This window comes from Hymenobacter sp. BT559 (genome assembly GCF_017571525.1).
Lineage (GTDB): Bacteria > Bacteroidota > Bacteroidia > Cytophagales > Hymenobacteraceae > Hymenobacter > Hymenobacter ginsengisoli.
Map to the genome: position 1 here is coordinate 512,793 of NZ_JAGETY010000001.1, position 57,671 is coordinate 570,463.

Below are 57,671 nucleotides of genomic sequence, written 5' to 3' on the forward strand. Positions count from 1 at the left end.
CGTCAGGGTTTCCTTGATAAAGGAAAGCTCCTTCCGAGCGGCCGTAAGTTTCTCCTGAATAATCTGGTCAAACTCAGCTAAGTCTTCCCGCGAATAGCGGAGGTTTTCCTCAGTCATCGAAAAACAAGTAAAAAAATAATAAATACGTCCCCTAGCTGCACAGCCTAGCCAATCCAACGCCCTAGCTAACTAAAAAGTTTGGCTTAGCGGCCGGCTTCGCCTACGCAGCTTTCGCCAGCGCATGGGTTTCGCGGGGCAAAGGTAATCGGTTTCAGTGGCTTTGCCTCGTCAACTTCCTTCTTCCTTCAGAATCCAAGCATCTGGATGGCAGCCACAGCCGCTTCGGTTCCTTTGTTGCCATGGCGCCCCCCGGCCCGGTCCCAGGCCTGCTCAAGGGTATTGGTAGTTACCAGCCCAAATATTACCGGCTTGTTATACTTAAGGCCAACTGTAGTAAGCCCTTGTGCTACCGCATGGCAGATGTAGTCATCGTGCTTAGTGTCGCCCTTAATTACTACTCCCAGGCAGATGACGGCATCTATCTCCTCGTGCTGCGCCAGCAGCTGGGCCCCTAGCGTGAGCTCGAAGCTGCCCGGCACGGTATTACGAAAAATGTTCTCAGCTTTGGCACCGTGCTTTAGCAGGGCTTCATAAGCACCGTTGCTGAGGGTATCGGTTAGCTCACGGTTCCACTCGGCCACTACCAGGCCAAAGCGCTTTTCGCTAATGTCGATAAAGTTGGTGCTGTCGTAGGAGCTGAGGTTTTGAAGGGCAGTTGCCATAGGAATTACGTTGTTGCGAGCGTCAGACAAAGGCGGTACTTAGCCATTTGGAAAGCCTGATTTCCGCTAAGTCTTTTTATAGTAAATAACAGCGGCGCTCTCCGCTGAAGGAAAGCGCCGCCGCTGGGTATTGTTTAAAGTAATATTACTGGGCTAGGGCCGCCTTACGCTGCCGGGCTTCGCCAGCCTCCTGCGAGGCTGCGTAGTCGTTCAGGATACGGTCGTAGGCCTTAAGAGCACCCGCATTATCCTTAGCAGTTTCCAAGGCGATGCCTTCCTTAAGCACGTAGCCCGGCGAAAACTGGTCGTTGGCATTGTGGTCGGCCGCTTTGGCATACAGCTCGGCGGCTTCCTTCGGTTGGTTCAATTCAAGCTTTGCATCACCCATCAGCGAATAGGCCCGCGATTGCACGAGGTAGTCGTCGGCGCTAAACTTGTCGAGGTAGTTATACGCTTCCTGATACTTTCCCTCTTTCAGGGCAGCTACCCCGGCGTAGAAGTTGGCGAGGTTACCAGCCTTGGTGCCGCTATACTCGTTAGCCACTTTAGTCAGGCCAGGGTGCTTGCCATCGCCTTTCATCGCCTTGTTCAACGAGTCGGTTTCCCAGTAGTCTACCGCCTTAAACATGGCGTTCTGCGCCTGCGTATTTTGCTCGGTACGCCAATAGTTGTAGCCGAAGGCCCCAGCCACCGCGGCCACTACCACTACCAGAATGCCAAGCAACAGGTTGCGATTGCGGCGCACGAAGTCCTCCGAATCAGCCAGGCGAGCAGCCAGAGCATCGGGGTCTTCGAGCAGCGGATTTTGGGTCACGTAGCTTTCTTCGGCCGGGGCGAGCGGGTCGGTCGACACGGGGCGAATGGGCTGGCGGGCACCCGGCGTTTTGCCGGTGTAAGGAATCTTAGACATTATAATAGGTAGCTCGGCGGCGCACTAAGCAGGCTAGCGGCACCGCTGGGGGCCACCCGGCCGCTAAGGCAAGTGGCCGGGTTAAAAGATGAAACTAGTCGTGAATATACGGGTAGTCGCTCTGCACATATACATCATGATAGAGCTCGGCAGCATCGGGATAAGGTGAATTCTCAGCAAACTCAACCGACTCCTGCACCTGCGCCTTTATGCGCTCGTCGATGGCGGCTAGCTCGTCCTCCGTCGCCATGTTGTGCGTGAGGATGGTGTGGCGCACGGCTTCAATAGTATCGCGGTGACGGTACTCTTCCACTTCCTCCTTGGTGCGGTACTTGGCTGGGTCGCTCATCGAGTGGCCCTTATAGCGGTAGGTCTTAAACTCCAGGAAGGTCGGGCCTTCTCCGGCACGAGCGCGCTCGGCGGCGCGGGCCACTGCGTGGTGCACCTCCTCCACGTTCATGGCATTCACCGGCTCGTTGGGCATTTGGTAGCCTTCGGCGATGATGTGCAGGTCGGTCACGTTGGAGGTGCGCTGCACCGACGTGCCCATGGCGTAGCCGTTGTTCTCTACCACAAAAATCACCGGCAACTTCCACAACATAGCCATATTAAAGGCTTCGTGCAGGGCACCCTGGCGCACGGCGCCATCGCCCATATAGCAGATGCAGAGCTTGCCGGTCTTATTATACTTCTCAGCGAAAGCAATGCCGGCACCCATCGGAATCTGACCACCCACGATACCGTGGCCGCCCATGAATCCAACCTCCTTGTCGAACATGTGCATCGAGCCACCCTTGCCCTTCGAGCAGCCAGTAGCTTTGGCAAAAAGCTCGGCCATGATGGCATTGGGTGAGGTACCGAGGGCTAGCGGGTGAGCGTGGTCGCGGTAGGCCGTAATATACTTGTCACCTTTTTCGAGGGCCGATACGGCGCCCGCTACGCAAGCCTCCTGGCCAATGTAGAGGTGGCAGAATCCTTTGATTTTTTGCTGACCATAAAGCTGGCCGGCTTTCTCCTCAAACTTGCGCATGAGCTGCATCTGCTCATACCACGCCAGGTACGTTTCTTTCGGGAACTCAGGCTGAGCGGGCGAAGTAGCCACGGGCTCGTTGGGAGGGTTGCCACCTTTATGCGCATCAGGCAATTCCTCTACCGCAGGCTGTGAAGCTGTCTCAACGCCTGTAGCGGCATCCACTACTTTTGCCGCTCCTTGGCCGTTGGCCTTGCTGCCGTTTGCGCCGGCCTTCGACGCATCCTTTACTTTCGACTCCGCCATAATTCGGGGTATATAATTTCGCGTTGGGAGGGCGAAATTACGTAATACCTGCCGTACTCTCACCCCCACGCCCCGAATGACGCTCGACCAGCTCCACTTGCTGTTTTTTAAGAATTACGACGAAGCTAGCTTGGCTTTCAGCCCGGGCATCAACTGCTTTATCGGCGACAACGGCAGTGGCAAAACCAACCTGCTCGATGCCATTCATTACCTGGCGATTACCAAGAGTGCCTTTGCCGGGTCTGATGCGCAAAGCATCAAGCAAGGCGCCGATTTTTTTGTAGTAAAGGGGAAGTTCTCGACTGCGCAGCTTGAGCGCCCCGAGACTATCCAGGTGAGTATGCGGGTGGGTCAGAAGAAAATCATCACGCACGATAAGCAGCCTTATGACCGGCTGGCCGACCACATTGGCCGCTACCCGGCCGTGCTCATTTCCCCCTACGATACCGACCTCATCCGGCAGGGCAGTGAAGACCGACGGCGCTACTTCGACAGCCTACAGTCGCAGCTCGACCACGACTTCCTGGAGTTGTTAATTCAGTATAACGGCCTGCTGCGGCAGCGCAACGCCACGCTCAAGCAGGGCACCGGCAGCCACGGTTTTGATGCGCTTTATCTACAAGCCTTAGACGACCAGCTAGCCCCCCTAGGAGAAAGTTTATCGGCCTTTCGGGTCGATTTCTTAGCGCAGTTTATACCCGTATTTCAGCGCCATTATGCGCAGCTGGCCGATGGCCGCGAGCAGGTAGTGGTCGAGTACAAGAGCCAGCTGACTGGTCAGAACTTTCGTCACCTATTGCTAGCTAATGAACGCCGCGACCTGCTACTACAGCGCAGCACTACCGGCCCCCACCGCGATGACTTCATCTTTTTAATGGATGGCTTGCCCGTTAAAAGCTATGCTTCGCAGGGGCAGCAAAAGTCTTTTGCCATCGCGCTCAAGCTCGCTCAGTTTGACCTATTGGCTAACCGCCCGCTGCCTGCCGGTACTGCTGCCGCCAAGCCTCTGCTTTTGCTTGATGACATTTTTGACCGGCTCGATGACAAGCGCATTGCCCGGCTGCTGCAGCTAGTCGCCGACCAAACCTTCGGCCAAGTCTTTCTAACCGATACTAACCTGACCCGCACCGACCAGGCCCTAGCGGGAGTAAGTAGCGCCATCCAGCGCTTCGAAGTGCAGGCTGGCAAGGTGGCGCCACTCTAATTCCGGAACCCGTTTCCACCCATTCGGGCCTTACTTTTGAGGCTGCGAAGGCAGCCGTTTTTTCCGGGAAGCTCGCGCAATAGTTTAGCTTATTCCCGTGAAAAAACCTAGCCTCTCCCCCACTGCCCGCCGGGCCGATATCATCCCTCTGAAAGAAGGTTTAGAAGCGTTGGTGCGCGCCTATCGGCTAGGCGGCAAGCTCAATGAAGTGACCGTAGTGGCTAGCTGGGAGCGCGTGATGGGCAAGGCCGTTGCGCTCAAAACTAAGGAAGTCTACGTGAGCAAAGGCAAGCTCTTTGTGCGTCTAACTTCGGCTCCCCTCAAGCACGAGCTAGTGATGGCCAAGACCCGCGTTCTGGAGATGCTCAATGCTGAGGTCGGCACCCAGGTGGTAAATGAGGTCGTGTTCCTTTAGTCTCCCGAGGAAGCTATAGCCTGCTTGCAACCGGCTTACTACTACCGGGGCGTCTAGCCGTCGGCTAACCGCTTTTGTGGATGCGACAATGCAACAGGCACAGCGCGAACAAGGCGCTTACGCCCTTTTGGCCGCATTACAGCTGTTCACGCGCCGCTACCCAGGCTTGGTACAGTCCAGCGCTCAAAAGGCCTGTTTTTTCCTTCCTTTTAGGCTTTCGGACAGCATTACGAACAAAAATGTTCCACGTGAAACATTAAATCACTTGGGCCCATACACTTTTAGCAGCAGTTCATTATACGCTTCTAAGAGGGCGATGTACTTAGTCTGAAGCGTTAAAAGTTGGCTATTTAAGTCAGAATCGGGCTTTTGGGGAGTTGTTACACGAGGTGTAACACTATTTGTAACAGAATGGCGAGCAATCGATGTTACAAAGGGTAAGGTTGATTGTTGAACAACTGTAAAGTCATTAGAGAAATCGTGTCCGATAACCTGTCCGACATTTTGTACAAAATTAGCGTCAAGTGTATCTTCTTTGAACTTACGGTAAATAGTCGGACGTGTAATACCCAGTTCTTCCACTATCCTAGTAATGGAAATTCCGCTGTTTTTAATAGCTTCCTGCAGTATTTCGCCCTGATGAGGCATGTGCGTTGTGCGTTACGAAGTGAGAACACAAAGATGCGCAATACAGTAGTGTAAACCAACACGAAGAACACGAAATTACAAGTTGAGTAAATGATACACCAGAAAAATGTAACGATACAAACCGTAACGGTGTGTTCGGTGTAACAATCAAGTGTTACACCGAACACACCGTTACGTCACTTTACACTACCGGATACGTCCGGATAATGCTAGCAGGCGGTTCGGGAAATCGGTGGTAATGCCAGTGATTTCCCACGTCATCACCTCTTCTAAATCGTGTGGCTCGTTGACCGTCCAGGGCACCAACTCAAGGCTGGGATAGGTGGCGCGTAGCGACTGCACCAAGGCGGACGATAGCAAGTGAAAGTCGGGCCCGTAGACCTGCGGTACAAAACCTAGCTGCTCAATTAACACAGGCGCACTCAGCTCGCTTTCGTTGAGTAGACACAACCGCTGTAGGGGAGCTAGCTGCCGGGCTGCTTGCAGGATGCGCACATCAAAACTGAGCAGCGTAGTGCGAGCCTGAACGGCGGCATTCTGTATTTCGGCCAGTACCAGCTCGACAAACTGCGCCGGGCGTGGGTGAAAAAGCGTATCGCCAGCGGAAGTGCTTTTCAGCTCGATAGAGTAGCCTACCAGCGGCCGGCGGAGCTGTATGCAGGCAGCTTCAGCCGCACGTAGCACCTCACGCAATAACGGGCGGTAAGTTGGGCTAGGGTGCTGCGTAGGGAAGCCGGGGTGAGGCCACTCCCCTACCACGCTCTGCCGAATGGCGGCATACGGCAACTGATAGAGGTTATGTGCCTGCTCGTGAAGTGGGTCGATAAGGGCGCCGCTAGGGTCACGCCCTAGCTGGGCCGATAGCCAGGGCTCGTGCGAAACCACCACCTGCTGGTCGGCCGAAATCACGACGTCCATCTCCAGCACATCGACGCCTAGGGCCAGGGCATGCAGGAAGGCAGGGAGGGTATTTTCGGGCAAAAGGCCTCGGCAGCCCCGGTGGCCGTGCACCTCGGGTTGGCCGGCTAGCTGAGGCGAGAAAGAAGGAACATTCATGCCGGATTGTACGCGGCAAAACAGGAACCGGCCAAGCGGGCAAAGCGAGCCAGTAGCTTTCTTTGTGCTACACTATTGGTGGGCAATGTGCCCATTTTTTAACAACCTCTAATGAAGCGATTGCTGTTATTCGTGCTGCTAGCCCTGGCGGCGGGCGGCTATTATTACTACACCTCCCTGAAGAAAGGGCCCGAGTATGCCTTGCTACAGGCGGCCGCCGCCACGCAAACGCACGACCTAGCAGCCTTCGAGCGCTACGTGGATGTGGATGCCCTCACGAGCCACCTAGTAGACGATGTGGCCGACCACAGCGGCGTACTGGCCGCGCTCGTGCCAGGCGGGGGGCTAGCCCTGCGCGGCGGCCTGCGCTTGCTGAAGCCCCAGCTGACAAAAGCGGCGCACAATGAGGTGCAGCGCTACGTGGAAACGGGCTCGCTGGAGGCCGCCCAAGCCGCTGCTCCCAAGCGGCTGGTTAACCTGTCGCTACTCGGACTAGCTGGGCGCGTGGTGAGCCCCGATAGCAAGTTTAAAGGCATTAAGTACAGCACCGACAAGGGCAACGAAGCGCTGGTAGGGCTGGAGTTTTCGCAGCCGCGCTACGACACGACCATGGTCGTCGAAGTGAAGCTACTGAAGCAGGCCGACGGGCACTGGCAAGCCAAGCAGATTACCAACGCCGATGAACTCGTAGCCGGCGTAGCCCGGCTCGAAAAAAACCATTTGCTCAATAGTCACTAACCGAGCTAGGCTGGGGCACTACACACAAAAAGGGGACCTTGCTCATAGCAAGGTCCCCTTTTTGTGGTTTTGGCTGTGTAGGCTAGCCTAGCGGCTGCGGCCGAAGAAGTAATAAATCAGCAGGCCACCAAACGGGAAAAAGAAGATGATGGCCGCCCAGAGGATTTTCTTACCAATGTCCCAGGGCTGGCCAAATACATTGATAATAGCTAATACGTCTAATATAAGAAGTGCTATACCCCAGGGAGCCAGGCTACCGTCGGTATTGAAGCGGGAGCAGCTGGCGGTGAGCAGCAATAGGGGTAGGAGCAAGGTGGCCAGCAGCGGCAGCCGTTGCGAAAACGAACGAAGCGATTTCATGTGAAGGAAAAGGTGAAATGGTGAAGGAATGTGCCCCCTTTACGGAGCTTGCCTTCACTAGGATACCTTTCGCGTGCTAAAATCGATAAGCACTCACTTGCTGGAAGAAACTGGCCAGCACGCCGGGTACCAGCGCAATGATAACAAGCACCCCAAAAAGTGCCCCGTAGAAGTGCGCATCGTGGTTGATGTTGTCGCCCCGCCGGCGGCCCATGAAGTAGGAATATGCCAAGTAGAGAAAGCCAAATAAAAAAGGCTGAATGGGAACCGGTATCGGAAAAATCATGATGCCTTGCCCTTTAGGCGCTACCGGCAGAAGCATGATACTGGCAAATAGCACCGACGCCACGCCGCCCGAAGCACCCAGGCTGCGGTAGCCGCGGTCGTCGCGGTGCTGAAAGTAGGTAGGCAAATCGGACACGATGATGCCGCCCAAATACAGCCCCAGAAAGAGGGCTAGCCCCGCCCCCGTGCCATAGCCCTGAACCAGCGTGGAAAGCACTAGCGGGCTGAAGGAGTAAAAGGCAAACATGTTGAAGAGCAGGTGGGCCCAGTCAGCGTGCAAAAAGCCGGAGGTAAGCAGGCGGTACCACTGCCCGTTGCGGGCCATCACGTAGGGCTCCATAATCCAGGCCTCCAGCAGTTCGCGGTTGGACCAGGCATAGGCGGAAATGGCGACCGTGAGGCCGATGAGGATAAGAATGGGGTTGAGCACGCGGAATAAGGCTAGCTCTCGCGGTCCATGAGCTGGAGCGCGAGGTGATGAAGGGGCTGCTTGCGGGCTGCGGGCGCCGCTACGCGCTCCAAATGCTGCAAGGCGGCCTGGAAGTACTCGTTGATGAGCGCCTCGGTCTGAGGGCGAATATCGAGCTCGTCGTAGATGGCGCGCACGGCCCGCACTTTGGCCTCGGCATCGCGCACGGGCTGGCCGAGGTGGCTGGCTAGGGTGGCTTGCTGGGCCGAATCGGCCTGGGCCTGGGCCGTGAGCAGCAAAAAGGTTTTCTTGTCGGAAATGATGTCACCGCCCACGCGCTTGCCAAACGTGGCAGCGTCGCCGTACACATCGAGCAAGTCGTCGCGCAGCTGGAAGGCCAGCCCGATGTCGGTGCCGAACTGGCGCAGGTGCTCGGCATCGTCGGCGTTGGCGCCGGCCAGCACGGCCCCCAGCTCCAGGGCGAAGCCTAGCAGCACGGCGGTTTTGAGCCGAATCATGTCAATGTATTGGGCAATGCTGACGGTGGTTTCGGTCTCAAAATTCATGTCCCACTGCTGGCCCTCGCACACCTCGGCGGCGGTCTGGGAGAAGCGGCGCAGCACCTGCGGCAGCACGGCTAGGGGCACGTTTTCGAAGAGCAACTCGTAGGCCCGCACCAGCATCACATCGCCCGAAAGGATAGCCGTGCTGGCGTTCCATTTCTCGTGCACGGTGGGCTGGCCGCGCCGCAGGGGCGCCTGGTCCATGAGGTCGTCGTGCACCAGTGTGAAGTTGTGGAAGACCTCGGTGGCCAGCGCCGGCTTCACCAACGGGGCTAGCTCGTCGGTGAAGAGCTGCCCGCCGAGTAGCGTCAGCAGGGGCCGCAGGCGCTTGCCGCCAAGGCCCATGATGTAGCGAATGGGGTCGTAGAGGGTGGCCGGCTGCTGGCCGTAATCAAGCGCTTTTAAGGCTTGCTGAAGGAGGGCGGAGAGGTCAGTTTGCACGGGAGCAAAGGTCGGGGGATAATTGTCATTGCGAGCGCAACGAAGTGGAGCGCGGCAATCCTTCCTTCACGCTAGGGTTGCTACCTCAACGATTAGGAAAGATTGCCGCGCTCCACTTCGTTGCGCTCGCAATGACAAATGAAAAAGCTGCTAGGTTAAGAAGGCTATCGGCGGCGCTTGCCACCCTTGTCGCTTCGGCCGCTGCTACCGGAGCCGCTGCGCGGGCTGCTGCCTCGTCCTCCTTTGTCGCCGCGGTAGCCACCGCCACGGCTGGCGCGGCCGGCTTCGCGCTCGGCGCGCTCGCGCTGCTTCACGTGCTCGGGGCGGTCGTCGACCAGCTCCATGTCGATGGTGCGGTCGAGGAGGTTGGCCGCGGTGATGATGACCTGCAGCTCGTCGCCGAACTGAATGATGCGCTTCGAGCCGCGGCCCACCAGGCGATAGTTATCCTTATCGAGCTCGAAGGTGTCGCCCGGAATGTCGGAGATACGCACCATGCCTTCGCACTTGTTTGCCTCAATCTCGACGTAAATGCCGCGCTCCGTAAGGCCCGACACCACGCCCTTGAACTGCTCGCCGATGTGGGCGCCGATGTACTCGACCTGCTTGTATTTGATGCTGGCGCGCTCGGCATTGGCGGCTAGCTTCTCGCGGGCCGATGAGTGCTTGCACTCTTCCTCCACGGGCTCGGCGGGCACGTTCTTGCCGCCCTCCAGGTAGTGCTCCAGCAGGCGGTGGGCCATCATGTCGGGGTAGCGGCGGATGGGCGAAGTGAAGTGCGAGTAGTGCGCAAACGCCAGCCCGAAGTGCCCTAGCGGCTCGGTGGTATAGGTGGCCTTGGCCATGCTCCGGATGGCTAGCCCCTGAATCACGTTTTGCTCGGGCCGGCCCACAACGTCTTCGCTGAGCTTGTTGAGCTCGGTGCTGATTTTTTTGGGGTTGGCCAGGTTCAGCTTGTGGCCAAATTTCTGGGCGAAGAGCGCGAAGTTTTCGAGGCGGTCGGGGTCGGGCGCGTCGTGGGTGCGGTACACCATCGTAAGGCGCGGCTTCGTTTTCTTCTTGTTGAAAACGTACTCGGCCACGCCCTTATTGGCGAGCAGCATGAATTCCTCGATGAGCTTGTGCGCGTCCTTGCGCTCCTTCACGTACACCCCTAGCGGCTTGCCATCCTCGCCCAGCTTGAATTTCACTTCCTGGGTTTCGAAGCTGATGGCTCCCTTGCGGAAGCGCGCCGCCGAGAGCTGCTTGGCGAGCCGGTTCAGCAGGTTTACTTCTTCGGCCAAGTCGCCCTCGCCAGTTTCGATGCGCGCCTGGGCATCCTCGTAGCTGAAGCGGCGGTCGGAGTGAATGACGGTTTTGCCAAACCACGACTCGTGCACTTTGCCCTTTTCGTCAATCTCAAACACTGCCGAGAAGGTCAGCTTGTCCTCGTTGGGCCGCAGCGAGCAGAGGCCGTTCGAAAGGTTTTCGGGCAGCATCGGAATCACGCGGTCCACCAGGTAAACCGAAGTAGCCCGGCTCTTGCCTTCGCGTTCCAGCTCGGTGCCGGGGCGCACATAGTGGGTCACGTCGGCGATGTGTACGCCCACTTCGTAGTGGCCGTTCTCCAGGGTGCGCAGGCTAAGGGCATCGTCAAAGTCCTTGGCGTCGGCCGGGTCAATGGTGAAAGTTAAGATGTCGCGGAAGTCGCGGCGCTTGGCAATTTCTTCTTTCGAGATGGTCGTCGGAATGGCATCGGCTTCTTCCTCCACCGCGCTCGGAAACTCAAACGGCAGCCCGAACTCGGCCATGATGGCGTTTATCTCGGCCTCGTTCTGGCCGGCCGCGCCGAAGTTGCGGATGATGGTACCGACCGGGTTGCGGCCCTGCCCCTCGTGGTCCGGAAACTCGATGATGCGCACCAGCACCTTATCGCCGTTGCGCGAGTCGCCCAGCTCCTGCGGCGGCACCATCACGTCGAAATACGCCTTGCGGTTGTCGGGCTTCACGAAGCCGATGGAGCCCTGCACTTGCAGGCGGCCCACCACTTCGGGGCGCTGGCGCTTGAGCACCTCTATCACGTCGCCAGTCACGCGGCCATCGCGCACGCCCCGCAGGCGTACCCGCACCAAGTCGCCATCTAGCGCATAGCGCAACTGGTCGGTGAAGACACGAATGTCGTCGCCCTGCCCATCCTCGCGCACCACAAAAGCGAAGCGCGGCGTGGCTAGGGCCACCGTACCGATGATAGTATTAGGGTCGCGGCTAGGCCGGCGGTCGGGGCCATCGCCCACGTGGTCGAAGCCCGCCGAGCGGCGCCGGTGCACGATGGGGTCCTGGCCAAATTCTCCTTCGAGCAATTCGACAGCCGGGGCGGCTTTTGAGACCGTTTTCCGGCCCTTGGCGGCACTGGCGGCTACTTGCAGGTCGGTGGGGCTAGCCAGGCGGTATTCGTCGTTCTGAAGCAGTTCAATCTGGCCCACGCGGCGCAACACTTTGAGGTGGTCAAACAATTCGTTGCGCTGGTCCTTGGTCGTGATGCCGAGGCGGCGCGAGAGTTGCCGGTAGCCCAGTACCTTGCCGGGGTTGTCGGCAAATTGGCGGTACACGAGGTTCTGGCTGAGGCCGGCGGGAGCAGCCTTCGCGCGAGCGGCGCGGGGGGCAGCAGAGTCTTTGGGGTTTTTCATGGGTAGTGTAAGACGGTCGCCGGACAGCTTGGAGTAAGATTGACGGAGGCGACGCGGGGGTAAAAACGTAGAACGGATAAAATCCGTCGAGGGGTTAACAGAAACTTAGCGGATAACGTTGGCCTCCGCCAGGGCATTCAATACGCGGGTACCAAACTCGGCTACCGTCCATTCTTTCAGGTCCGATACTTGGCCATCACCAACTTCAACCAGCACAAGCTTGCCCGCTAGGGTCTGCGCCACGTCGAAAGAGTAAAACAGACGCGGCTGAAGCAATGCTATGGCTTCCTGAAGGGAGGCAGGCAGCGTTGCTCCATGCGCGCCAACCGCCTGCCCACGCACCACAAAAAAGCGGCGCTCTGAGGCCGGTTTTAAGTCTATGAAGTCGCGCACAAACAGCGGCGTTCCGGTAGCCAACTCCTGGCGCTGCCAGAAGGTAGCTAATTGGTTTTGGTCCGATAGCACCGAGTTACTGCCAAACGATTTTACCAAGCCTTTCACGAAATAGCGCCGACCAGCGGCGAAATCCAATGGCACTGGCGAAGTCAAGAATCGACTTGGGAAGGTGTGAGCAGCTACTGCCTCATACCAGCCGTTTGCTTGGTGGGAGGAAAAGTACTCGGCCGGCGAGACCGCTAGCGGCAGCAATAGGGCTAGCCGGTTGTATTCGGCGGCATCCAGCATCCAACCTCGGTAAAGCGCCTGCGTTGGTCGGGCCGGGGTGGGAAACCAGACGTTATCGTTGTCCAAATCGACCAGCCCCGTAGCTAGCCCCTGTGCCCGCGCCCAGTCATACTCCGGCTCCCACATCGGGTCTACGGTACGCGGCTGATAGGGCAGGCAGGGGTAAATGAAATGCATAGATTAAGCTTGGATTCGAGCCGCGATGCGCGCCGGGTCGTCGCTCGGAATGGCGGCTAGCAGCTGCTGCGTATACGGGTTTTGCGGGTGCGCGTAGACCTCGGCGGCGGGGCCGCCTTCCACCACTTTGCCCTGGCTCATCACCAGCAGGCGGTCGCTCATAAAGCGGGCCACCGACAGGTCGTGGGTGATGAACAGGTAGGTGATGCCGAGCTCGCGCTTGAGGTCGTTGAGCAAGTTGAGCACCTGCGCCTGCACGCTTACATCTAGCGCCGACACCGACTCGTCGCACACAATGAGCTTGGGCCGCAAGGCCAGCGCCCGCGCAATGCAAATGCGCTGCCGCTGCCCACCGCTGAACTCGTGCGGATAGCGCTGCTCCGCGTCGTCGCTCAGGCCTACCGTGCGCAGCAACTCGCGCACCCGGGCCTTTTGCTCGGTGCGGCTGCCGCCCACCCCATGCACCCGCAACGGCTCCAGAATGGCCTCGCCCACCGTGAGCATCGGGTTCAGGGCCGCGTAAGGGTCCTGAAAAACGAGCTGAAACTCGCGCCGACGGTGGCGCAGCTCGCCGCTGGGCAGCGCGGCCAGGTCGGTTCCTTCAAACAGGATGCGGCCGCTGGTTGGTTCCGTGAGGCGCAGCAGGGCGCGGCCCAGCGTGGTTTTGCCGCAGCCCGACTCTCCCACTAGGCCCACCGTTTCGCCTGGATAGATGGTAAAACTCACATCGTCGACGGCCCGCACGAAGTCAGTAGTGCGCGAGAAAAAGCCCTTGCGAATCGGAAAATACACCCGCAGATTCTCGACTTGCAGCAGCGGCGCCTCGGTCGTGGAACGTTCTTTTTGTTCCACGGGAAACGTCTTGGCAGTATCAGAATTGGTTTGTAACTGCACCGAAGGAGACCTTAAGGGCGCTTCAGCAGTCAGAATGGGCCTAGCCACCAGGTTGCCAGCCGCATCAACTTCCATAAAATCAGCTACCACCGGCAGCCGCGCTTTGCCGATAGAGAGCCGCGGCCGGCAGGCCAGCAAGCCGCGCGTGTAAGGGTGCTGCGGGTTGGTAAAGATGTCCAGCACCGAGCCTTGCTCCACCACTTTGCCCCGATACATGACGATGATGCGGTCGGCAATCTCGGCTACCACGCCCAGGTCGTGGGTGATGAACAGCACTGCCGTACCGTACTCGCGCCGCAGGTCGCGGATGAGCTGCAGGATGCGTGCCTGCACCGTCACATCGAGCGCCGTGGTGGGCTCGTCGGCGATAAGTAGCGCCGGGCGGCAGGCCATGGCCATGGCTATCATCACGCGCTGCTTCTGGCCACCACTTATCTCGTGCGGATAGGCTTTAAAAATCTGCGCCGGGCGCGGCAGCTGCGCTTCGGTAAACAGCTCGATGGTGCGCGCCTCGGCTTCCTTTTCGCTCAGGGTGGTATGCAGGCGCAAGGCTTCGACCACCTGGTAGCCGCAGGTCAGCACGGGGTTCAGGGAGGTCATGGGCTCCTGAAAAATCATGCTGATGTCGTTGCCCCGCAACTGCTGCAGCTGCTTTTCAGTGAGCTTGAGCAGGTCTACTTCTCCCAGCTTCTCCGAGGAGAACGTGGCCGTGCCGCTGGCTATGTGCGCGGCGGGCTTCTGCAAGAGGCCTAGCAGGGCGAGCGACGTCACCGACTTACCCGAGCCCGACTCGCCCACTATCGCCACCACCTCCCCCCTATTCACCGTCAGCGATACCTCGGACACAGCCCGGGTGTGCCCGCGCTGCGAGTGAAAATCGACGGTCAGGTTTTGAACGGTGAGTAAGGACATGGGTACCAACAAAAGCGGCGCGGTGAGTACCGCGCCGCAAGTTTACTAGGCAGGCTCCGAAGCCGGCGGCACCGCAGCCGCGGCGGCCGTATTCTGCTCGGTTTGCTTGAAAAAGCGGCCTTGCAGCAGCAGAATCAGGGCCACGCCGATGAAGATAGAGGAGTCGGCCAGGTTGAATATCGGCCACAGCGACACGTACTTCCCACCCATTATGGGCCACGAAGCCGGCAAAAAGCCTTCGTAGATATCGACGTAAATCATGTCGATAACCTGCCCGAAAAACCACGGCGTAGGCGAGCCGAAGGGGGCATTATGATAGGTAACACCGTAGAAAACCGAGTCGATGACGTTGCCGACGGCCCCACCCAGAATGAGCGCCATGCAGGCAATGAAGCCCGCCGCCGCCCGCTGGCGCCACAGCCGCACGATGTAGTAGCTGATGCCGCCCGCAGCCAGCAGCCGGAAAGCCGTGAGCAGCAGCTTGCCATAAGGCGGCGGCAGCAGCTCGACCCCGAAAGCCATGCCGGGGTTCAGCGTATAGTGCAGCTTAAACCAATTGCCAATGAGCGGAACCTCACCCGCCAAACCTGGCTGCATATGCTTGTGCACCAAGTATTTAGATAATTGGTCAATAGCAATAACAAAGAGGGCTAGCAGGAAAAAAGGCAGCACACTGCCGCGCCGCGCCGGGTAGCGCTGGGGCTGGGAATAGGTATCTACGGGCAAGTCGGTCTGCACAGGTGAAACTCGGGTTACTTTGTACTGTTTTATACCGAATTACGAGGTTTCAGAACCTTTAAAAACGGCTTGGGCAAGGGGTTGTGCGCGGGAAAACTCGGCCGCATTTTCAAGCGCGGCCGGGTGTCTCATAATCAGGTAGTTACTACATCTACTTTAGCAGGCACCGAGAAGTCGTCAAACTCCAGCACCGCGCCGCCCGCTACGTTGGGCACAAAATCGAGGCGCAGAGCCTGTACTTCTTCGCGGATGTAGTCGCCAAAAGCGGCTACGGCGGCGCGCAGCTCGGCCGGCGCGCTGTCGGCTAGGGTCACCTGGATGCGGTCCTGCACTTCGAGGCCCGAATCTTTGCGCAGGTTCTGGAGGCGGTTGACCAGCTCGCGGGCTAGCCCCTCCTGGCGCAGCTCTTCGGTGAGGGTCACATCAAGGGCCACGGTAAGCGGGCCATCGGTGGCTACGAGCCAGCCGGGCAGGTCCTGGGTGCGGATTTCGACTTCGTCGAGGTGCAGCGTGAGGGGTTCGCCCTCTACTTCCACGGCTAGCTCGCCCTGCTTTTCAAGCTGGCTCAGCTCGTCGTTGGTCAGCGTTTGGATGCGGGCACCCACGGCCTTCAGGCGCGGGCCGTACACTTGGCCCAACCGCTTGAAATTGGGTTTCACCGACTTCACCAGCACGCCGCTCGTGTCATCCAGAAACTCCACGTGCTTCACATTGACCTCGGCACAAATCAAGTCTTCGACCTTGCCAACCTGCTCCTTGGTCGTGTCGTTCAGCACCGGCACCAGGATGCGCTGCAAGGGCTGGCGTACCTTCAGCACCGACTTCTTGCGCAGCGAGTGCGTGAGCGAGCTGATGCGCTGGGCCAGTTCCATCCGCTCCTCCAACGCCTTGTCGATGAGCGCCGTATCAGCCTCGGCAAACAAGGTGAGGTGCACCGATTCGGGGGCAAGGGGGGTATTTTTGGCCACGGCCTCGGCACGCATGCCATCGGTCATGTTTTTGTAGAGCCAGTCGCCGAAGAACGGCGCAATGGGCGACATCAGCTGCGAAACCACCACCAGGCACTGCTGCAGGGTTTCGTAGGCGGCGCGCTTGTCGGTGGTCAATTCGCCTTTCCAGAAGCGGCGGCGCGACAGGCGCACGTACCAGTTGGAGAGCTGGTCGGTTACGAACTCCTGGATGGCGCGGGCGGCCTTCGTGGGGTCGTAGTTGTCGAGGTGGCCGCGCACCTCCCCTATCAGCGTGTGCAGCTTGCTAAGAATCCAGCGGTCAAGCTCGCTCAGCTCGGCCAGCGGCACGCGGTCAAACTCGCTGGTTTGGAAGCCATCGAGGTTGGCGTAGAGCGCAAAAAACGAGTACGTGTTGAACAGCGTGCCGAAGAACTTACGCTGCACTTCCGTGACGCCCGCCTGGTCAAACTTGAGGTTGTCCCACGGCGGCGAATTGGCAATCATGTACCAGCGCGTGGCGTCGGGGCCGAACTGCGCGATGGTTGCAAACGGGTCCACGGCATTGCCGAGGCGCTTGCTCATCTTGTTGCCGTTTTTATCCAGCACCAGACCGTTGGCAATCACGTTTTTGAAGGCTACCGAGTCTTCCAGCATCACCGCCAGGGCGTGCAGCGTGAAGAACCAGCCGCGCGTCTGGTCCACGCCCTCGGCGATGAAATCGGCGGGGAAGTTCTTTTTGAAAAGCTCCTGGTTTTCAAACGGATAGTGCCACTGCGCATAGGGCACTGCACCCGAATCAAACCACACGTCGATAAGGTCGGGCTCGCGGTACATGGGCTGCCCGCTAGGGCTTACCAGGAAGATATCATCGACATAAGGCCGGTGCAGGTCGATTTTTTCGCCGTTAGCGTAGGGATTATGGGTCATGATTTCGGCCGCTACGGCCTTGTCAATCTCCGCCTTTAGCTCAGCGATGCTGCCAATGCAGATTTCCTCGGTGCGGTCCTGGGTGCGCCAGATTGGTAGCGGCGTGCCCCAGTAGCGCGAGCGGCTGAGGTTCCAGTCTACCAGGTTTTCGAGCCAGTTGCCGAAGCGGCCGGTGCCAGTGCTTTCGGGCTTCCAATTGATGGTTTTGTTCAGCTCGATGAGCCGGTCTTTCACCGCCGTGGTCTTGATAAACCACGAGTCGAGCGGGTAATAAAGTACCGGCTTGTCGGTGCGCCAGCAGTGCGGGTAGGTGTGCTCGTATTTCTCGGTTTTGAAGGCCGTGCCATTGGTGCGCATCCGAATGGCGATGCTCTCATCCAGCGTTTTGTAGTCGGCGCCGCTCTGGTCGTGGCCGTCGTAGTTCTTCACCCAGCGGCCGCCAAACTCACCCATTTGGGCCACGTAGCGGCCCGTGCGGTCCACGATGGGGCCTAGCTTGCCCTGGTCGTCGGCCACCATCAGCGCGGGGATGCCGTTGAGCTGCGCTACCCGGAAGTCATCGGCGCCAAACGTGGGCGAGATGTGCACGATACCCGTACCGTCCTCCGTCGTCACAAAGTCACCCACGATAACTCGGAAAGCGTTTTCCTCCCCTTCGAAATGCGGGAAACCGGCCTCGGTACCGAACAGGCGCTCGTAGTGGATACCTACTAGGTCAGCACCCGTAAACTCGGCTTCAATTTCCCAAGGAACAAGCTTCGTTTCACTGTCCCAGAAAAAACCTGTTGACTCAATCGGCTTACCAATCTGAGTTGATTCAGAGAAGTATCTGCTTACCAGTTGTTTCGCAAGAATTACTCGAATAAACTCCTTTGTGTAGGGGTTACGAGTGCGAACGAGAACGTAAGGGATATTCTTGCCGACCGCTAGGCCAGTGTTAGCCGGTAAAGTCCAAGGAGTTGTTGTCCAAGCTAAGATGAAAACGTCAGTGTTTTCAATCTCCCACGCTGGCCCATTGAACAACTTCTCCGACACCGCATCGCGCAACACCTTAAACTGCGCCACGATGGTCGTGTCCTTCACGTCCTTGTAGGTGCCAGGCTGGTTCAGCTCGTGCGAACTAAGGCCGGTGCCGGCAGCCGGCGAATACGGTTGAATGGTATAGCCTTTGTACAGGAACCCTTTGTCGTAGAGCTTCTTGAGCAGTGCCCAGCAGCTCTCGATGTACTCGGGCTCGAAGGTGATGTAGGGGTCGTCGAGGTCCACCCAGTAACCCATTTGCTGAGTCAGCTCGTCCCACTGCGCCTTGAAGCGCATCACGGTTTCGCGGCAGCGCTGGTTGTACTCCTCTACGCTGATTTTGTGGCCGATATCTTCCTTCGTGATGCCCAGTTCCTTCTCTACCTGCAGCTCGATGGGCAGGCCGTGGGTGTCCCAGCCGCCCTTGCGGGGCACCTGCTTGCCGAGCAGGGTCTGGTAGCGGCAAAAGATATCCTTTACAGCCCGCGCCATCACGTGGTGAATGCCGGGCTGACCATTGGCCGAGGGCGGGCCCTCGTAAAACACGAACGTGGGCTGGCCCTCGCGGCTGCTCACGCTCTTCTCGAAGATGCCGTTGGCGTCCCAGTAGGCCCGCACGTCGGTGGCGAGCTTGGCGTAGTCGAGCGGCTGCTTGTATTCGGGGTAAGTCATTTTATTGTTAGCTGTTAGCGATTGGCTGCTAGCTGGTAGCTTTTTGTGCTGGGGTGAGGTAACCCATAAGCCAGGCAAATAATCTAGGTCGTTTTCAACGCCTTGCCCTGCTCCACGCTCAGGCGCTGCAAGTTCAGGTCGATGTCGTCATCTTCTTCGTGATAGTTTTCGTCGTAGTGATAAACCAGCGCCGTTTTGGGCGTTTTCCAGCTGCCGCCGCGCTCAAACGTGACCAGCAGCGCGGGGAGGAAAACTAGGTTCGAGAAGTTGGTAATCAGCAGCGACGCACCCATGAGCACCCCTAGCGCCTTAGTGCCGCCAAACTCGCTGAAGCCATAGATGCTGAACCCGATAAAGAGCACAATGCTGGTGTAAAACATGCTCGACCCAGCCTCGCTCAGCGTGTTGGTGATAGCCTCGCTCACGCTCTTGCCGGGCATGGCCATCTCCTGCCGGAACTTGGCCAGCAGGTGAATCGAGTTGTCGCCGTCGATGCCTAGCGCTATCACATAAATCAGCGCCGTAGCCGGCTTTAAGGCGATGCCAAAGTAGCCCATCACGCCGGCCGTCAGCGTCAGCGTTAAGATATTGGGTACTAACGCATAGAAGATGGTGCGTACCGAATGAAACAGCAGCAGCACCACTAGCGCTACCAGCCCGAATGCCCACATCAGGCTCTCACCCAGCGTACCGATAACGTACTCGTTGCCCTTGGTAAAAATCACGGTGGTACCCGTGCGGCGCACCTCCATAGTGGTGCCCCCAAAGATGCGCTTGATAGCCGGGTCGATGCGCCGATTCACCAGCGTATCCAGCTTGTGCGAGCCGATATCCGCGATTTTCACGCTGATGCGGGCCCGCTGCTGAGTGCTGTCCATGAATGTTTTGAGCAGCTTGCTGGTCGAGTTGGCGCCTTTGCTCTGCGAATTAGCCAGGTAGCTCAGGATGAAATTCTTGTCGTCGTTGTCGGGCAGCTTATAAAACTGCGGGTCGCCGTTGTAGAAGGCTTGCTTGGCCGCCTTCAAAAACGTAACCATGCTGATGGGCGTGGATAACTCCGGCTGGGCTTGCAGAAACTTGTCGAACTGGTCGATTTTCTGCAGGTTGGGCAGCTTCAGCAGGCCCTTGGGCTGCTTGGTATCTACCACGAACTCCAGCGGCATCACGCCGCCAAAGCGCGCTTCGAAGAAACTCAAATCCTCGTTCACCGAACTTTGCTTGGGCAGGTCATCGACCATAAATGATACGGCTTCGATGCGCGAAATCCCGATGGAGGCTAGCCCCACCAGTATCGCGGCCGTGATATAAATGGTGCGCCGGCGCCGCAGCACAATGAAGTCGAGGAAGTGAATAATACCCACCAGCGGCTTCGAATCGAGGTGCTCCAGCTGCTTCTCGGTGGGCCCGGGCAGGTAGGTAAATACCGCCGGAATCATGATGAAGCTGATGATGAAGGCGATGAAAATATTAATCGTCGCCACCAGCCCAAACTGATACAGAATGGCGATATCGGTGAAGGTGAACACGAAAAAGCCGATGGCCGTGGTCGTGTTGTTCACCAGCGTGATGAGGCCGATTTTGCGGATTACCCGCGTCATGGCCAATATCTGGTTGCCCGATTTGCGGTAGTCGTAGTGGTAGCGCGAGAGCAGATACGTGCAGTTGGGCACGCTGATAACCACCAGGATAGACGGTATCAAACCCGTGAGCAGGTTGATTTTGAACCCTAGCAGCACGATGGTGGCCACGCACCATATCATCACGATAATGACGACCAGCAGCGGCACCACCACCGCCGACCACGTACGGAAAAACACGAATAGAATGATGGCCATCACCACCACCATGAGCCCGGCGAAGAACTTCATCTCGGCCGATACCTTGCTCGTCATGGTCGAGCGCACGTAGGGCAGGCCCGCGTAATGCAGCTTGATTTTGGACTCTTTCTCAAACTTAGTGCTTAGGTTCAAGATGTTGTTCATCACCTCCTTGCGCCGGTCCGAGTTCAGCCACTTGGGGTCGAGCGTCACGGCTAGCAGCGTGGCCCCAGTGCGCGGCGCTACTACCTGGCCCTTATAAAACTCGATGCTGTTTACGACGCGCATCAGCGAGTCGAGCTGGGCCTGGTTGGTGGGCGGCCTCGCAAACACGGGCGCGGTTACGAAGCTGTTGTGAATGGTATCTTTTTGAATCTGAATCAACTTAGGCAGGCCTAGCACGCCCGATACGCCCGGCACCTTCACCAGCTCGTTAGCGAGCTGGTCGTAGAGCCGGAACTGCGGCAGCTTATACACGGCGCTGTCCTGCATGCCCAGCACCAGGATGTTGCCGTCCTCGCCAAAGGTTTTCTTGAACTGCTGGAAGTACACCATATCGGGGTCCTTCGGGCTCACTACCTGGGCAAAGTCATAGGTCATTTGCACGTCCTTCGCTATCCAGGCCATGCCCAGGGTCGAAACGGCAATGAGTATCAGCAGAATTCGGCGGAACTTGATGATAAAGAGGGCAATATGTCCCCACATAAGCTTCTGAAATTAATAATTCACACCGCCTTCTGCTAGGTAGTACCAGGCGGCTATAATTTTTCAAACACCCGGCGAAAGCTCACGGCTTCGCTGATGTACGCGCGCAACGCGCTGATGGGCATGCGAGTTTGCTCGCGGGTGTCGCGGTGGCGCACCGTCACGGTGTCGTCTTCCAGGGTTTGGCCATCGACTACTATACAAAAAGGCGTGCCGATAAGGTCCTGGCGGGTGTAGCGCTTGCCGATGGCGTCTTTGTCCTCGATTACCAAGCGGAAATCGAAGCGCAAATCGTCGAAAATTTGCTGGGCTTTTTCGGGCATGCCATCCTTGCGCACCAGCGGGAAGATGGCCGCCTTGATGGGTGCCACCGCCGGGTGCAGCTTCAGGAAGGTGCGCTGCTTGGTGGTTTGGGCTTCGCCCTCGCCTTCGGTAATGGTTTCTTCTTGGAAGGCCTGGCAGATGGTGGCCAGGAACAGGCGGTCGGCGCCCACTGAGGTTTCGACCACGTAGGGCACGTAGTTGCCGTAGGGCTTGCCGGTGCTTTCGTCGATGTCGTTGTCGAAGTACTGCTGCTTCTTGCGGCTCAGGTTCTGGTGCTGGGTCAGGTCGAAGTCAGAGCGCGAGTGGATGCCCTCGATTTCCTTGAAGCCGAAGGGAAACTCAAACTCGATGTCCACGGCTGCCTTGGCGTAGTGGGCCAGCTTGTCGTGGTCGTGGAAGCGCAGCTTCTCAGCCGGCAGGCCTAGCGCCTCGTGGAAGCGGCGGCGGGCCGCCTTCCAGGTTTCGTACCACTCCCCTTCCGTGCCAGGCCGCACAAAAAATTGCATCTCCATCTGCTCAAACTCGCGCATCCGGAAAATGAACTGCCGGGCTACAATCTCGTTGCGGAAGGCCTTGCCGATTTGGGCAATGCCGAACGGAATTTTCATCCGCGCCGACTTCTGCACGTTCAGGAAATTCACGAAAATGCCCTGGGCCGTTTCGGGGCGCAGGTACACCGGCGGCGCGTCCGAGTCCACGGCCGAGCCTTGGGTCGAGAACATCAGGTTGAACTGGCGCACGTCGGTCCACTTGCTGGAGCCGGAAAGCGGGTCCGTGATTTTCTCGTCGATAATGAGCTGCTTCACGCCGGCCAGGTCGTTGGCCGTGAGCAGGCGGCCTAGCTCAGCGGTAAGGGCCGCACCGCGCGCGGGGTCGCCGGCTTTCTCGTACTCGGCGGCTTTTTCTTCGATGAGCACGTCGGCGCGGTAGCGCTTCTTGCTGTCGAGGTTGTCGATGAGCGGGTCGTTGAAGCCTGCCACATGGCCGCTAGCCTCCCAGGTGCGGGGCTCCATGAAGATGGCCGCGTCGATGCCCACTACGTTGCCGTGCAGCTGGGTCATGGCTTCCCACCACAGGCGCTTGAGGTTGTTTTTCAGCTCTACGCCATTGGGGCCGTAATCGTACACGGCGGCTAGGCCGTCGTAGATTTCGGAAGACTGGAATACGAAGCCGTATTCCTTGGCGTGGGCCACAATGTCTTTGAGTTGTGGGTTTTCAGCGGGCGTAGTGGGCTTGCTCATAAGCAGCAAAGTTAGACCGCAGATTTAAACGGCTTGAACGGATTACGCAGATACGCCCACTGACGCGGGCCAGCTGCGCAGTTATTAAATCAGCTAAAGCCTCTTTTAATAAAGCCTCATGCCCGATTAGTCAGCCCTCTTCAGCAGCTACATCCGCGCAATCAGTTAAATCCGCGGTAATGATTCGGTAACATGCCGCGAGCTTCACAATAGGTTAATTTTGCGGGCCGGCGCTCTACTCCGGCTTCTATTTTATGTTCGGACTCGAACCCCATGTTTTGCTGCTGCTAGTTGTCTGTTTGCTAGCCGCCTGCGCTTTTGAATTCGTTAACGGCTTTCACGACACGGCCAATGCCGTGGCTACCGTTATCTACACCAACACGCTGCGGCCCTGGGTGGCAGTGGTCTGGTCGGCCTTCTGGAACTTCATCGGCGTGTTTGCCGGGGGCATTGGCGTGGCGATGGGCATTGTGTACCTACTGCCCGTCGAAAGCCTCGTGGACCAGAATGTATACCACGGCATTGCCATGGTGGGCGCGCTCATTGTGGCCGCCATTATCTGGAACATCGGCACCTGGTACTACGGTATTCCCTCGTCGTCGTCGCATGCGCTCATCGGCTCCATTCTGGGCGTGGGCATTGCCTACTCGCTGCTGCCCGGCGGCAAGGGGGCAGCCGTGAACTGGGGTAAGGCCGGCGAGAGCGGGCTAGCCCTGCTGCTGAGCCCCATCCTGGGTTTCACCTTCACCATCCTGATGATGTTTGCGCTCAAGCGCTTTGGCAGCAAGGCCCTCTTTAAAGAGCCGCGCAAGCGCCGCCCGCCGCCCCTCTTCATTCGCCTCACGCTCATTTGCACCTGCACGCTGGTAAGCTTCTTCCACGGCTCTAATGATGGCCAGAAGGGCGTGGGCCTCATCATGCTGATTCTTATCGGCATCGTGCCCGTGCACTTTGCCCTTGATAATTCGAAGAACCCGCTTGATTTGCGCGACTCACTTTCTAAAGTTGAGTACGTTATCAACCGCGTGAACGCCGCCGAGCTGAGTGCCGCCGACCAGCTGCTGCTCACGCAGATGCGCGCCCAGACTACCGACCTCGACCGCGTGTTTGCCGGCAAAACCAAGGTGGAAGACCTACCCAAGAATGCCCGCTTCGAGATTCGGCGCGACATCCTGCTGCTGGCCAACCGTGGCAAGCAGCTCATGGGCTCCGAAAACGTGAGCCTGAGCACCGCCGACCACGCCACCTACGACGATGCCGTGAAGCACATGAAGGAATTTACCGACTATGCCCCCTGGCAAGTGCTGCTTATGGTTAGCCTCTCGCTGGCTTGCGGCACCACCATCGGCTGGCAGCGCATCGTGAAGACCATCGGCGAGCGCATTGGCAAGGAGCACCTCACCTACGCGCAGGGTGCCAGCTCTGAGCTCATAGCCGCCGCCATGATTGGCTTCAGCACGCAGTCGGGCCTGCCTACTTCGACCACGCACGTGCTCACCTCATCTATCGCGGGTAGCATGGTGGCCAGCCGCGGCGTTAAGAATATCAACCCCGACATGGTACGCAGCATTGTGCTGGCTTGGGTGCTCACCCTGCCCGTGACAATGGTGCTGGCCGGCGGGCTGTTTCTGCTGTTCCGCTCCTTCAGCGGCTAGCCCCTTCTAAACCGTGCAAGACGTAAAAAGCCAACCCGATTAGGGTTGGCTTTTTTGCTAGGGGGCTTGGCCAAGATGAATTTTGCTAATCTGGGAATAATCCCTGCTTCACCGAGTTATCCACTTATCAACACTAAAAAACGGCTTTTTTGTGGATAACTTTTGCAAAGGCCAGGTTATTCGGCGCAAATGCGAGGAACTTTCAGGCTTTCAGCGGCTGAGCTTTACTTGGGCCACTGCACCTCAAGGTCGTCGTTGATGAAGACGCCGAAGTTGACAAATTGCAATAGTCCCTCTTCGAAATAGAGGTCAATCATCGACTTTTCGTAGGAAAGGCGCACTTCGCCGCCTTCCATTGTTTCGGTTTCGGGCGTGCCCTGGTTGTGGCGCTGCATGAGGGCCTTAATCTGGTCGAGCGGCCGGCCGTGGATAGCCTCGCCAAAGAGGCGCAGGTTGGGATTATCGGTTTCGATGCAGCTCAGGCGGAAGTCGTCCTCACGGTCGAAGTAGAGCGAGAGCAAATGGTCTTCCTCGTAGTAATTCCAGGCCTGGTGCTCAAACTCGTCCTCGTCTTCCGACTCGTCGATTTCCTCGGGCTCGCCCACTAGGGTGCGCACCTCGTCCATGGTAGTGCCGAAGCGCAGCGGGCCCATGCCGGTGCCCAGGATAATTTCGTTCTCCTCGATGCTGCTAGGGGTGGTGGTTGGGGTGCTCATGAGAAATGGTGTTAGAAAAGAATACAAAGGTAGCCGGATGAGCAACCAATGAGGCGCTTAGGCCCGGGCTACCCACCGGCTAGGTAGGTTTTCCACACCGGTAGGTTGTGGTGGTGCATAACGACGGCGCTACTTGCCGTAGCGTGCTTCGAAGGCCGCTTTCTGGCGCTGGTACTCGGGTAAGGCGCGGGCCTCGTCCCACTTCTGCTTAAAAATGGCGGCGGCTTCTACTTTATCCACATCGGGCTGGGTATTGCGGGGCAATTCGGCCCGGCCGTGGGCACCGCTCTGGCCTTTTTTATCGTCGGGCACGGGGCCGTCGTATTTTTTGCCGCCCTGGTGGTTGGCGTAGCGGCGGGCGCGGGTGTAGCCCATCTGCAAAAACTTGCGGGCCATATCGGCTCCCACAAAGTCTTCCTGCTTCAAATAGTCCTCCAAGAGCGCCCAGATGGCGGCTGATGACTCGTGGGCTGCGGCAGCATCCTTGAAGCGCCAGTGGGGCAGGATTTCGCCCTTGTAGGGCTGCACCAGCAGCACCCCCTGCTCGCCCTTGCCTACGCGGTAGAACTCGGGGTGCTTTCTGAAATCGACGGTGTGAAAATCCAGGGAGTAGTCGAACGGCATGGCTGGCGCGGGGCGGCACTTATCCACACCGCCCGGTGCACAACGGCCGGCGCCCGGCCAGGGTTGGCTAGCCCCGGCAGCCGGGCGACTTTTCACCCGGCCGAAGTTTTCCACAAGCTAATAAGTTTAATTAATTTCTTTTTTAAAAAATCTCTTTTGTTTTCATCCATCAGGGCAGTGGATAAGTGTATAACGGCCGGGAGTTGTCCACAGCGTGGAAAAGGGGTGTACAACTAGTGGCTTATGCACGGCCTATCCACAGGCATTGTGCATATCATTCGGTTGTTTTAGAATAAGTTAACCGGGTTATCCACTATTCACAGAGGTTATCCACTATTCACAATCCACAGGCTAGGGGCTGTGTGGATTGTGTTTGCCAGCATGGGGAGTTATCCACGGTTATCCACAAGGCTGCGCAACTGCCACCCGGGCCGAACGACCAAAAAAACTTGTGCCCATCTTATCCACGGGTGCGGGGTGGGTTTCCCCAGGCTTTTCCACAAAAAGACCCGGGCTAGCCCCCACTCGTGGATAACCTAGTGGATAACTCGTGCATAAATGCCAAAAGCCACGCTCAGTAACTGGAAATGCAGCTTAGTTATCCACCACCGGCCAACAAAAAGGCCCGCAAACCGGAGTTTGCGGGCCTTTTTGCCCAAAAGCTGTGGAAAGGTGGTGCTGAAGGCTGACTTGGCTAAAAAGCCAGGTTTTCGGTTATCTCAAAGCCCGCCCGGATATCGAACACCTTTGGGTTGAAGTAAATCGGCTCGGGCGCCAGCTGCAGATTGGGGTCGCCGCCGCGCCAGTGGCCGTCGCCATCTTGGTCGATGAGCACTCGCAGGCGGTATTTACCCGGCGCCAGGTAGTCGAAGCGGTAGCTGCCACGTGGGTTGTGCAACTGGGCTAGCACCTGATACTTCTCATCGAGCAGCTGCAAGTCGAACGACTTATACTTGGTAGTGATAGTGCCGATGAGCTGGCCGCTAGGGTCTTGGTCTACCACGGCCAGGCGCAGCGGCCGCCGCAGGTACAGCGACTGCCCCGTAACCGCGAGCAGGGCCGTGCTGTCGAGGCGAATCTCGATGTTTTTCAGCGCCTTCGTGTCGAGGTTTACCGTAAGCTCGGTGCGGCCAGAATTAAGGCTGGCCTCGGCGGGCACGCGCAGGGCGTGCGTTTTGAGCGAGTCTTCGGTGAGCGTACCGGGACTTTTGCCGGCTACCAGCTGCACCGGCACCGGAAAGCGAAACTGCACCCGGCCCTGCCGGTACACCGAGCGGGGATTGCCCACCACAGAAGTGCCGGCCGCCACCGGGGCCCGCTTGCCCGCCGCCGTCGGCACCGGGAAGCGTACGTTAATGGTATCGCGGCGCTGATTGCCCACGCTGTCGGTGGCGGCGAGCAGGTAGCGGCCATCTACTACCGTGGGCGTTTTGAAAATCAAGACGCTACGGCCCTGGTCGGCGATTTCGACAGCCTGTTGCACGGCCGTTTGGGCCGCGGCATCGGCCGGGGCCAGGGAGGCTAGTGTGGCCGTTTGCAAGCCCTCGTTGAAGCTGACACGCACCTGGCTAGGGGTGCTTTCGAGGCTGGTGCGGCGGGGCGGCAGGCGGTCGGGGCGCACTAGCTGCAGCGCCCGCGGCCTGGTAGTATCGCTGATGGCGATGGGCCCGGGCAGGTAAGCAATGCGCTCGCCGTCGTCATAGCGGTTATTATTGTTTTTATCCGTCCAGGCGTAGAGGTGGTAAGGTGCCACCCGGATAAAATTGAGCTGAAACTGGCCCTTGGCATCGGTGCGAGCCAGGTAGTAGGGCTGGCCCCGGCGCACGCCCACCGTGTCGGTGGTGCGGTAGAGGCCCACCACCACATCGGCGGCCGGGCGGGCCGTAAAAAAGTCGGTCACCGAGCCACGTACCCGGCCCGAGTCGAGCGTAGCGCCGGTGCTGAAGCTCAGGGCCTGGTACTTGGCCGGCAGGCTCTCGTTGGCATCCACCACCGCGTTGCGGAAGTTGAATGAGTAGGTGGTATTCGCCTCCAGGGGCTTCTTAAACGTGAGCGTAATGAAGTCACGGTCAGCCAGTACCGAGTACGAGTTGTCGGGCGGCAGCTGCGGGGTAATGAGCAGGTTCTTGGTCAGGTCCTTAAGCTGAATAGGCTCCGAAAACTTAAGACGAATGAACTGCTGCTTCACATTGCGGGCCGCGCTGTCGGGCGAGGTGGCAATGAGGCGCGGCGGCGTCTTATCGCGCGGCCCACCCTGCGGCGAGCTGATGGCCGCGCAGCTGCCCAGCGCCAGCAAGCTGGCTAGGGCTAAGCCGGCCTGGGCACCCTGGCTAGCCCCAGCTTGGGTGTCAAACCCTCTTATAAATCGAAAAGCAGCGCGAACACCCATTAGAAAAAGCGGCGGAAAAACGTGTACAAAAGTACCCCGTCGGCCGGGCGTGGGGCTAGCGGCCCGCGTCGGCCCGCTCGGCTACGTAGAGCAGGCTCGAATATTGCCCGCCATGCTGCGCCGCGTATTGGTTGGATTTATAGCCCGCCTTCAGCATGGCGAGTGGGCCGCCCGCGCGCTCGGGTGCCAAGTGGCGTTCACTGAGCATGCTAATGTAGTAGGCATCGAGCACCAGCGGCAGGGTTTGTATGAGGCGCAGGCCGTGGCTGGCCAGCAGGCGCTGCATGGGTGCTGGGGCAAAATGATAAAGATGGCGAGGCACATCGTAGGCCGCCCAATTTTGACGGTAGTGCTGGGCGTCGAGGCTCTCCGCATTAGGCACGGCAATGAGTAGCTTGCCACTGGGCTTGAGCTTGCTAATAAGCTGATTCAGCGTATCGTGCAAGGCGTGTACGTGCTCAAGTACGTGCCAAAGCGTGATAACGTCAAAGCTGCCCGTGGCCAGCTTGGCCAGCGCTGATGTTTCCAAAATGGGTTGGCTCACCCGGGCGGCGGCATCGTGGCGGGCGCGGTCGTTAGGCTCCAGGCCAGTCACCTGCCAGCCGGCCTTTTTAGCACCCGCCAAAAAGTGACCGGTGCCGCAGCCATAGTCAAGCAGGTGGCCCTGTCTGCCACCATTGAGCCGCTTGATGAGGGCCACCTTACGCCGTACTGTGAAGTAGCGTGCCGCTTTATACACGCGGTTTACCATCCCCTGCGCTGCCGAGTTGTGTGATACGTAAGCGTCTGATTCGTAATACTTCCCGATGCTAGCCGCATCGGGCCGGGGGTTGGTAAACTGAAAGCCGCAGGCCAAGCACTGCTGAATGATGAAGGTTTCCTGGCTTACCGATTTGTCCTGCACGTGCAGCTTGTCGTGTAAGTTGGGGCTGCCACATACTGGGCAGGCTAGCAATACTTCGTTAGGCACAAGCAAATACAAGGAATTAACAATAGCAGGCAAAGGTCGCAAGTTTTGTTGGCTTCCACCTGAAGTCGATTTAGGTCGCTAGCAAATAGTTAATTAACTAGCCAGGTAACCCCCGCACACCAAGTAAGAAGGCTTTTTAGCACCAAAATACCTGCTGTGCGGGGGCTGCCAGTCTGCTCAGCGGCCCAGGTACACCATCAGCACCGACACGTCGGCCGGGCTCACGCCGCTGATGCGGCTGGCCTGCCCCAGCGTTTCGGGCTGAATCTTGAGCAGCTTTTCGCGGGCCTCGTGGCTGAGCGCGGGCATGGCGCCGTAGTTCAGGCGGCCCCGAATCTGGAAGTCCTCCAGCTCGCGCATGCGCTGGGCCTGCTGCTGCTCTTTCTGCAAATACGTCTCGTACTTGGTCTGGATAATGGCTTGCTCTTGCGCCTCTTCGCTAAAGGGGGCTAGCGCAGCGGCCAGTTCGGGCAGGAAAGCCGCCAGCTCCGGCAGCTCAATATTAGGCCGGCGCAGCAGGTTGAGCGCACGGGTTTTCTCGTGAATCTCGGCCGAGTTTTTCTCGGCCAAGAAGCCGTTTATCGTGGCCGGCTCGATGGCAAATTTCTCCAGCACGGTCAGCACAGCCGCCGTGTCGGCTTCCTTCTGACGCACGCGGGCCAGGCGCTCGTCGCTAGCCAGGCCCAGAGCGTGGCCTAGCGGCGTCAGGCGCAGGTCGGCATTGTCCTGGCGCAAAAGAATGCGGTGCTCGGCGCGGCTCGTAAACATGCGGTAGGGTTCCTCGGTGCCTTTGTTGATAAGGTCATCGATGAGCACGCCGATGTAGGCCTCGTCGCGCCGCAGCGTGAAAGGCTCTTTGCCAGCCGCACGCTGGTGGGCGTTGATGCCGGCCATCAGGCCCTGGCAGGCCGCTTCCTCGTAGCCGGTGGTGCCGTTTATCTGGCCGGCTAGCCAGAGGTTGCGCACTGGCTTGGTTTCGAGCGTGTTGGTAAGCTGCGTGGGCGGGAAGAAATCATACTCGATGGCGTAGCCCGGCCGGAACATCTTGGCCTTTTCGAAGCCCGCGATTTCGCGCAGGGCGCGGTACTGCACGTCTTCGGGCAGTGAGCTGCTGAAGCCATTCACGTAGCACTCCACAGTGCTCCAACCCTCGGGCTCCACAAAAATCTGGTGGCGGTCCTTGTCGGCAAAGCGGTTGATTTTGTCTTCCACGCTCGGGCAGTAGCGCGGCCCCAGACCCTTGATGCGGCCCTGAAACATGGGCGACTTCTCGAAGCCTTCCTTCAAAATCTCGTGCACCCGCTCGTTGGTGTACGTGATGTAGCAGGGCCGCTGGCGCGTGAGCGCCGGCGTGTCGAGGTAGGAGAAGCGGCTGGGGTTGGCGTCGCCGTCCTGCACTTCCATCTTCGAGTAGTCGAGCGAGCGGCCATCTACGCGGGGCGGCGTGCCGGTTTTCATGCGCCCGGCCTCAAAGCCCAGCTCAATGAGCTGCTCGGTGATGCCGCGGCTGTTTTTCTCCGCCGCCCGGCCGCCGCCAAAGTTCTTTTCGCCAATGTGAATCAGGCCATTGAGGAAGGTGCCATTGGTAAGCACCACCGTTTTGCTGCGAAACTCGATACCGAGCGCGGTGCGGATGCCTACGCAGGCGTCGTTCTCAATCAGCAAGCCAGTCACGGCTTCCTGCCAGAAATCGACGTTCGGAATCTGCTCCAGCGTGAGGCGCCACTCCTCGGCAAAGCGCATGCGGTCGCTCTGCGCGCGCGGGCTCCACATGGCGGGGCCCTTCGAGCGGTTCAGCATCCGAAACTGAATCATCGTGCGGTCGGTGATGAGGCCCGACTGCCCCCCTAGCGCATCTATCTCGCGCACTATCTGGCCCTTAGCCACGCCGCCCATGGCGGGGTTGCACGACATCTGGGCGATGGTGTTCATGTTCATCGTCACCAGCAGCACCTTCGAGCCGAGGTTGGCGGCGGCGGCGGCGGCTTCGCAGCCAGCGTGGCCCGCGCCCACTACAATAAGGTCGTATTCTTCTTGCTGAAACATAGTAGCGTAAGCTGTAGCTAGCCCTAAATAGTTCGGCGGACCAGCCGCCAGCACTTCTAATAGGACGCAAAAATACTTCAAGCTCAGCCAACTACTGCGCATAATGGCACACCGAGGCTCAGGCCACCGGCAGCGCCTTGCGAAAACACACGCTGTTTTCCACGCCCACGTACTGCCCATAATTGGGTGTGCGGGCGTAGCCGCTGCGCTCGTAGAGGCCGATGGCTTCGGGCTGGCGCTTGCCGGTTTCGAGCACGCAGCTCGGGTAGCCCAGCTCACTAGCCCACCGCTCCAACTCGGCCAGTACTGCCTGGGCCACGCCCTGCTGGCGGTGCGTTGGCTGCACAAACATCCGCTTTATTTCGACCGTATCACCCGCAAATTCCTTGAACGCACCGCAGCCTACCGGCTCGTCGGCCAGGTAGGCTACCACTGCGTTTTTGATGAGGTCAATCTTGTTGTATTGGGCATAGAAGCCGGCCTCGGCCCCGTCGCGCTCGGCTAGCTCGCGGTCGAGCGACTGCACTAGGGTGCGAAAATCGGGATTGTCAGAAGTGGTGCGAACGAGGCGGAACATGGCGGCAATGAGGCTAGCGAGCCGCGAAAATATGGCTGCTCCGCAACACTTGCTTACTCGGTCGCTTCCCCGTTCTGCGCCAATTCCTCCCCTAGCAGTGCGGCCGATTGTTTATCCACTTCCTCCCACGAAAACGGTAGCCACTGACTGCTGAGGCAGTCAAATACTTCGGTAGCCGCCAGGCTGGCAAACAGCTTGTAATCAAACTTTGGGTAGCCGTGCACCAGGTAGCCGGGGTAATAGTAGGCTAGCCCCCGGCGGCGAGCCACTTCGGTTTTAAGCAGCAGCAGGTACTTGCCCAGGCTGAATTTGCGATAGCTAGGGTCGTAAAAATTAACAATACCCGCAATGCTATCGGTACCGCTATCGAAAATGCCGGCGGCAATAAGCTGCTCGCCCTCACGTACTTCTAGTATTTCAGTGGCAAAAACGGAGTGCAGCGTGTCATCCAGCAACAGCTCGGCCAGCGTCGGCGAGGCATCGAAAGCCAGCGCCTGGTGATAGCGCGCGTACAGCGCCTCGTATTCGGCGGTGAGCTGAAAAGGCCGCACCGACACGTTAAACCGGGCATTCTGGCGCAGCAGTTGGCGCTGCTTGGGGCCGTAATCCACGTTGGCCAGCACCAGGCGCAGCCAGTGCACGGTATACAGGTGGCCCTCATGCGGCAAAAAGCGGCAGGTAAATAAATCCTGCCGCATGCGGTAGTAGCCCAGGCTCAGGTAATAATCCAGCACGGGGCCGGGGATATAAAGCGGCATACGGGCGGGCTAGCTGCGGCTAGAACGTGCGCAGCGAGAGGCAGTAGTCTTCCTTGCGGCGCATGGCCGTCTGGCTCAGCAGGTCCTTGTCGTGGTAGCCTAACAGGTGTAGCACGCCGTGAATCATGACGCGGTGCAGCTCGTCGCGGAAGCTCACGCTCAGGTCCTTGGCATTGTCGGCCACGCGCTCTACCGAGATGAAGATGTCGCCCTCCAGCACCTCGGCATCGTCGGCATTATCAAAGGTAATGATGTCGGTGAGTGTGTCGTGGTCGAGGTACTCTACGTTCAACTTATGCAGGTACTCATCCGAACAGAAGATGAACGTAAGCTGCGCAATGCGGTACTCGTGCACCGCCGCAATGCGCTCTATCCAGGCCACCAGGTCTTCGGCATCGCGCAGCCCAAATTCGGGCACGTCTTCTACCACAAACTCAATGCCGGGCGCTTCAAAGTAGCGCACGCCGGCGGCAGGTGTCACGCTCATGCGGCGGCTTGCTCGGCGGTGTCAGGAGTGCTAGGGTGCAGGGCGAAGGTCAACTCCAAGCGACGGCCATCCTTGCTGAATTCGACTTCATCGGCCAGGTGGCGGATGAGAAAAATGCCGCGTCCACCGGGGTTCTCGAGGTTTTCGGGCGAAGTAGGGTCGTCCAAATTGTTGTAATCAAAGCCCGTACCCTCATCCTCAATCTCAAATTTCAACTGGTTGGGGTTGACGTAGAGCGAGAGGTAGACGTTCTTGTCTTTATCAAACTTGTTGCCGTGACGGATGGCGTTGTTTACAGCTTCCGTGACGGCCACCATGATGTTGCCATAGATGTCGTCCTCAATCTGGAACGTGTCTTTGGAATTATCAATGAAGCTCTCCACGACGCGGATGTTCTCCACGAGCGATGGAATCTGAATTTTAACCTGCTTCATAAGGGGGTAGCGAAGGAATAGCGAGAGCGGCGTGGGTAGCGGGACGGCAAAAGTAGAAAAAGATAGGTAAAAAACAGACAGTGCCGTAGCACTGTGGTTTTCGGCTACTTGGCGTCGCGCAGCCTGAAGTTTTCGAGGTAGCAACCCGCCTCTACGTAACGTTGTTAAGCAGGTTGCTGGTATGCTAGCGGTTTTTTCGGAAATACTCGCTCACTTTCTGCTGATAATAAGGTGTTAAGGCGGGCTGCTGTCGCCTTAAAATTTCTGTCTGCTGCTCGGGGGTGGCGGCCTTATACTTCTGGAAAGCAGGCGGAAACACCGGTGGATGATTTTGGGCAGCCTGCGCCTCGCGCTTGGTATCTTGGTCGCGCTCGCGGGCCGATTTCTCGGCTTCGAGCAGGCGCGTCAGTATCTGGCGCTGGCGCTGGATGGTTTCTTCGGTGAGGCGCTTGTTCACGAGGTCGGTCTCGGTCTGCTCCATCATCTTTTTCATTTCGGCGGCGTTGCCGCCGGCGCCCTGGCCGTCTTTGTTCTGGCTGTCTTTGGTACCCTGGCCATCCTTGCCGTCTTTGCCGCCGGGCTTGCCGCCGCCGGGCTGCAGGTTGCCCATCTGTTGCATGGCCTGGCGCAACATCTGCTGCTGGCCGGCTAGCCTGGCTAGCTCCTGCGAGAGGGCGCGGCCGGTTTTGCCGCTCTGCGACAGTTGCTGAATCTGCTCGTTGAGTTGTTGCTGCATCTTGCCCAGGCTGCCGGGGCCGGGCGAGCTGCCCTTGCCCTTTTTCTTGCCCTTGCCGCTGCCGGGCTGGGGTGGCCCCTGGCCCTGGCCTTTCATCTGCTGCAGGTCTTGCTGCATCTGCTTGAGGGCGTCGGAGAGCATGAGGGCCAGGTTGTTAATGCTGGTCATGGCCTGCTGCTGAGTGGTGGTGGCCCGGGGCACGTCGCGTTGCTTGATGTGCGTGAGGCTCTCATCCATGCGGCCGTTCATCTCGCCCACCTCGCGGGTCACGAAGCTCTGGATGCGCGGCTCCTTCTTGGCCAGGGCATAGAGCGAGTCCTGAATAATCTGCGAGTCGTCGCGCAGCTTGCGCTGGGTCTGGCCGAGCTGCACAAAGCGCGGGTCGGTCTGGTCCACCACCCGGAAGTCCTTCATCAGCTTTTCCTGGTCGAAGCTGAGCGTGACCAGGTTATCGAGAATGTCGCGCAGGCCGTCGATGTTCTGCTGCTTTTTCTGCTCCTCGTCGTCGCTCATCTGGTCCTTCATCTTGCGGGCCATTTTCTGCATGCGCTGGGCGGCGGCCTTCTGGCTTTGGCTAGCCTTCTGGTTTTGGTTTTTGGAGAGCTGCTGCTCGCCGTCTTGCATATCTTGGTCGGTCTGCTGCTGGTCGGGCTTTTGCTCGTCCATGTCGTTCTGGTCGCCTAGCTCCTTGTCCTGTTGCTTAAGGTCAGCCATGTCCTTTTTCAGCTCCTCAAACTCCTGGCGCTTCTGCGCCTGCTCCTGTTGCAGCTTTTGGTTTTCGGCCTTTTGCTGCTCGGCGCTCTGCTTATTGTCGGGGTTATTCTTGTCGTTTTCGGCGGTTTTTTCGGCTAGCTTTTGCTCTTCCTTGGCTAGCTGGTCGAGGCGGTCGGCAGTTTGCTCAGCTTTCTGCTCAAACTGCATCTGCTTGAACATTTCGAGGGCGCGGTCCAGCTCTTTCTGCAAGGTGTCTTCCTTGTTTTCGAGCTGTTGCAGCAGCTTTTGCATTTCGGCATCGGGCTGCTTTTGCTGCTCCAGCAGCTTTTGCAGCTTGTCGTAGAGTTTCTTGGTTTCGGGGTCTAGCAGGTCGTTCATGAGCTTTTTGAGCTCCTCAGCCTTTTGGGCCAGCTCCTCGCTTTTGGGGCTGAGCTGGTCTTGCTGCTTTTGGAGCTGCTCAAACTGCTTTTGCAGCTGCTGCACCTGCTGGTCCTGCTGCTGCTTCTGGTCGAGCATGTCTTCGAGCTGCTTACGGTCCTGCCGGCTCAGGTCGCGCTTAGTTTTGAGCTTGTCCTGGCTTTGAGCCAGCTCGCGCTCCAGCTGCTTGCTCTGCTTAGCAGCCGAGCTAAGCTGGCTAGCCACCGAGTTGGCCTGCGAGGCCAGCTGCTTGTCGAGCTCGCGCTGGCTGGGCAGCCGGAACTCCAGGGGCCGCGAGCGCGTGCTTTTCGGCCCGTGAATGCCATCGTTATCCACGGCCTCCACGAAGTACTCCAGCCGGTCGCCGGGCTGCAGGGCCAGCGGCGCAAGGTTCCAGGTGTAGGCGTAGGTGCCGCCCGCGCCGCTGGGCAGGGCTAGCGGCCGGCTGCTAAAGCCGCCCGTGGCCTTCGAGTCGGCGCGGTGCAAGCGGTAGTGCAGACGTAGCGCGGTCAGGCCATAGTCGTCAGTAGCCGAGCCGCCCAGCGCTAGGTAGCGCAATGATGTCGTGTCCGAAAATGCCTCCACCGTAAGCGTAGGCGGCGCGTCGGCCACCACCGTGAGCTGATAGGCAATGGGGTTCGCGTTGGTGGCGGCCGCGTTGCGCAGCATCACCAGGTAGGGCTGCGAGCGCAGCGCCCGGCGCTCGGCCACGAAGCTTTCGCCCTGCTGGCTGGCCTGCACCATTTCGGCGGGGTTGTCGAAGTGCAGCGCCAGCGCCTCGGTGGTGGCCGTGCTGAACTCCCAGCGCAGCTGGCTGCCCTCGGACACAGTCAGGTTGCCGCCGTTGCGAATAGTTTCGGCCGGGCGCCCGGTGTAGGCCGGGTACGTCACGTGCACCGTGAAGTCGCGCAAGTCGGGCCGTTCCAGCACCGTGAGGTGGTACTCATCCGACACGAAGCCGGCGCCGCTGAGCTGAAACGTGACGTCGCTGGCCGGCTGCTCGAAGGTGTAGCGAAACTCGCCCGGGTGGCCCGGCACCGGGGCTAGCGGGCGCTCGGCGCCATCGGTAGTGAGCAGGCTCAGGCTAGCAGGCACTGCTTTGCCGGCCACTGCGGCGGCTAGGGTAAAATTCTCACCCTTAAATACTTTAAGCTCTTTATTATGAATAACAAAATCGAACGGCGCGGGCCGTGAGTAGTGGCGCTTGTAGTGCCAGATGCGACTGGTGCTCTGCGTGATGAAGCTCGGGAAAAACGCCAGCGCCAGCAGCACCACGGCCAGCGGCGGCAGCACGTACTTCCACAGCGGGCGGCTTTGCTGCTGAATATCAATGCCCTGCGCGAAGGACACGCCCTGTAGCTGGGCCGCGCGCTGCTCGAGGCTAGCTAGCAGCAGCTCGTTGTCGCGGGCCTGGCCTTGCAGCTGCAAGGCGTTAAGCAGGCGGTCCTGCACCTGCGGGAACAGCTCGCCCACCTGCCGGGCGGCTTGCTCGTCGCTCAGCAAGCGGCGCAGGTTGGCTAGGGCCGCCAGGGGCTGCCACAGCCAGCGCCCCACGGCATACACGGCCAGGGCCAGGAAAGTGAACAGCAGCCCCGCCCGCACCGCCGTGGGTAGGTACAGAAAATACTCCAGGGTGTTGAACACCACAAACAAGCTCAGCAGCAGCGCCGCCGCTACCAGCCCGCCGCGCACCAGCAGGCTCAGGTAAAACTTGCGCTTGTAGGCATCGAGCTCGGCCCGCACCTGGGTGAGCGCCGGAAAATCAGTCGAAGAAACCCCGGCGGCCGAAGCCGGCCGGTCCGCTACCATCGTCATAGGCTAAGGAAAAGGCGGGCGCTGCTCGTGGCGGCCCGCGCCGCAACAAGTTACACCCTAGCCTGCCAACGTGAGCGGGTAGGCCGGTAGTTCGGCCAGTGCGGGCACGGCTGACTTTTGAGCGCCCCCTCCGGTGCTAGGGCGCTACCCGGCCGGCGGGAGCCTGGGCTTCGGCCTGCTTGAGCCGGGCTAGGCGGCGGTTGAAAGCTCGTACCCGATGCGAGTGCTCGTTGGCCTTGGAAGTTATAAAAAGCACCCCTAGCCGCGTCTCATCAGGCCCGAGCTGCCGGGCAATAGCGCCGTCTTTCAGCACACTCACGCTGGCAATGTCATCCGGATTGAGCTTGGCCAGCGCTATAGTATCGGCGCGCTGCCCATCGAGGTAAATGACGGATAATGAGGATTTTGGCCGTGGCCCATCGAGCGTAATACGCAGCCCTCCGGCCGACGGCGGTGGCGCCGGCTGAATCTGTAGCCCCGATACGGTGGGCGTTTGGGCCCGCACCCCTGCCGGCTGAAGCATCCACCTGCTACCAGCAGCGCAGCGGCCAGCCAGCGCCCTAGCGAAGCAGCAAGATGGCGTGCGTAATGGGGCATACCCGGTCAAATTAATTGATGAGCAGCCTAAGGAACCAGCCGAACGGGCGTCGACTCCCGCAAGAACACGACCGCATCAAACTCGCTGCGCAAGCTGTGGAGCATAAATTCATTGTGGGGCGTGCGGTAGCCCACCTCGCGCAGTAGCTGCGACTGAAATAGCCAGGCGTTTTCGTCGGTCAGCTCTTGCCGGCCCAGGGGCAGCCAGCTGGCGGGCGGCCCCGTGCGAAGCCACGCCTCGTAGCTGCCAGGCAGGGGGCTAGCCAGCGGTGCGCTGGCCCACTTGCCGGCCGGGCCGAGCGCGGCATAACTCCCCTGCCCCAGCGCCAGGCCGAGCGCCAGGTAGCCGGGGCCGAGCGTGGCGCGCAGCCACTCGCCCATGGGGCGCTCTTCCTTGGTCAGCACCTTGGCCACGGCGCTGTTGCTGGCCCACAGCACCAGCCGGGCGGCGGGGCCTTCGGTCTGGCTCAGGTATTGGGCGTTTTCGGCCAGGCACGCCTGGCGGTAGTTGAAGGCCATGCCAAACGATAACCGCCGCCAGGTGGCACCCTGCTCCACGAGGTGCAGGTAGTAGCGCTGGCGGGCTAGCTGGGTTAGGCTGACGGGGAGGCCGAGCAGCTTGGCGCGGGCATCAAGGCCGGTGCTAAGCTCGGCCAGCAGGCGGTGCAGTGGGGCTAGCAGCGAGTCGTGCGGCTGGTCGGGGCGGTCGCGCAGGTCGGGGTCGTCGGGGGCAGGGTGCGGGTAGGTGGCCAGCAGCTGCCCCAGCTGGCGCATGCGGCTGCGGGTGAAGTCATCATCGGCCTCCACCAGCTGGCCGAAGCTGGCTAGGGCCTGTTCGGGCTGCTGCACATCGAGGCCCGCCAGCAGCACCGGGCTAGCGGGGTGGGCTACTTGGTAGGCGCGCAGCCAGGTTAGCAAGTCGCGCAGTTCCGTGGTGTTCCAGCCATCGAGGGCGGCCAGCAGCCGGGAGAGGTCACCGCGACCAGTGCGCACATAGTCATTGAGGGCCGCGCAGGCCACGGGGCTAGCTTCCAGCGCCAGCCCCGTAAAGCCTTTTTCGGCGATGAGGTAGCGCGTCAGCTTGTCGCGCAGCGCAAAAACCTCGTGCGAGCCGTGCGTGACCTCCCCCAGCCCCACGAGCCGCGCCGGCGCCAGAAAACCACCCAGCGCGGCCAGGTCGGGCCCGGCGGTGGCGGGCGCCCCTAGCCGCAGCGGCCGCAAGGCAGTGCGCAGCCAGGCCATTTCGGCGGCGGTGGGCAGCGGGGGCACGGGCGGGCCGGTGGGCACGTAGGGATTGCCATTAAGGCTGAACGTCAGGTTGTCGAGCTCTACGGCGCCGGGGCCCGGTAGCACTAGGCTCAGCGTGAGCGCGCTACTTACCGCATACTTCAATTGCATGGGTACCTCAAAGGCAAAGTCCGTCCACTGCGGGCCGGGTGCGGGCAGCGGCGGAGCTGGGCCTAGGGTATCGGGCATCCACGTATCGCCCGCTTGCTGCCCCAGGGCTAGCAGCCGGCTCACGAAGGCTGGTCCGGGGCTGGGTGGCTGCAAGCCGGGCTGCGCCGCCGGTCGGCGCCAGTAGCCCATCACGCGCAGCACCTTGCCGCCCTCCTGGCGGGCTAGCCGCAGCGTGCCCAAGTAGGCACTGGGCGTGGGCTGGCCAGCGGCACTGCGGCGCACTACGCGCAGGTAGTGTCGGCCATGCTGCGGGCTGGCACTATCGAGGGCCACGGTGGCGCCGGCCGGGTCGGGCCAGGCCGCACGTGGCAGGGGGCGCTCAAAATCCCAGTTGGCCGCCAGGGCCTCGGCGGGTGGCAGCAGCAGCGCCTCGGTGGCGGGCACGGGGCTGTCGGGCACGGGCTTCCCTCCTACCAGCAGCTGCACATCGTCCAGCCACAGCCGGCCGGTGCCTTGCGTCCAAAAATATAGGCTAGGCCCGAAGGCAGTAGCCTTTATGGGCAGCCGTAGCTCCAGCTGGCGCCAGTCCAGGTCGGCGGGCAGCGAGTCGAGCACCGCTGCCCGCTCGGGGCTGAGGCCGGCCAAGGTAAGGGTCGTAACGGAGGCTGAAAGCCCTACCCGCCCGCGCCAGCCCCGTGTGCGCACCCAGGCCCGCACCGTCAGGAGCCGGCCGCGCATCGAGTCGAGCGGCGGCACCGTGGTGCCGATGGAAGCCAGGCGCGGCGCCTCGTTGTCGAGGCGAGTGGGCAAGTCGAACCGCAGGCTGCCGCACCCCTGCCGATGCACCAACGTATCGAAGGTGAGCCGGCCGCCGGGCGGCACCGTGGTGCGCCACAGCGCCAGCGGCTGGCCGTGGTTGGCTCCCGGCTCCAGGCCCAGGTTGAGGCGGCCCTGGGCGCGGGCATCCAGGCTAGCCAGCAGGCCCAGCACCAATCCGCAGCAGTAAAAAAGGCAGTTGTTCATACCCACTATACAAGGCTAGCCGGCTCATCAGCAAAACTGACCAACCGGCTAGCAGGCTAGTAATCAAGCAAGAACTGCTTGCCCGCGACCCTTATTGCTTCACGGGCTGGCCCTGGCCGTCGAAGAGCAGCTGCAGGCGCTTGCCGCCGTCGGTGAAGAAGGTTTGGTAGTAGCCGGGCTTGTCGCGGGCCGGGCCTACCATTTCCAGCTTGGCGCTAGGGTAGGTTTTGAGGATGTAGGCTTTAGCGGCCTCCACGCCGGCTACCTGCGCGGCGGTGGGCGGCACTAGTGGCTTCACGGCATTGATACGGTTGTTGAAGGCCACTACCTCGGGCGAGCTCTCGCCGGCCTTGGTGGTTATCACCACCGTGCCATCGGACGGCGCCACGCCAAACAGCTGCTGCTGGTCAGCGCCTTTGATGACGTTGATGTTGCTGATGTCGCTAGGGGCGATTTTAGTCAGCGCGTCACTGCCAGTCTTCTGGCCATCTACATAATACGCCACATTCTTGGGCAAGGGCTTCTGGGCCGGGGCCGGCGTGGGTGCCACCTGGGCATGGGCTAGGGCGGCGCTAAGCGCTAAAAGGGCCACTAGAGATGCCATCAAGAGATAACGTCCAGACGGGCGAGAGGCAGATGCAAAAACTGGAAACATGAGGAGTGGGAATGAAATAATTAGTCAAAAAATGAACGTGGTCAATTAATAAACTCTGTCGTCAACAAAGTCTCCGGCCAGCGTGAAGCTTGCGTAGTGAAAGCCCCAGTTATCAGCCAGCTGCACCCGGTATTTCACCGCGCCAGTCGACTTTTGGGTTAGCTTTAGTACTTCACCCCCTAGCCAGCACTTCGGGTAGTGGCTCGTGATGTAGGCCAGGGCTTTGGGCGCGATGATACCCACGGTACTCAGGTTGCTCACGTAGCCAGACAGCAAGTGCGCCTTGTCGGCCAGCGCCAACACAGCCGGCGTGTTGGCATTGGCTTTAGTCGTGACAACCAACACTTCCATAGCCACTGAATCGCCAAAAGCTTGCCGCACCAGCGGCTGCCCCATCATGCCATCGGCCGAATTGATGGCCGCCGGAGCCAAGCGGTTGATGGCTGCAACGGTGCTTCGCTCGCCATCCAGGTACACCAGAGTACCCGTCGCAATCTGCCAGTGGTTCTGAGGGGGCGCCGCTTGCGCCTGCGCCGCGCTGATGTGCCCAAGCGCCAGCCCTGCGCCGCAGGCCATTGCCCAATCACGCATTGAGTTGGAGAAAAAAACTGCTTTTGCCATTGGTCGGGTAGGATAAGGAGGTGATTGCTGGAAAGACTAACTGCTTGATTTATTACTGCGCCAGGAAGTCGCCTTGCGGCGAGAAGAAGACATAAAAAGGCCGCCGGCCCGTGATGAGTTGCACTTGGTACTTGACCTCACCCGTTGATTTGCGCTTCACCTCCGTTACCTCGCCGCTTAGGCGCGAATCGGGGTAATGGCTCGTGATGTAGGTCAGGGCTTTGGGCACCACCGCATTTACCTGAGCCGGCGTGTAGGTGTAGGCCCCGCTCAGGTTGGCTTGCTCGGCCAAGGCTAGCACGGCCGGCGAGTTGGCATTGGCCCTGGTGGTCATGGCTACCACGCTGGGCGCGGTGCTGTTAAAAATCCGGCTTATCGTCGCGTGGTCTTTCACCACATCGATGCTGCCAATACTGTTAGGGTCCAGCGTTTTAAAGGCCGCTTGCGTGCTAGGCTGCCCATCAAGGTAGTAGAGCGCGTCGGTTGGCGTTGATTGCTTGGTGGCGGCAGCCGGCATTTGAGCACGCGCCCCGGTATAGGCCAGGGCCACCGCCATCACGAGCGGCGCAGCCAGCAGGTAGCGGCCGAGCTGGCGCGTAGTAGAAATGGGCTGATTCAGCATGACAATCCGGTTTTTGAGGGTAGGAAAGGAAAAATGGAAGGCTAACGCGGGGGCCGGCACGCCGCCCGGCTGCTGGCGCAGCAGGCTGTATTGGTAGGCCCGGCGGTCGAGGCCCGCCCGGAGAGCAGCGCGGTCGGCCAGGTATTCGAGGTTATCGAGCACGGCGCGGCGCAGCAGCCAGGCCGCCGGGTTCAGCCAGGCTAGGGCGGTGCCGGCCTGCACCAGCAGCACATCGAGGGTATGAAGCTGGTGCACATGAGCTTGCTCATGGCGCAGGGCAGCGGGCAGGCTGGCCGCATCGGCCAGGGCTGCCTCGCTCACATACACCGTGCGGCCAAACGAAAACGGCCCGCCCGCGCCCGGCAGCACCCGCACCGGCTGGCCCAGCGCCCAGCTAGGCCGGCTGCGCGCCTGTACCAGCGCCAGGCTGCCTAGCTGGCCCAGCAGGCGCAGCAGTAGCCCGGCTGCCCCGGCCGCATACACGCCCAGCGCCAGCAGGGCCCAGTCGAAGCCCGCGTCCGGCGCCGTGCCCACCGGGCCGGGGCTAGCGAGGCGCGCTACCACTGGCAGCGCCGGCAGGGCCGGGGCCGGCAGCAAAGCGGGCACCGGCAGGGCTGGGTACACCGCCGCAAAGAGCAGCGCCAGCAGCAGGTAGGCGCGGTTCAGGCCAAAGAAGGTGAGGCCGCGCAGCAGCCCGTAGTAGGCGGCCGCAAACAACGCCAGCACTACGTTGGCTTTCAGCAGATAAGCAAGAATAGCGACGGCCATAACTACTCCGGCTTTTGGTTTTCGATGAGCCGGATAATCTCCTGCAAGTCGGCGGCGCTCACCTTTTCCTCCTTCGCGAAGAAGGAAACCAGCTCCTTGTACGAGTCGCGGAAATGCTCGCGCACCAGCGCCCCTAGCGAGCGGCGCTGGTAGTCTTCGGCGCTCACCAGCGTTGCGTAGCGAAACGAATTGCCAAGCTTTTCGGCCTGCACATACAGCTTGCGCTCCAGGTTGCGCAGGGTGCTGGCCAGGGTGGTATAGGGCGGGCGCGGGGCTGGCAGCTGCTCCAGCACGTCCTTCACAAAGGCTGGACCGGTGTGCCAGAGCGCGCGCAGCGCATCTTCTTCGGGTTGAGTGAGTCGTTCCATGGAAAGTATTTACGAATTTTTCGTAATACTACGAATGTTTCGTAAAATAGAATCGACTTGCTCAAAAATTTTCTGTAGAGAAAATAAAAAATGCCATCTCCAGCTTGGAAAAGGCATTTCAGGTTAGAAAAATAAGTAGGTAATTCCCTGACGAGGCTAATTAGCCCGCAGAGGCCCGGTGGCTAGGGCCGCGCTGGTAGCGCAGCTGCTGTGCTCCACAATCAGTGCCCGCTAGGCGCGGCCACAGCTGGTGCAGGGGAGGCCGCGGGCAGGCGTCGCAGCGGCCCTAGCGCCACCAGCAGGGCTAGCAGCGTAAGTACTGCACCGGCCAAAAACGGCATTCCTGGAAAATAAACTGGTGCCCCGGCCCGCGTAAACCAGGCAAACAAGCTCGTCATAAACAGCGGCCCTACCACGCCCGTGGCGCTGATGAGCGAGGTGAGCGCGCCTTGCAGCTCGCCCTGCTCATTGGCCGGTACCTGGCCCGAAATGCTGCCTTGCAAGGCCGGCCCCGCCAGCCCCCCTAGTGCAAACACCCCCGTGAAAGCGAACATCATCCAGCCCTGCGTAGCGAAGGCAAACAGCACAAAACCCAGGATATAAAACGCCATGCCCACCAGCACCGCCCGCGCCGCGCCCAGCTTCGGAATGAGTACCCGCACCAGTCCGCCCTGCACAATGAGGGCGCCCAGCCCCACCGCGCCCAGCGACCAGCCAATCATGCTTTCATTAAAATGAAATTTGAGGATGGTGTAGAACGTCCAGACCGACTGCGTGGCCGAGCCGGCCAGGTAAAGCAGCACCAGCGCCACCACTAGGCCCACTATTTTGGGGTATTTGCCTAGCCGCAGCAGCGAGGCCGCCGCATTGGCCCGCGCCCATTCGAAGGGCCGGCGCTGCTCAGCAGGCAAAGACTCGGGCACCAAAAACAGGCCGTAGAGGAAATTGCACAAGCTCAGGCCCGCCGCTACCATAAAAGGCACCCTCGGCCCGAAGTGCGCAAACGCACCCCCTAGCACCGGCCCAATAATAAAGCCCAGCCCAAAGGCCGCCCCCACCAGCCCAAAGTTCTGGGCGCGCTTTTCGGGCGGGCTCACGTCGGCGATGTAGGCCGTGGCCGTGGTGAAGCTAGCCCCCGTGACGCCCGCAATGATGCGCCCCACAAACAGCCAGGCAATGGTCGGGGCCAGGGCCAGAAAAATGTAGTCGCAGCCCAGCCCCAGCAGCGAAGCCAGCAGCACCGGCCGCCGCCCAAAGCGGTCGGACAGCCCGCCCACCACCGGCGCAAAGGCAAACTGCGCCGCCGCGTACGCAAACGAGAGCCAGCCCGCGTATTGCGAAGCCCGGCTCACGCCCTCGCCCGTGAGCTGCTCGATGAGCGTGGGCAGCACCGGGATAATAACCCCTAGCCCGATAACATCGATGAGGATGGTGACGAAGATGAAAGCCAGCGCGGCCGGGCGTTTGGGCGACATAAGCAGGAAGCAAGGCAGAATAAGTACCCCAAAGCTGAGGTATAAAACCCGTAATCTCTGCTAAGGTGCTACCCTGCGCAAGAGCAGGGCCTAGCCATTATGAAAAATTTCTCCTTGTAAATCAGCGTGTCAGGCAAAACCTCGAGGCTTTTTTATGCTGTTACTTGTAGTCGACAGGTTTTATAGTACCTTTGCAGTCCCAAACAATGCGGGGTGGAGCAGTTGGTAGCTCGTTGGGCTCATAACCCAAAGGTCACTGGTTCGAGTCCAGTCCCCGCTACTCGCAAAAACGGCGTTTCCTATCTGGAAGCGCCGTTTTTTTGTGTCTGCCCTGCTTTAAACACCAGGTGTTGGATGCTGAGCAGGTGGTGGCTTGCTAAGTGGTACCAAGCTGATTATTAAGCCTTATTCTACTGGATTTTCTTGTCAGCGAGTTGGCTGACGCCGGCTGGCTGGTGTGCTAGCTGGCAAGCTTTCGTAAATTATAGTGTTCCTGCTACGGCTGCTATAGGCTGGCGCAGCAAGCGGCTAGCCTATAGCACTTATTACTATTCAAGCATTGGCTTGCATAAACCCGGCTGCGCGTGCGTAGCTTTACTAACCCCGGCTGGTTGCGCTTTTGGGCGTGATACCCAGCTAGCAGGGTCCGTTCCGATAAGGGCGGCGAGTGGCACTTTTCTACCGGGAGTATCCGCTTACTGTCTGCCCACTTACCTGCCTACCTATGCCCGCAGAGCTATCGCATCCTGCCCCTGCTACTCTTCCTGTTTGCTGTTCAATTACCCCTCGGCCCCGCCCGGCGGCGCGCCGTCAGCGGCTGGCTCCGCCGCTGCGGGCGGCTGGCGGCTGGCTAGCCGCTCTGCTGCTGGTGCTACTAAGCGGCGCAGCTACCAGGGCCCAGGCCCAGGCTACAACGCCCCCGGAGTGCGCGGCCGATGAAAAATTTGCCAACACCTGGTACTTCGGCTTTAAGGCGGGGCTCGACTTCAACTCGGCTACCGACTCCATTCCGCCCAAGGTGCTTCTCGATGGGGCCATGGATGCGCCTGCCGGCTCGGGGGTGATGTCGGACAAGAACGGCAAAATTCTCTTTTACAGCAACGGCGAAACCGTGTGGAACGGCGACGGCACCGTGATGACCAACGGCACGGGCCTGGCCGGCAACCGCTTCACTACCGACGGCCCGCTGCCCATTAAGATGCCGGGCATACCATCCGCCGGCCAACCGACGCGCTACCTGCTCTTTACCCTGGATAGCACCGTGGGCCTGAGCTACTCCGAAATAGATATTCCGGCGGGCGGTGGGCCGGGCACCGTCATTGCTGCCACCAAAAACACGCCCCTGGCCCGCGGCACGGCCGAGAAGCTGACGGGCGTATTTCATAAAAACGGCTGCGACATCTGGGTTATCGCCCACGGCTGGGGCGATGCCAAAAGTGGCAATGACAACCGGGGCGATGCCTTTCTGGCCTACCGTGTGCGGCTGGCAACCGGCTATGTAGGTCCGGTCAACATCGACGCGCCCATTCTTTCGACCGTTGGCAGCCTGCACGCGGCGAGCAAAGCGGCCCTGGGCTACAAAGGTGAGATGCGGGTGACCCCCGATGGCCAGCGGCTGGCCCTGGCCCGCTACAGCGAAGTGGTGGGCGATAGCAGCAGCACCGTCGAGTTTTTTGGGTTTGATGCCGGCACGGGCCAGGTGAGCGTCAACCCGAAAGTGCCCTACATCGTGGACAGTGGCAAAGGGAAATATTACGGGGTGAGCTTTTCGGCTGGCAACTACCTCTACGCCACGGTGCGCAACCCGCCTCAGCTGCTGCAGTTCGATGTCAGCGGCAATGGGCCGGTGACCAAGCAGAATATTCCGCTTAAGCAGAAAACCCCCGTCGACCTGGGCTCAATGCAGGCCGCGCCCGATGGCAAAATTTACGTGGCCCGCGACAACCAGCCCGCGCTGGGCTTCATCGCCCACCCCGACTCGCTAGGGCCCAAGATTCGCTATGTCGACGACAGCCTGCAGCTCGGTGGCCGCCTGAGTAGCCTGGGCCTGGTCAACTTCAACCAAAGCTCTCTGCTGCGCGTGGGGCCTAGCGCGCAGATTACGGGTTGCCGGCAAATCTCTTTCATGGCCCCGCCCATTGACTTTGACGGGAAAACCTACGCGTGGCAATTTGGCGACGGAGCCACCTCCACCGAGGAGAACCCCGTGCACGTGTACGCTACGCCCGGCGACTACGTCGTGACGCTGCGCATCACCACCGCCTGCTTTTGCCGCGAAAGCTCGGGCTCTATTCGGGTGCCCAACCTGCCCGTACCGGGTAGCATTGCGGCGCCTCAGGTGCTGTGCGCCGGCACGGCGCCGGCCGCGCTCACCAGTAGTGCCGGGGCTACGAGCGATGCCGGCTTGCCGCTCGTGTATCAGTGGGAGTCCTCAACGGATAATGTCACGTTCAGCGCTGTCTCGGGGGCTACTACTGCCAGCTACACGCCCTCCGGCTCGCTGCCAGTTGGCACCACCTATTTCCGTCGGCGGGCCCAGCTGCTGCTGCCTAGCGGGTCGGGTCCTTACTGTACGCCCACCTTTACGGCCTCGGTCGCCATTACGGTGCTGCCCGCCGTGGTGGCCGGCAGCATAGCCGCCGACCAGACGCTGTGCGCCGGCAGCCCGGCTGCCCCACTCACCAGCACGGCCCCGGCCTCGGGCGGCAACGGCAGCTTTACCTACCAGTGGGAGTCGTCGCTCGATAACACTACGTTCACGGCCATTCCGGGTGCCAACGCCGAAACGTTTGGTCCCGGCACGCTCACAGCCACTACGTATTTCCGCCGCCGGGTAAGCTCGGGTTCCTGCGCCGCGCCGCCCACCAATACCGTCACGATAAACGTGGTGCCGGCCCTCACGGCTGGTACCATTGCTGCCGACCAGGCGCTCTGTGCCGGCACGGCCGCTAGCCCCCTCACCAGCGTTACGTCGGCCACGGGCGGGGCCGGTGCCATCGTGTACCAGTGGGAGTCTTCGGCAGACAACACCACCTTTACGGCCATTGGCGGGGCCACCGGGCCTACCTATGCACCGGGCGCCCTCAACGCGACTACTTACTTCCGGCGCCGGGCTAGCTCGGGTAGTGCCTGCGCGCCGGCTACCTCCAATGTGGTGACCATTACGGTTGCGCCTGCGCTGGTGGCCGGTACTATCGGCAGCGACCAGACGCTGTGTCTGGGTGCCACGCCGGCTCCGCTTACCAGCACGGCGGGGGCTAGCGGCGGTACCGGTACGCTTACCTATCAGTGGGAGTCCTCAGCAGATAACAGCACCTTTGCGGCTATTAGCGGGGCCACCGGCCCCACGTATGCGCCAGGTCCGCTCACGACTACTACCTATTTCCGCCGCCGGGTTACCTCGGGGCCGTGCGGCCCGGTGTACTCGCCCGTGGTTGCCCTGACCGTATTGCCGGCCCTGACTGCTGGCACTATTGCGGCCGACCAAACTATCTGTGCCGGGGCTACGCCAGCCCCGCTCACTAGCGCTACCAGCCCAAGCGGCGGTACTGGGTCGTTTACTTATCAGTGGGAGTCATCGCCGAATAATACGACCTGGACGGCGATTTCGGGTGCTACCAGCGCTGATTACGCGCCGGGGCCGCTCACGGCTACGACGTATTTCCGCCGCCAGGTGAGCTCCGGCGCCTGCGCCACCTCGCCTTCTAATGTTGTCATGATAACCGTATTGCCGGCCTTGGTGGCAGGCACTATCGGCACTGACCAAACGGTGTGCCCTGGTTCGGCTCCGGCGCCGCTTACCAGCACAGCGGGGGCTAGCGGCGGCACGGGCACGTTTGCTTATCAGTGGGAGTCCTCGCCCGATAACTCGACCTGGGCCGCCATTGGCGGAGCCACTAGCCCCACGTTTGCGCCGGGTTCGCTAAACGCGACCACTTATTTCCGCCGCCGGGTCACGGCTGGCACCTGCGCTCCGGCCTTCTCCAACGTCGTCGCCATCACGGTGAATCCGGCGCTGACTGCTGGGACGATTGCCGCCAGCCAGACGCTGTGCTTGGGCGCAACGCCAGCTCCGCTTACCAGCACTGCCCCGGCCACGGGCGGCACCGGCTTGTTTGCCTATCAGTGGCAATCTTCGCTCGATAACTCGACCTGGACGGCCATTTCGGGCGCTACCAGTGCCGACTACGCACCGGGTCCGCTCACGGTCACGACCTATTTCCGGCGCCAGGTAACGGCCGGCCCCTGCCCTCCCGTGTATTCGCCCTCCGTTACCCTGACGGTGCTGCCGACCCTAGTAGCTGGCACCATTGCGGCCGACCAAACCATCTGCACCGGCACCGCCCCCGCCCCGCTTACCGGCGTAACCAACGCCACCGGCGGCGCTGGCAGCTACAGCTACCAGTGGGAGGCATCGCCTGATAACAACACCTGGACGGCTATTGCTGGTGCTACTGGCGCCGACTACGCGCCGGGCGCGCTCTCGGCCACTACCTACTTCCGCCGCCGCGTCACGTCGGGCACCGGCGGCTGCTCCACCACTGTTTCTAACTCAGTGGCGGTGCAGGTGCAGCCCCTCGTGACGCCGACCGTGACACTGGCTAGCCCGCCGGTGCAGTGCGCGGGCACGCCCCTTACCTTCACGGCTGTTGTCACGAATACGGGCGCCGCGCCAACTTTTCAGTGGTTTGTCAATAACACGGCCGTCGCGAGCGGGCCTACCTTCACCAGCAGCACCCTAGCCACCGGCGACCAGGTGCGGGTAGAGGTGACGCCCACGGTGGGGCTGTGCACCACGGGGCCGGCCACGGCTACCGTCACCGTTACGCGCACGCCCACCCCGCAGCCCACGCTGGCTATCAGTGTGCAGCCGGGCGGGCCAGTTTGCGCGGGCGCGCTGCTCACGTTCAACATTGCCAGCGTAACCAACGCCGGGCCCGCCCCAGCCTACCAGTGGCAGGTCAATGGCAGCGACGTGGCCGGGGCCACCACGCCGGTCTTCAGCAGCACTACGCTGCGCGATGGCCAGACCGTGACGCTGCGCCTGCGCACCACCGATGCCTGCGGCCAGGCCGTCACGGTCACCTCCAACGGCGTAGTGGTACGGATTCAGCCACCAGTAGTAGTGAATGCCGGCCCCGACAAGGAAATTCTGGAAGGCACGTCGGTAGTGCTGGAAGGCAGCGCCGACGGCAGCTACCCCGTGACGTGGAGCCCGGCCGTGGGGCTAGCCATCCCGGCCAATGACCCGCTGCACCCCGTGGCGTCGCCGCTGGTTACTACTACCTACACGCTATCGGCCGGGTCGGGCGGCTGCGCCAGCTCCGACGCCGTGACCGTGACCGTGCGCCCAGCCATTCGCATTCCCAACGCCATCTCGCCCAACGGCGACGGCGTGGACGACACCTGGCAGATTGATAATATCGAGCTGTATCCCGAAAACACGGTTAACATCTTCAACCGCTGGGGCGACAAGATTTTCTCGGCCGAAAACTACAGCCGGGCCAATGAGTGGCGCGGCGACATCAAGGGCCAGCCCGCGCCGGTGGGCACCTACTACTACGTCGTGGTCACGAAAGGTCCGCTCGGCCGGTCCTACGCGGGCCCCATTACGGTGGTGTACTAAGCAAATGGCCCGGCGGCACTAAGTGCCGCCGGGCCACGGCTTGAGGCGACGAGCAAGGCCTGCTACAGGGGCCGCCCCGGCGAAATGGTAAATACCTGGGTGTCGTTGAGCAGGGCCTGCTCTACGTGGGTTCCGCTACTAGGGTCAACCCAGGCCGTAGGCGTTAGCTGTCGGTAAGCGGTGTTGAACAGGCACACCATGCTCTTGGCGCCCGTGCCGCGCGTGAGCAGGTACACCCGGACCAGTTTATTGTTGCGGAAAATACACGTGCGAATACTCTCGCTGCCCCGGTACGTCTGCGGCTGCCGGAAAGAGAACTGGCTCAGGTGCTGCGACTCGGCTGTTCTCCGTAGCGGGTATAATGGCTCCCAACCCAGTTGCTGCACCTGCTGCGCCACTTGGGTGGGGTTGCTACCCCAGCCCCAGCGCAGCTGAGCCGGCCGGTCGGCCCAGGCCGGAACCGAAAGCAAGGTCAAAGCAAGTAGCGTTTTTTTCATCAGTAAGACTTAAGCAGGTTTTAATAGGACAAAGGTAGGGGTAGGCCTGGTAAGCCGACGTTGCGCTCTATGCTATAAGTGTAAAAAATTCCTGCTATTCTATCATTCCCATACGGCCTGCTAAGCTTATAGTTGTCGCCGAATAGCCAGCTTGGCGAATGGTATCCTTCACCTATTGCGCACAGTACATGCGTGCTGCGGAGCTCGCCTGCCATAGGGCAGTCGTGTCAGACTGGCCAAAGCACTGCCTTGCCCAGTAGGCCTATTGATGGGCGAATGCGGGCTCTGCAATAGCCCTGCGCAGTAAAATTCGGCTTATCGACCCAATAAGAAAGGCCGCCAACAGTATGCCAGCGGCCCTTCAGGCGTCTCTTTTAATAAGGCAGGTAGTTAGTCAGCCGACGCAACTACTACATCTTGGTTTTCATTTTGCCTTTGCCCATGCTGCTTTTATGTGTTTTGCGCTTCATGGCACGGCGGTCGCTAGTGGTGCCAGTCGGCGCGCCTGCAGTGAATACTTCACTCGGCGAAACGGCCCCTTTAGGGTCGCTGGCAGGGGGCAACACGCCGCTGGGCACGGCGCTAGGGCTGGCTGTGGTGCTGCCGCGGGGCCCTGGGGCCGTGCCAGCGGCAGCGGGGGTGGTTTGGGCCGAGGCGGCCGTAAAGCTGCACAGGCCGGCAGCGAGGAGGAAATGCGAGAGTTTCATCGGAAAAGGGCTAAGTAGATAGCGCTTGTACCCCAAAACCGAGCTCAAGGTTGTGCCTCAAGGCCAAAAGCTGCTAGCCCCCTAGTGGTATCCCGTCTCAGCTATTCAGCTGATTATTAGCTCACCGGGCGCAGCAGGCGGCTCCAGCGCACGCGGTGCCAGAAGTCGGCGTGCGGGTCGAGCGAGAGCCACACGAACACGGCTTTGCCCACCACATGGTCTTCGGGGACGAAGCCCCAGAAGCGGGAGTCTTCGGAGTTGTGGCGGTTGTCGCCCATCATAAAGTAGTAGTTCTGCTTGATGGTGTAGCTGGTCAGGGGCTTGCCATTCTGCTGAATCATGCCATCGGCGCCCCAGGTGATGCCCTGGTTATGCTCGTACTGGCTCACGATTTTGTAGTAAATGGCCGCGTTGGCCGGCGAGAGCGCAATGGTCTGGCCTTTCTTGGGCACCGGCAGCGGGCCGTAGTTGTCGAGCTGCCACTTGCGCTGCACTGCGCTCATAGCGTCTGATACGTCGAAATCGGCCACGTCGGGGAAGAGCTGCACGCTAGGGGCCGTCACCGTCAATGACCTCACGTAGGGCTGCTTGCGGAAGTATTCAGCTACATTGGCCGGGCAACTGATAAAGTAGCCTAGCTGGCCCGTTTCGGGGTTGGTACCAGCCGCCGGAATACCGTCGGGCTGCGTGTAGTCCACTACGCCCTGCTCCTGCAGCGCCTGGCGAACCTCGTCGTTGGGCTCGGGCACGGCCATGAAGTAGGTAGTTTGGGGCGAGCCTGCAATGGCGCCGGGCTGGCCATTCAGGAACACCTGGCCGTGGCGGAGGGCCACCGTATCGCCGGCCACCGCGATGCAGCGCTTGATGAGAAACGTGCGCAGGTCGGCGGGCCGCTGCTGCTCGTGCGGCACGTGAAACACCACCACATCGTTGCGCTGCACCGAGCTGAAGCCCGGGAAGCGATAGGTAGGCAGCTGCACGAGGTCGGAGTAGCTTTTGAGGCCTAGCAGCGGCAGCGTCTGGTGCGTGAGCGGCACCTGCAAGGGCGTTTGGGGCGTTTGGGGGCCGTAGTGCAGCTTGCTCACAAACAGGTAGTCGCCCACCAGCAGCGAGTGCTCCATGCTCTCAGAGGGAATAACGTAGGCCTCGACCGCCGACCAGCGCAGCAGCGCGGCCGCCACCACCGCAAACAGCAGCGAGTTGAACCACTCGCGGGCCTTGCCAGGGGCTGGAGCGGGCGTAGATGGGGCACCAGGGCGCCGGCGCGGAAAGAAAGCCATAGGGGTAAAAGAAGTAGGGGTGAAAAAGAAAGGGCTTCGCCAGCGCTTGCCGGCGAAGCCCAACGTGCAAGACGCTACGTTTCTTATGCTTACTGCTTACGATAACCGCTGGCTAGCCCCTGCCCGGCGGCGCTGCGGCAGCTAGGGTATTTCTTCGGCATCGACTTTCTTGATGCCCGTGCCCTCGCTGCCATTGAGCATAAACTCGCGCAGGCGGTTGATGTGGCGCTTCATTTCTTCGACCCGCTCGGCCTGTTGCACGCTCCAGTGGCCTTCGCCGTGGCTAGCCATGCTGTTGAGTAGGTTTTTGCGCTCTTCCATCATGCGCAGGGCCACCCACAGGGTTTCTTCCAGGGCGTGCTGCGAGCTTTCGGCCAGGGCATCGGCCGTGTAGGCGTGGCCGGTGTGGCAGCGGTAGCGCAGCACGCTGCCCTGGTTTATCTCCCACAGCGACCCGCCGCAGTCGGGGCAGGTGAGGGGCACCTGGTGCCCGAGCTGCATGGCTTGTTCGGTAGTTCCCACAACGCGCTCGGCAATCGCCGCTTCAAGTTTTAAATCAGCAGGAATGGCAGCCATCTTGGTAGGAGAAGGAGGAGTAGCTGGGCTAACTAATTTTTCCAGGAGCTTCCCCATTTCGTCGAGCGGCACCACGTAGTCGATGGCTACGTTGCGCAGGGCACTTTCGGGCATGCTCGGAAACTCGGCATCGTGGGGGTCTTGCACCACGGCCGTGCCGCCGCAGCGCTTAACGAAGTCGAGGCCAGCCGTGCCATCGTGCAGCATGCCGGTGAGCACTACCCCCACCACGTTAGAGTCGTAGGCAACGGCCGCCGAGCGAAACAGGGCATCGGCGGCGGGGCGGTAGCCGTTTTCGCGCGGGCCTTTGGTCACGAGCACGTGGCCGTCTTTCACCAGCAGGTGGCGGTCGGGCGGGGCCAGGTACAGCCGGCCAGCTTCGAGGCGCAGGTTATTGACGGCTAGCTGGCACGGCAAGGCCGTGTTTTCGGCCAGGCGCCGCACTAGGGGCTCGCCCGTAGAGTCGGGCGAGAGGTGCTGCACCACGAGCACGGCTGCCGGCAGCGAAGCCGGCAGCTGCGCCACTAGGCGGGTAAGGGCCGGCATGCCGCCGGCCGAGGTGCCAATAACAATGAGATGAGTCGGACCAGCCACAGGCAGAAACGAAAAGCGAGGTAAAAAAGCGATAGCGGCTAGCCCGGCCAGCCCGCCTCACCGTAGCTGTACGGTAATTGGCAAAAAGAAGACAACGCCATTCAGGGCTTAACTTAGCCAAGGATTTTCAGCGTTTTTAGGCGCGCCCTCGCGCTGTTTTCAGCGCCTTATGGCCGCGCCGCCAATAGTTTACTTAGTAGCAAGGAAGTATGAAGCCAACTGCCGACCTCGGCGGCCCGCCCAGCCTGCCGCCTGCCGAGACGGCTCCCATCGCCGCCGAGTCGGTAACGCCCCGGCCCACTGCCCGCAGCCCCAAAGTAGGCCCTGGCCGGCGTAGCTCCGATAGGTTTCCGGTGGTGGCGCTCTGCGGCTCGGCCGGCGCCCTCGAAGCGTTTGAGCGGTTTTTTGCTCACCTGCCCCCTAGCAGCGGCTTGGCTTTTGTGGTGGTAGTGCATCGCGCCCCCGACCCCGAGCAGAGCGACGCACTTACGCAGGTGCTGCAGGGCTTTACGCAGCTGCCCGTGGCTGAGGCCCACGATGGCCTGCGCGTGCGCCCCAACCACGTCTACGTTATTCCGCCGGGCCACGACCTGAGCCTGCTGCACGGCAGCCTGTTTTTGCTCAAGCCTACGCAGCCGGCCAGCCGCCGCCTGCCCATCGACTTCTTTCTGCAAACGCTGGCCAAGGATGTGGGCGAGCGCGCCGTGTGCATCATCTTCTCGGGGCTGGGCTCCGATGGCACCATCGGCCTGAAGATGGTGATGGAAAACTTCGGCATGGTGATGGCCCAGGACCCCGAAACGGCCGCCTTCGACGCCATGCCCCGCGCCGCCATGGCCACCGAGTTTGTCGATTTTGTGCTCGCCCCCGAGCTCATGCCCACTCAGCTGCTCGACTACCTCGAGCGCCCGCTGGAGGTGCGCCCCCTGCGCAACGCCGACGAAGAAACGGCTAGCCAGCCCAGCCACGCGCTCCAGAAAATCTTCCTGCTCATTCGCAACCAGACCGGCCACGACTTCAGCTTTTACAAGCGCAACACGGTGTTTCGGCGCATCGAGCGGCGCATGAACTCGCACCAGATTCGGGAGTTTACGCACTACGTGCGCTACCTGCAGGAAAACCCCGCCGAGGTCGAGCTGCTGTTTCACGAGCTGCTGATTGGCGTGACCAAGTTTTTCCGCGACCCTGAGGCCTTTGCCAGCCTCAAAGAGCACCTGCGGCCCATCCTGGCCGACAAGGAGCCCGACAGCACCGTGCGGGTGTGGGCGCCCGGCTGCTCGACCGGCGAAGAAGCTTACTCGCTGGCCATGACGCTCTTCGAGTGCCTCGGCGAGCTAGCCCCCGACCGCCACCTCAAGCTCCAGATTTTTGCCACCGACATCTCGCCCGACGGCATATCCTTTGCCCGGGTGGGCCAGTACAGCGAAAACATCGAGGCCGACGTGAGTCCGGCCCGGCTAGCCCGGTTTTTTCAAAAAGCCGACGGCCACTACCAGATTCGCAAGGAAGTGCGCGACGTAGTGGTGTTTGCCCTGCACAACATCAACAAGGACGCGCCCTTCATCAAGCTCGACCTGCTGGTGTGCCGCAACCTGCTCATCTACCTCAACGCCGAGCTGCAGCGCAGCCTGCTGCCCGTGTTTCACTACGCGCTCAACCCCAAGGGCTTGCTGTTTTTGGGGCCTAGCGAAAACATCACCGGCTACCACGACCTGTTTCAGCCCCTGGATGTGAAGTGGAAAATATCGCGGCGCAGCACCCAGCCCGCATCGTTGCCCCACCTCATCAAATTTCCTTTTTCTCTGGCGCGCCACTCGGCCGCGCCCCCGACCACGGCCCTCATGTCCGCCTCTACCCCCCACCACCGCCAGAACAGCACATTTGCGGCGCTGGTCCAGAAAAAGCTGCTCCAGTCCTACGCCCCGCCCGCCGTGGTCATCAATACCAAGGGCGAGATTCTGTACGTGAACGGGCGCACCGGCAAGTACCTCGAGCCAGCCCCCGGCCTCAGCGGCATGAACCTCTTCGAGATGGCCCGCGAAGAGCTCAACTTTGAGATAAGCGGCGCCGTGCACCGCGCCACCCAAAGCCAGGAAGACGTGACCGTAGACAACGTGCGCGTGCGCACCGACACCGGCCAGCAGCTGCTGCGCCTGAGCGTGTGGCACCTGAGCGGCTCGGAAGCCCTGGCCGGCCTGCTGCTGGTGGTGTTTGAAGACCAGCCCACCCCGCGCAAGGTGCGCCTGGCCAAGAAAAGCCCCCAGCAAGACAGCGAGCACCGCGATGCCGTGGTGGCCGCCCTCGACAAAGAGCTGCAATACACCAAGCACCGCCTCCAAACCACCGTGGAGGAGATGGAAAGCAGCCTCGAAGAGCTGAAAAGCACCAACGAGGAGCTGCAAAGCGCCAACGAGGAGCTGCAAAGCACCAACGAGGAGGCCATGACCAACAAGGAGGAAATGCAGAGCCTCAACGAGGAACTGATGACCCTCAACATGCAGTACCTGGCCAAAACCGAGGAGCTCGGCCAAACGGCCAACGATATGAAAAACCTGCTTGATGCCACCGAGATAGCCATTATCTTCCTGGATAATGACTTGGTCATCAAGCGGTTTACGCCGCAGGTAGGGCGCATCATCAGCCTGCTGCCCACCGATGTGGGCCGGCCGCTAGCCCACTTCACCAGCAGCCTGCGCTCCGAGCACCTGCTGCGCGATGTGCAGCAGGTGCTCGACCGCCTCACCAGCATCGAAACCAGCATCCAGACCACGCGCGGCGAGTGGTACACCATGCGCATCCTGCCCTACCGCTCGCTCGACAACTACATCAACGGGGCGGTGCTCACCTTCACCGACATCACGGCCCTGAAGCTGCTCGAAGCCCGCCTGCAGGAAACTGCCCGCTTTGCCGAAAGCATGCTGGCCACCGTGCGCGAGCCCCAGCTAGCCCTCGATGCCAGCCTCACCATCGTGAGTGCCAACCAGGCCTTTGCCGACATTGTGCGCGAGCCGCTGGCTGCCCTGGCCGGCCGGCCGCTGGCCAGCCTGGGCGGCATGTGGCAGCAGCCGGCCCTGCAGCAGCAGCTGCAGCAGCTGCTCGACCCGGCCGTGCCCACTTCCGACTTCGATGGCCTGGCGCTGGAGGGCGAGCTGCCCGGCCAGGGCCGGCGCCGGGTGGTGCTCTACGGCAGCCGCCTGCTGCACCACGGCCAGGCCACCGGCCAGCTGATGCTGGCCGTGCGCGAAGTAGCTAAAGCAACGTAAAAGCCTGCGCTCCAAGGCATAACTCAGCTAGCGCCAGCGAAGAGGCGGTAAGCTGCCGAGCCCAAAAGGGGAGCCCTTCCGGCTCCGCGGCGCCGGCCGAGCCGGAAGGCGCAGGTACTACAGCGGGTGCGGGCCCGCCAAACAGCCGACATATGGGGGTTTTGGCGGCAGCCAGGGCCTAGCCGGCCTGGGCGCGCTGTAGCGCGGCGGCCTCTTCGTAGGTAGGCGCCAGATACAGCTCGGCCAGGGCGGCCGAGTGGGCCAGCCGGGCGGGCACATGGCACAGCACCAGCTGCGCCTGTTGCCGCTGCAAGCGGCGGTGGCAGGCATGCAGCAGCCGTATGGCGGTGGCCGAAAGCGTATGCAGCAGGCGGCAGTCGACCCACACGGCGCGCTTGCCGCTACGCATGGCGCACCGTAGCTGCCAGGCCAGCGGCAGCTCGGACGTA

At 60.6% G+C, this 57,671-nt stretch carries 44 protein-coding genes and 1 tRNA gene (2 of these 45 cut by a window edge); 7 read left to right on the plus strand and 38 right to left on the minus strand.

The genetic code is table 11. The features are described from left to right. From J4D99_RS02150 to pdhA, 4 genes are all read right to left on the minus strand, one after another. On the minus strand, positions 1-117 hold the beginning of the coding sequence (locus tag J4D99_RS02150) for a TraR/DksA family transcriptional regulator (RefSeq protein WP_151086662.1). 267 nt of this gene lie to the left of the window's left edge; the window shows 117 of its 384 coding nt (coding positions 1-117); its start codon is at positions 115-117; its stop codon lies beyond the left edge, outside the window. A gap of 188 nt (positions 118-305) precedes the next feature. Next, positions 306-782: a 6,7-dimethyl-8-ribityllumazine synthase gene (gene ribH, locus J4D99_RS02155; RefSeq protein ID WP_208130040.1), complete on the minus strand. Its 477-nt coding sequence runs from the start codon at positions 780-782 to the stop codon at positions 306-308. A 145-nt stretch (positions 783-927) separates the two neighbouring features. Next, entirely contained in the window at positions 928-1,692 is a 765-nt protein-coding gene (locus tag J4D99_RS02160) for a tetratricopeptide repeat protein (RefSeq protein ID WP_208130041.1), read from the minus strand. A gap of 94 nt (positions 1,693-1,786) precedes the next feature. Next, a complete protein-coding gene (gene pdhA / locus J4D99_RS02165) occupies positions 1,787-2,968 on the minus strand; it encodes a pyruvate dehydrogenase (acetyl-transferring) E1 component subunit alpha (RefSeq protein WP_208130042.1) in 1,182 nt (393 codons plus the stop codon). Positions 2,969-3,044: 76 nt separating this feature from the next. On the opposite strand from pdhA, the gene recF reads away from it, so the two are divergent. Next, a complete protein-coding gene (recF, locus tag J4D99_RS02170; RefSeq protein ID WP_208130043.1) occupies positions 3,045-4,172 on the plus strand; it encodes a DNA replication/repair protein RecF in 1,128 nt (375 codons plus the stop codon). A 97-nt stretch (positions 4,173-4,269) separates the two neighbouring features. Continuing rightward, positions 4,270-4,587, plus strand: coding sequence for a DciA family protein (locus J4D99_RS02175; RefSeq protein ID WP_309509608.1), 318 nt, complete (start codon positions 4,270-4,272; stop codon positions 4,585-4,587). A 261-nt stretch (positions 4,588-4,848) separates the two neighbouring features. Here the strand turns inward: J4D99_RS02175 and J4D99_RS02180 are convergent, their stop codons facing one another. Continuing rightward, positions 4,849-5,235 (minus strand): helix-turn-helix domain-containing protein, encoded by a 387-nt coding sequence (locus J4D99_RS02180; RefSeq protein WP_208130044.1) that lies wholly within the window; start codon positions 5,233-5,235, stop codon positions 4,849-4,851. Between the two features lie 186 nt (positions 5,236-5,421). Next, on the minus strand, positions 5,422-6,291 hold the full coding sequence (locus J4D99_RS02185; protein ID WP_208130045.1) for a glycerophosphodiester phosphodiesterase family protein: 870 nt from the start codon (positions 6,289-6,291) through the stop codon (positions 5,422-5,424). Positions 6,292-6,402: 111 nt separating this feature from the next. On the opposite strand from J4D99_RS02185, the gene J4D99_RS02190 reads away from it, so the two are divergent. Continuing rightward, the gene (locus J4D99_RS02190) at positions 6,403-7,029 is read left to right on the plus strand and encodes a hypothetical protein (RefSeq protein WP_208130046.1); all 627 of its coding nucleotides are present in this window, start codon (positions 6,403-6,405) and stop codon (positions 7,027-7,029) included. An 87-nt stretch (positions 7,030-7,116) separates the two neighbouring features. Here J4D99_RS02190 and J4D99_RS02195 read toward each other — a convergent pair whose 3' ends face one another. From J4D99_RS02195 to J4D99_RS02240, 10 genes are all read right to left on the minus strand, one after another. Then, a complete protein-coding gene (locus J4D99_RS02195) occupies positions 7,117-7,389 on the minus strand; it encodes a PLD nuclease N-terminal domain-containing protein (protein WP_208130047.1) in 273 nt (90 codons plus the stop codon). A 76-nt stretch (positions 7,390-7,465) separates the two neighbouring features. Beyond that, positions 7,466-8,104: a rhomboid family intramembrane serine protease gene (locus tag J4D99_RS02200; protein ID WP_309509609.1), complete on the minus strand. Its 639-nt coding sequence runs from the start codon at positions 8,102-8,104 to the stop codon at positions 7,466-7,468. Between the two features lie 11 nt (positions 8,105-8,115). Then, positions 8,116-9,087 (minus strand): polyprenyl synthetase family protein, encoded by a 972-nt coding sequence (locus J4D99_RS02205; protein WP_208130048.1) that lies wholly within the window; start codon positions 9,085-9,087, stop codon positions 8,116-8,118. Positions 9,088-9,251: 164 nt separating this feature from the next. After that, on the minus strand, positions 9,252-11,753 hold the full coding sequence (gene rnr / locus J4D99_RS02210) for a ribonuclease R (RefSeq protein ID WP_208130049.1): 2,502 nt from the start codon (positions 11,751-11,753) through the stop codon (positions 9,252-9,254). A 105-nt stretch (positions 11,754-11,858) separates the two neighbouring features. After that, positions 11,859-12,614 (minus strand): ATP-grasp domain-containing protein, encoded by a 756-nt coding sequence (locus tag J4D99_RS02215; protein ID WP_208130050.1) that lies wholly within the window; start codon positions 12,612-12,614, stop codon positions 11,859-11,861. Positions 12,615-12,617: 3 nt separating this feature from the next. Beyond that, positions 12,618-14,420 (minus strand): ABC transporter ATP-binding protein, encoded by a 1,803-nt coding sequence (locus J4D99_RS02220; protein WP_208130051.1) that lies wholly within the window; start codon positions 14,418-14,420, stop codon positions 12,618-12,620. Between the two features lie 45 nt (positions 14,421-14,465). Next, positions 14,466-15,158 carry a lipoprotein signal peptidase gene (locus J4D99_RS02225; RefSeq protein ID WP_309509610.1) on the minus strand — a complete coding sequence of 231 codons (693 nt, stop codon included), beginning with the start codon at positions 15,156-15,158 and terminating at the stop codon, positions 14,466-14,468. 134 nt (positions 15,159-15,292) lie between these two features. Next, the gene (gene ileS / locus J4D99_RS02230; protein ID WP_208130052.1) at positions 15,293-18,727 is read right to left on the minus strand and encodes an isoleucine--tRNA ligase; all 3,435 of its coding nucleotides are present in this window, start codon (positions 18,725-18,727) and stop codon (positions 15,293-15,295) included. An 83-nt stretch (positions 18,728-18,810) separates the two neighbouring features. Next, the gene (locus tag J4D99_RS02235; protein ID WP_208130053.1) at positions 18,811-21,249 is read right to left on the minus strand and encodes an efflux RND transporter permease subunit; all 2,439 of its coding nucleotides are present in this window, start codon (positions 21,247-21,249) and stop codon (positions 18,811-18,813) included. A 53-nt stretch (positions 21,250-21,302) separates the two neighbouring features. Then, positions 21,303-22,814: a glycine--tRNA ligase gene (locus tag J4D99_RS02240; RefSeq protein WP_208130054.1), complete on the minus strand. Its 1,512-nt coding sequence runs from the start codon at positions 22,812-22,814 to the stop codon at positions 21,303-21,305. 254 nt (positions 22,815-23,068) lie between these two features. Between J4D99_RS02240 and J4D99_RS02245 the strand changes: the two genes are divergently transcribed. After that, positions 23,069-24,469, plus strand: a complete 1,401-nt coding sequence (locus J4D99_RS02245; protein WP_208130055.1) for an inorganic phosphate transporter — start codon at positions 23,069-23,071, stop codon at positions 24,467-24,469. 224 nt (positions 24,470-24,693) lie between these two features. Here J4D99_RS02245 and J4D99_RS02250 read toward each other — a convergent pair whose 3' ends face one another. The 17 genes from J4D99_RS02250 to J4D99_RS02330 all read right to left on the minus strand — a co-directional run bounded on the left by J4D99_RS02250 (position 24,694) and on the right by J4D99_RS02330 (position 44,679). After that, on the minus strand, positions 24,694-25,185 hold the full coding sequence (locus tag J4D99_RS02250) for a hypothetical protein (RefSeq protein WP_213019481.1): 492 nt from the start codon (positions 25,183-25,185) through the stop codon (positions 24,694-24,696). Between the two features lie 129 nt (positions 25,186-25,314). Then, a complete protein-coding gene (locus J4D99_RS02255) occupies positions 25,315-25,809 on the minus strand; it encodes a DUF4385 domain-containing protein (RefSeq protein WP_208130154.1) in 495 nt (164 codons plus the stop codon). A 694-nt stretch (positions 25,810-26,503) separates the two neighbouring features. Beyond that, positions 26,504-28,198 carry an Ig-like domain-containing domain gene (locus J4D99_RS02260; RefSeq protein ID WP_208130056.1) on the minus strand — a complete coding sequence of 565 codons (1,695 nt, stop codon included), beginning with the start codon at positions 28,196-28,198 and terminating at the stop codon, positions 26,504-26,506. Between the two features lie 55 nt (positions 28,199-28,253). Next, positions 28,254-29,168, minus strand: a complete 915-nt coding sequence (locus tag J4D99_RS02265; protein WP_208130057.1) for a methyltransferase domain-containing protein — start codon at positions 29,166-29,168, stop codon at positions 28,254-28,256. Between the two features lie 177 nt (positions 29,169-29,345). Further along, entirely contained in the window at positions 29,346-31,214 is a 1,869-nt protein-coding gene (gene mnmG, locus J4D99_RS02270) for a tRNA uridine-5-carboxymethylaminomethyl(34) synthesis enzyme MnmG (protein WP_208130058.1), read from the minus strand. A gap of 118 nt (positions 31,215-31,332) precedes the next feature. Further along, positions 31,333-31,791 (minus strand): GNAT family N-acetyltransferase, encoded by a 459-nt coding sequence (locus J4D99_RS02275; RefSeq protein WP_208130059.1) that lies wholly within the window; start codon positions 31,789-31,791, stop codon positions 31,333-31,335. A gap of 53 nt (positions 31,792-31,844) precedes the next feature. After that, positions 31,845-32,549, minus strand: coding sequence for a GNAT family N-acetyltransferase (locus tag J4D99_RS02280; RefSeq protein ID WP_213019482.1), 705 nt, complete (start codon positions 32,547-32,549; stop codon positions 31,845-31,847). Positions 32,550-32,568: 19 nt separating this feature from the next. Continuing rightward, on the minus strand, positions 32,569-33,036 hold the full coding sequence (gene ybeY, locus J4D99_RS02285) for an rRNA maturation RNase YbeY (RefSeq protein ID WP_208130060.1): 468 nt from the start codon (positions 33,034-33,036) through the stop codon (positions 32,569-32,571). Further along, entirely contained in the window at positions 33,033-33,470 is a 438-nt protein-coding gene (locus tag J4D99_RS02290) for an ATP-binding protein (RefSeq protein WP_208130061.1), read from the minus strand. Before J4D99_RS02290 ends, ybeY begins: the two co-directional genes overlap by 4 nt. A 184-nt stretch (positions 33,471-33,654) precedes the next feature. After that, the gene (locus tag J4D99_RS02295) at positions 33,655-37,152 is read right to left on the minus strand and encodes a DUF4175 family protein (RefSeq protein ID WP_236018465.1); all 3,498 of its coding nucleotides are present in this window, start codon (positions 37,150-37,152) and stop codon (positions 33,655-33,657) included. Positions 37,153-37,288: 136 nt separating this feature from the next. Further along, on the minus strand, positions 37,289-37,675 hold the full coding sequence (locus J4D99_RS02300) for a SusC/RagA family TonB-linked outer membrane protein (protein WP_208130062.1): 387 nt from the start codon (positions 37,673-37,675) through the stop codon (positions 37,289-37,291). A 101-nt stretch (positions 37,676-37,776) separates the two neighbouring features. Further along, complete coding sequence (locus J4D99_RS02305; RefSeq protein ID WP_208130063.1) at positions 37,777-40,170, minus strand: erythromycin esterase family protein; 2,394 nt, start codon at positions 40,168-40,170, stop codon at positions 37,777-37,779. Between the two features lie 91 nt (positions 40,171-40,261). Then, positions 40,262-40,774: a hypothetical protein gene (locus J4D99_RS02310; RefSeq protein WP_208130064.1), complete on the minus strand. Its 513-nt coding sequence runs from the start codon at positions 40,772-40,774 to the stop codon at positions 40,262-40,264. A 96-nt stretch (positions 40,775-40,870) separates the two neighbouring features. Further along, complete coding sequence (locus tag J4D99_RS02315; RefSeq protein ID WP_208130065.1) at positions 40,871-41,416, minus strand: hypothetical protein; 546 nt, start codon at positions 41,414-41,416, stop codon at positions 40,871-40,873. A gap of 82 nt (positions 41,417-41,498) precedes the next feature. Next, the gene (locus J4D99_RS02320) at positions 41,499-42,836 is read right to left on the minus strand and encodes a M56 family metallopeptidase (RefSeq protein ID WP_208130066.1); all 1,338 of its coding nucleotides are present in this window, start codon (positions 42,834-42,836) and stop codon (positions 41,499-41,501) included. Positions 42,837-42,838: 2 nt separating this feature from the next. Further along, on the minus strand, positions 42,839-43,204 hold the full coding sequence (locus J4D99_RS02325) for a BlaI/MecI/CopY family transcriptional regulator (RefSeq protein WP_208130067.1): 366 nt from the start codon (positions 43,202-43,204) through the stop codon (positions 42,839-42,841). Between the two features lie 221 nt (positions 43,205-43,425). Continuing rightward, entirely contained in the window at positions 43,426-44,679 is a 1,254-nt protein-coding gene (locus tag J4D99_RS02330; protein WP_208130068.1) for a TCR/Tet family MFS transporter, read from the minus strand. Between the two features lie 207 nt (positions 44,680-44,886). On the opposite strand from J4D99_RS02330, the gene J4D99_RS02335 reads away from it, so the two are divergent. Then, positions 44,887-44,959: transfer RNA gene (locus tag J4D99_RS02335), tRNA-Met, on the plus strand. Between the two features lie 444 nt (positions 44,960-45,403). After that, complete coding sequence (locus J4D99_RS02340; RefSeq protein WP_208130069.1) at positions 45,404-50,305, plus strand: DUF8696 domain-containing protein; 4,902 nt, start codon at positions 45,404-45,406, stop codon at positions 50,303-50,305. 62 nt (positions 50,306-50,367) lie between these two features. Here J4D99_RS02340 and J4D99_RS02345 read toward each other — a convergent pair whose 3' ends face one another. From J4D99_RS02345 to J4D99_RS02360, 4 genes are all read right to left on the minus strand, one after another. Beyond that, the gene (locus J4D99_RS02345; RefSeq protein WP_208130070.1) at positions 50,368-50,775 is read right to left on the minus strand and encodes a hypothetical protein; all 408 of its coding nucleotides are present in this window, start codon (positions 50,773-50,775) and stop codon (positions 50,368-50,370) included. Positions 50,776-51,212: 437 nt separating this feature from the next. Next, entirely contained in the window at positions 51,213-51,509 is a 297-nt protein-coding gene (locus tag J4D99_RS02350; RefSeq protein WP_208130071.1) for a hypothetical protein, read from the minus strand. A gap of 116 nt (positions 51,510-51,625) precedes the next feature. After that, positions 51,626-52,789, minus strand: coding sequence for a signal peptidase I (lepB, locus tag J4D99_RS02355; protein ID WP_208130072.1), 1,164 nt, complete (start codon positions 52,787-52,789; stop codon positions 51,626-51,628). A gap of 141 nt (positions 52,790-52,930) precedes the next feature. Beyond that, positions 52,931-53,959: a chemotaxis protein CheB gene (locus tag J4D99_RS02360; RefSeq protein WP_208130073.1), complete on the minus strand. Its 1,029-nt coding sequence runs from the start codon at positions 53,957-53,959 to the stop codon at positions 52,931-52,933. Positions 53,960-54,168: 209 nt separating this feature from the next. On the opposite strand from J4D99_RS02360, the gene J4D99_RS02365 reads away from it, so the two are divergent. Then, positions 54,169-57,222 carry a CheR family methyltransferase gene (locus J4D99_RS02365; protein WP_208130074.1) on the plus strand — a complete coding sequence of 1,018 codons (3,054 nt, stop codon included), beginning with the start codon at positions 54,169-54,171 and terminating at the stop codon, positions 57,220-57,222. Positions 57,223-57,400: 178 nt separating this feature from the next. Here the strand turns inward: J4D99_RS02365 and J4D99_RS02370 are convergent, their stop codons facing one another. Further along, positions 57,401-57,671 carry the 3' portion of an STAS domain-containing protein gene (locus J4D99_RS02370; protein WP_208130075.1) on the minus strand. The gene runs 65 nt beyond the window's last position, so the window shows 271 of its 336 coding nt (coding positions 66-336); the start codon falls outside the window, past its right edge; it ends in the stop codon at positions 57,401-57,403.

What these genes read in the sequence shown, in the direction of transcription:
- ribH (WP_208130040.1), bottom strand. Translation starts at nt 782, where the DNA reads ATGGCAACTGCCCTTCAAAACCTCAGCTCCTACGACAGCACCAACTTT.
- J4D99_RS02160 (WP_208130041.1), bottom strand. Translation starts at nt 1,692, where the DNA reads ATGTCTAAGATTCCTTACACCGGCAAAACGCCGGGTGCCCGCCAGCCC.
- pdhA (WP_208130042.1), bottom strand. Translation starts at nt 2,968, where the DNA reads ATGGCGGAGTCGAAAGTAAAGGATGCGTCGAAGGCCGGCGCAAACGGC.
- recF (WP_208130043.1), top strand. Translation starts at nt 3,045, where the DNA reads ATGACGCTCGACCAGCTCCACTTGCTGTTTTTTAAGAATTACGACGAA.
- J4D99_RS02180 (WP_208130044.1), bottom strand. Translation starts at nt 5,235, where the DNA reads ATGCCTCATCAGGGCGAAATACTGCAGGAAGCTATTAAAAACAGCGGA.
- J4D99_RS02185 (WP_208130045.1), bottom strand. Translation starts at nt 6,291, where the DNA reads ATGAATGTTCCTTCTTTCTCGCCTCAGCTAGCCGGCCAACCCGAGGTG.
- J4D99_RS02190 (WP_208130046.1), top strand. Translation starts at nt 6,403, where the DNA reads ATGAAGCGATTGCTGTTATTCGTGCTGCTAGCCCTGGCGGCGGGCGGC.
- J4D99_RS02195 (WP_208130047.1), bottom strand. Translation starts at nt 7,389, where the DNA reads ATGAAATCGCTTCGTTCGTTTTCGCAACGGCTGCCGCTGCTGGCCACC.
- rnr (WP_208130049.1), bottom strand. Translation starts at nt 11,753, where the DNA reads ATGAAAAACCCCAAAGACTCTGCTGCCCCCCGCGCCGCTCGCGCGAAG.
- J4D99_RS02215 (WP_208130050.1), bottom strand. Translation starts at nt 12,614, where the DNA reads ATGCATTTCATTTACCCCTGCCTGCCCTATCAGCCGCGTACCGTAGAC.
- J4D99_RS02220 (WP_208130051.1), bottom strand. Translation starts at nt 14,420, where the DNA reads ATGTCCTTACTCACCGTTCAAAACCTGACCGTCGATTTTCACTCGCAG.
- ileS (WP_208130052.1), bottom strand. Translation starts at nt 18,727, where the DNA reads ATGACTTACCCCGAATACAAGCAGCCGCTCGACTACGCCAAGCTCGCC.
- J4D99_RS02235 (WP_208130053.1), bottom strand. Translation starts at nt 21,249, where the DNA reads ATGTGGGGACATATTGCCCTCTTTATCATCAAGTTCCGCCGAATTCTG.
- J4D99_RS02240 (WP_208130054.1), bottom strand. Translation starts at nt 22,814, where the DNA reads ATGAGCAAGCCCACTACGCCCGCTGAAAACCCACAACTCAAAGACATT.
- J4D99_RS02245 (WP_208130055.1), top strand. Translation starts at nt 23,069, where the DNA reads ATGTTCGGACTCGAACCCCATGTTTTGCTGCTGCTAGTTGTCTGTTTG.
- J4D99_RS02250 (WP_213019481.1), bottom strand. Translation starts at nt 25,185, where the DNA reads ATGAGCACCCCAACCACCACCCCTAGCAGCATCGAGGAGAACGAAATT.
- J4D99_RS02255 (WP_208130154.1), bottom strand. Translation starts at nt 25,809, where the DNA reads ATGCCGTTCGACTACTCCCTGGATTTTCACACCGTCGATTTCAGAAAG.
- J4D99_RS02260 (WP_208130056.1), bottom strand. Translation starts at nt 28,198, where the DNA reads ATGGGTGTTCGCGCTGCTTTTCGATTTATAAGAGGGTTTGACACCCAA.
- mnmG (WP_208130058.1), bottom strand. Translation starts at nt 31,214, where the DNA reads ATGTTTCAGCAAGAAGAATACGACCTTATTGTAGTGGGCGCGGGCCAC.
- J4D99_RS02275 (WP_208130059.1), bottom strand. Translation starts at nt 31,791, where the DNA reads ATGTTCCGCCTCGTTCGCACCACTTCTGACAATCCCGATTTTCGCACC.
- J4D99_RS02280 (WP_213019482.1), bottom strand. Translation starts at nt 32,549, where the DNA reads ATGCCGCTTTATATCCCCGGCCCCGTGCTGGATTATTACCTGAGCCTG.
- ybeY (WP_208130060.1), bottom strand. Translation starts at nt 33,036, where the DNA reads ATGAGCGTGACACCTGCCGCCGGCGTGCGCTACTTTGAAGCGCCCGGC.
- J4D99_RS02290 (WP_208130061.1), bottom strand. Translation starts at nt 33,470, where the DNA reads ATGAAGCAGGTTAAAATTCAGATTCCATCGCTCGTGGAGAACATCCGC.
- J4D99_RS02295 (WP_236018465.1), bottom strand. Translation starts at nt 37,152, where the DNA reads ATGACGATGGTAGCGGACCGGCCGGCTTCGGCCGCCGGGGTTTCTTCG.
- J4D99_RS02300 (WP_208130062.1), bottom strand. Translation starts at nt 37,675, where the DNA reads ATGCTTCAGCCGGCAGGGGTGCGGGCCCAAACGCCCACCGTATCGGGG.
- J4D99_RS02305 (WP_208130063.1), bottom strand. Translation starts at nt 40,170, where the DNA reads ATGAACAACTGCCTTTTTTACTGCTGCGGATTGGTGCTGGGCCTGCTG.
- J4D99_RS02310 (WP_208130064.1), bottom strand. Translation starts at nt 40,774, where the DNA reads ATGGCATCTCTAGTGGCCCTTTTAGCGCTTAGCGCCGCCCTAGCCCAT.
- J4D99_RS02315 (WP_208130065.1), bottom strand. Translation starts at nt 41,416, where the DNA reads ATGCGTGATTGGGCAATGGCCTGCGGCGCAGGGCTGGCGCTTGGGCAC.
- J4D99_RS02320 (WP_208130066.1), bottom strand. Translation starts at nt 42,836, where the DNA reads ATGGCCGTCGCTATTCTTGCTTATCTGCTGAAAGCCAACGTAGTGCTG.
- J4D99_RS02325 (WP_208130067.1), bottom strand. Translation starts at nt 43,204, where the DNA reads ATGGAACGACTCACTCAACCCGAAGAAGATGCGCTGCGCGCGCTCTGG.
- J4D99_RS02330 (WP_208130068.1), bottom strand. Translation starts at nt 44,679, where the DNA reads ATGTCGCCCAAACGCCCGGCCGCGCTGGCTTTCATCTTCGTCACCATC.
- J4D99_RS02340 (WP_208130069.1), top strand. Translation starts at nt 45,404, where the DNA reads ATGCCCGCAGAGCTATCGCATCCTGCCCCTGCTACTCTTCCTGTTTGC.
- J4D99_RS02350 (WP_208130071.1), bottom strand. Translation starts at nt 51,509, where the DNA reads ATGAAACTCTCGCATTTCCTCCTCGCTGCCGGCCTGTGCAGCTTTACG.
- lepB (WP_208130072.1), bottom strand. Translation starts at nt 52,789, where the DNA reads ATGGCTTTCTTTCCGCGCCGGCGCCCTGGTGCCCCATCTACGCCCGCT.
- J4D99_RS02365 (WP_208130074.1), top strand. Translation starts at nt 54,169, where the DNA reads ATGAAGCCAACTGCCGACCTCGGCGGCCCGCCCAGCCTGCCGCCTGCC.